The sequence below is a fragment of the Parasediminibacterium sp. HNIBRBA5674 genome, from assembly GCF_056745525.1.
The window spans coordinates 1-57,671 of sequence record NZ_JBQWIE010000016.1 but is presented as its reverse complement, the minus strand read 5'-3'; the positions used below and the strand labels follow the sequence as shown (position 1 = coordinate 57,671).

50 protein-coding genes and 1 tRNA gene (1 of these 51 running past the window's edge) are annotated in these 57,671 nt (G+C 37.0%); 28 read left to right on the top strand and 23 right to left on the bottom strand.

All coding sequences use genetic code 11. The features are described 5' to 3' along the window. The 6 genes from ACT9TX_RS09710 to ACT9TX_RS09685 all read left to right on the top strand — a co-directional run. Positions 1 to 1,457, top strand: partial view of an outer membrane beta-barrel protein gene (locus ACT9TX_RS09710; protein WP_481338088.1) — the 3' portion only. 946 nt of this gene lie to the left of the window's left edge; the window shows 1,457 of its 2,403 coding nt (coding positions 947–2,403); the start codon falls outside the window, past its left edge; its stop codon occupies positions 1,455 to 1,457. Positions 1,458 to 1,494: 37 nt separating this feature from the next. Then, entirely contained in the window at positions 1,495 to 2,970 is a 1,476-nt protein-coding gene (locus ACT9TX_RS09705) for a DUF5687 family protein (protein WP_481338087.1), read from the top strand. A 138-nt stretch (positions 2,971 to 3,108) separates the two neighbouring features. Further along, on the top strand, positions 3,109 to 3,804 hold the full coding sequence (locus tag ACT9TX_RS09700) for an ABC transporter ATP-binding protein (RefSeq protein WP_481338086.1): 696 nt from the start codon (positions 3,109 to 3,111) through the stop codon (positions 3,802 to 3,804). Positions 3,805 to 3,817: 13 nt separating this feature from the next. Further along, complete coding sequence (locus tag ACT9TX_RS09695; protein ID WP_481338085.1) at positions 3,818 to 4,321, top strand: hypothetical protein; 504 nt, start codon at positions 3,818 to 3,820, stop codon at positions 4,319 to 4,321. A 12-nt stretch (positions 4,322 to 4,333) separates the two neighbouring features. Next, positions 4,334 to 5,404, top strand: a complete 1,071-nt coding sequence (locus tag ACT9TX_RS09690; protein WP_481338084.1) for a sensor histidine kinase — start codon at positions 4,334 to 4,336, stop codon at positions 5,402 to 5,404. After that, entirely contained in the window at positions 5,401 to 6,123 is a 723-nt protein-coding gene (locus ACT9TX_RS09685; protein WP_481338083.1) for a LytR/AlgR family response regulator transcription factor, read from the top strand. The genes ACT9TX_RS09690 and ACT9TX_RS09685 overlap by 4 nt, the downstream gene beginning before the upstream one ends. Before the next feature lie 41 nt (positions 6,124 to 6,164). On the opposite strand, the gene ACT9TX_RS09680 is transcribed toward ACT9TX_RS09685, so the two are convergent. The 3 genes from ACT9TX_RS09680 to nadC form a co-directional block, all read right to left on the bottom strand. Further along, positions 6,165 to 6,392 (bottom strand): hypothetical protein, encoded by a 228-nt coding sequence (locus tag ACT9TX_RS09680; RefSeq protein WP_481338082.1) that lies wholly within the window; start codon positions 6,390 to 6,392, stop codon positions 6,165 to 6,167. Between the two features lie 228 nt (positions 6,393 to 6,620). Next, the gene (locus ACT9TX_RS09675; protein WP_481338081.1) at positions 6,621 to 6,962 is read right to left on the bottom strand and encodes a translation initiation factor; all 342 of its coding nucleotides are present in this window, start codon (positions 6,960 to 6,962) and stop codon (positions 6,621 to 6,623) included. 19 nt (positions 6,963 to 6,981) lie between these two features. Next, positions 6,982 to 7,842, bottom strand: coding sequence for a carboxylating nicotinate-nucleotide diphosphorylase (gene nadC, locus ACT9TX_RS09670; RefSeq protein ID WP_481338080.1), 861 nt, complete (start codon positions 7,840 to 7,842; stop codon positions 6,982 to 6,984). Between the two features lie 281 nt (positions 7,843 to 8,123). Here nadC and ACT9TX_RS09665 point away from each other — a divergent pair, with 281 nt between their 5' ends. Beyond that, on the top strand, positions 8,124 to 8,597 hold the full coding sequence (locus ACT9TX_RS09665) for a ribonuclease H-like YkuK family protein (RefSeq protein WP_481338079.1): 474 nt from the start codon (positions 8,124 to 8,126) through the stop codon (positions 8,595 to 8,597). A gap of 70 nt (positions 8,598 to 8,667) precedes the next feature. On the opposite strand, the gene yihA is transcribed toward ACT9TX_RS09665, so the two are convergent. Further along, positions 8,668 to 9,312, bottom strand: coding sequence for a ribosome biogenesis GTP-binding protein YihA/YsxC (gene yihA / locus ACT9TX_RS09660; RefSeq protein ID WP_481338078.1), 645 nt, complete (start codon positions 9,310 to 9,312; stop codon positions 8,668 to 8,670). An 89-nt stretch (positions 9,313 to 9,401) separates the two neighbouring features. After that, positions 9,402 to 9,740, bottom strand: coding sequence for a DoxX family protein (locus ACT9TX_RS09655; protein WP_481338077.1), 339 nt, complete (start codon positions 9,738 to 9,740; stop codon positions 9,402 to 9,404). Positions 9,741 to 9,907: 167 nt separating this feature from the next. Between ACT9TX_RS09655 and ACT9TX_RS09650 the strand changes: the two genes are divergently transcribed. After that, positions 9,908 to 10,534: a hypothetical protein gene (locus ACT9TX_RS09650; protein ID WP_481338076.1), complete on the top strand. Its 627-nt coding sequence runs from the start codon at positions 9,908 to 9,910 to the stop codon at positions 10,532 to 10,534. 245 nt (positions 10,535 to 10,779) lie between these two features. On the opposite strand, the gene ACT9TX_RS09645 is transcribed toward ACT9TX_RS09650, so the two are convergent. The 5 genes from ACT9TX_RS09645 to ybeY all read right to left on the bottom strand — a co-directional run bounded on the left by ACT9TX_RS09645 (position 10,780) and on the right by ybeY (position 18,935). Beyond that, a complete protein-coding gene (locus tag ACT9TX_RS09645; protein WP_481338075.1) occupies positions 10,780 to 12,105 on the bottom strand; it encodes an amidohydrolase family protein in 1,326 nt (441 codons plus the stop codon). Positions 12,106 to 12,126: 21 nt separating this feature from the next. After that, entirely contained in the window at positions 12,127 to 15,228 is a 3,102-nt protein-coding gene (locus ACT9TX_RS09640; RefSeq protein WP_481338074.1) for an amidohydrolase family protein, read from the bottom strand. Positions 15,229 to 15,346: 118 nt separating this feature from the next. Continuing rightward, the gene (locus ACT9TX_RS09635; protein ID WP_481338073.1) at positions 15,347 to 16,381 is read right to left on the bottom strand and encodes a proline iminopeptidase-family hydrolase; all 1,035 of its coding nucleotides are present in this window, start codon (positions 16,379 to 16,381) and stop codon (positions 15,347 to 15,349) included. Between the two features lie 127 nt (positions 16,382 to 16,508). Next, positions 16,509 to 18,377 (bottom strand): tRNA uridine-5-carboxymethylaminomethyl(34) synthesis enzyme MnmG, encoded by a 1,869-nt coding sequence (mnmG, locus tag ACT9TX_RS09630; RefSeq protein WP_481338114.1) that lies wholly within the window; start codon positions 18,375 to 18,377, stop codon positions 16,509 to 16,511. 126 nt (positions 18,378 to 18,503) lie between these two features. Then, positions 18,504 to 18,935: an rRNA maturation RNase YbeY gene (gene ybeY, locus ACT9TX_RS09625; RefSeq protein ID WP_481338072.1), complete on the bottom strand. Its 432-nt coding sequence runs from the start codon at positions 18,933 to 18,935 to the stop codon at positions 18,504 to 18,506. An 80-nt stretch (positions 18,936 to 19,015) separates the two neighbouring features. Here ybeY and ACT9TX_RS09620 point away from each other — a divergent pair, with 80 nt between their 5' ends. The 3 genes from ACT9TX_RS09620 to ACT9TX_RS09610 all read left to right on the top strand — a co-directional run bounded on the left by ACT9TX_RS09620 (position 19,016) and on the right by ACT9TX_RS09610 (position 23,375). Further along, the gene (locus tag ACT9TX_RS09620; protein WP_481338071.1) at positions 19,016 to 19,243 is read left to right on the top strand and encodes a FeoA family protein; all 228 of its coding nucleotides are present in this window, start codon (positions 19,016 to 19,018) and stop codon (positions 19,241 to 19,243) included. Positions 19,244 to 19,266: 23 nt separating this feature from the next. Then, on the top strand, positions 19,267 to 19,839 hold the full coding sequence (nadD, locus tag ACT9TX_RS09615; protein WP_481338070.1) for a nicotinate (nicotinamide) nucleotide adenylyltransferase: 573 nt from the start codon (positions 19,267 to 19,269) through the stop codon (positions 19,837 to 19,839). Positions 19,840 to 19,949: 110 nt separating this feature from the next. Further along, positions 19,950 to 23,375, top strand: a complete 3,426-nt coding sequence (locus ACT9TX_RS09610; protein ID WP_481338069.1) for a trifunctional glycoside hydrolase family 18/polysaccharide deacetylase/glycosyltransferase family 2 protein — start codon at positions 19,950 to 19,952, stop codon at positions 23,373 to 23,375. A gap of 25 nt (positions 23,376 to 23,400) precedes the next feature. Here the strand turns inward: ACT9TX_RS09610 and ACT9TX_RS09605 are convergent. Next, a tRNA-Ser gene (locus ACT9TX_RS09605) sits at positions 23,401 to 23,487 on the bottom strand. Between the two features lie 142 nt (positions 23,488 to 23,629). Between ACT9TX_RS09605 and kbl the strand changes: the two genes are divergently transcribed. Further along, positions 23,630 to 24,817, top strand: coding sequence for a glycine C-acetyltransferase (gene kbl / locus ACT9TX_RS09600; protein ID WP_481338068.1), 1,188 nt, complete (start codon positions 23,630 to 23,632; stop codon positions 24,815 to 24,817). A gap of 2 nt (positions 24,818 to 24,819) precedes the next feature. Here the strand turns inward: kbl and ACT9TX_RS09595 are convergent, their stop codons facing one another. Genes ACT9TX_RS09595 through ACT9TX_RS09585 form a run of 3 tightly spaced genes read right to left on the bottom strand, consistent with a single transcriptional unit; the run spans position 24,820 to position 28,323 of the window. Next, a complete protein-coding gene (locus ACT9TX_RS09595; protein WP_481338067.1) occupies positions 24,820 to 26,178 on the bottom strand; it encodes a cytochrome P450 in 1,359 nt (452 codons plus the stop codon). 2 nt (positions 26,179 to 26,180) lie between these two features. Further along, positions 26,181 to 26,948 carry a hypothetical protein gene (locus ACT9TX_RS09590; protein ID WP_481338066.1) on the bottom strand — a complete coding sequence of 256 codons (768 nt, stop codon included), beginning with the start codon at positions 26,946 to 26,948 and terminating at the stop codon, positions 26,181 to 26,183. A gap of 25 nt (positions 26,949 to 26,973) precedes the next feature. Beyond that, positions 26,974 to 28,323 (bottom strand): cytochrome P450, encoded by a 1,350-nt coding sequence (locus tag ACT9TX_RS09585; protein WP_481338065.1) that lies wholly within the window; start codon positions 28,321 to 28,323, stop codon positions 26,974 to 26,976. Between the two features lie 51 nt (positions 28,324 to 28,374). Between ACT9TX_RS09585 and ACT9TX_RS09580 the strand changes: the two genes are divergently transcribed. From ACT9TX_RS09580 to ispG, 4 genes are all read left to right on the top strand, one after another. Continuing rightward, positions 28,375 to 29,220, top strand: a complete 846-nt coding sequence (locus ACT9TX_RS09580) for a penicillin-binding transpeptidase domain-containing protein (RefSeq protein WP_481338064.1) — start codon at positions 28,375 to 28,377, stop codon at positions 29,218 to 29,220. A 124-nt stretch (positions 29,221 to 29,344) separates the two neighbouring features. After that, complete coding sequence (locus ACT9TX_RS09575; RefSeq protein ID WP_481338063.1) at positions 29,345 to 30,343, top strand: VWA domain-containing protein; 999 nt, start codon at positions 29,345 to 29,347, stop codon at positions 30,341 to 30,343. Further along, entirely contained in the window at positions 30,340 to 30,933 is a 594-nt protein-coding gene (locus ACT9TX_RS09570; protein ID WP_481338062.1) for a tetratricopeptide repeat protein, read from the top strand. Before ACT9TX_RS09575 ends, ACT9TX_RS09570 begins: the two co-directional genes overlap by 4 nt. Positions 30,934 to 31,031: 98 nt before the next feature. Beyond that, positions 31,032 to 33,071 carry a (E)-4-hydroxy-3-methylbut-2-enyl-diphosphate synthase gene (gene ispG, locus ACT9TX_RS09565; RefSeq protein ID WP_481338061.1) on the top strand — a complete coding sequence of 680 codons (2,040 nt, stop codon included), beginning with the start codon at positions 31,032 to 31,034 and terminating at the stop codon, positions 33,069 to 33,071. A 36-nt stretch (positions 33,072 to 33,107) separates the two neighbouring features. Here ispG and recR read toward each other — a convergent pair whose 3' ends face one another. Further along, complete coding sequence (recR, locus tag ACT9TX_RS09560) at positions 33,108 to 33,722, bottom strand: recombination mediator RecR (protein ID WP_481338060.1); 615 nt, start codon at positions 33,720 to 33,722, stop codon at positions 33,108 to 33,110. Positions 33,723 to 34,107: 385 nt separating this feature from the next. On the opposite strand from recR, the gene ACT9TX_RS09555 reads away from it, so the two are divergent. Genes ACT9TX_RS09555 through ACT9TX_RS09540 form a run of 4 tightly spaced genes read left to right on the top strand, consistent with a single transcriptional unit; the run spans position 34,108 to position 38,369 of the window. Then, entirely contained in the window at positions 34,108 to 34,812 is a 705-nt protein-coding gene (locus tag ACT9TX_RS09555; RefSeq protein ID WP_481338059.1) for a GNAT family N-acetyltransferase, read from the top strand. Between the two features lie 17 nt (positions 34,813 to 34,829). Continuing rightward, positions 34,830 to 36,044 carry an argininosuccinate synthase gene (gene argG / locus ACT9TX_RS09550; protein WP_481338058.1) on the top strand — a complete coding sequence of 405 codons (1,215 nt, stop codon included), beginning with the start codon at positions 34,830 to 34,832 and terminating at the stop codon, positions 36,042 to 36,044. A 30-nt stretch (positions 36,045 to 36,074) separates the two neighbouring features. Further along, positions 36,075 to 37,115 carry an N-acetyl-gamma-glutamyl-phosphate reductase gene (gene argC / locus ACT9TX_RS09545; protein ID WP_481338057.1) on the top strand — a complete coding sequence of 347 codons (1,041 nt, stop codon included), beginning with the start codon at positions 36,075 to 36,077 and terminating at the stop codon, positions 37,113 to 37,115. Between the two features lie 42 nt (positions 37,116 to 37,157). After that, positions 37,158 to 38,369: an aspartate aminotransferase family protein gene (locus ACT9TX_RS09540; protein ID WP_481338056.1), complete on the top strand. Its 1,212-nt coding sequence runs from the start codon at positions 37,158 to 37,160 to the stop codon at positions 38,367 to 38,369. A gap of 112 nt (positions 38,370 to 38,481) precedes the next feature. Here the strand turns inward: ACT9TX_RS09540 and ACT9TX_RS09535 are convergent, their stop codons facing one another. Next, a complete protein-coding gene (locus tag ACT9TX_RS09535; protein ID WP_481338055.1) occupies positions 38,482 to 39,057 on the bottom strand; it encodes an adenylate kinase in 576 nt (191 codons plus the stop codon). A gap of 180 nt (positions 39,058 to 39,237) precedes the next feature. Between ACT9TX_RS09535 and msrB the strand changes: the two genes are divergently transcribed. Then, positions 39,238 to 39,795 carry a peptide-methionine (R)-S-oxide reductase MsrB gene (gene msrB, locus ACT9TX_RS09530; protein WP_481338054.1) on the top strand — a complete coding sequence of 186 codons (558 nt, stop codon included), beginning with the start codon at positions 39,238 to 39,240 and terminating at the stop codon, positions 39,793 to 39,795. Positions 39,796 to 39,859: 64 nt separating this feature from the next. Here msrB and lptB read toward each other — a convergent pair whose 3' ends face one another. Continuing rightward, positions 39,860 to 40,660 (bottom strand): LPS export ABC transporter ATP-binding protein, encoded by an 801-nt coding sequence (gene lptB, locus ACT9TX_RS09525; protein WP_481338053.1) that lies wholly within the window; start codon positions 40,658 to 40,660, stop codon positions 39,860 to 39,862. A 202-nt stretch (positions 40,661 to 40,862) separates the two neighbouring features. Between lptB and ACT9TX_RS09520 the strand changes: the two genes are divergently transcribed. Beyond that, positions 40,863 to 41,816: a methylenetetrahydrofolate reductase gene (locus ACT9TX_RS09520; protein WP_481338052.1), complete on the top strand. Its 954-nt coding sequence runs from the start codon at positions 40,863 to 40,865 to the stop codon at positions 41,814 to 41,816. An 84-nt stretch (positions 41,817 to 41,900) separates the two neighbouring features. On the opposite strand, the gene nadA is transcribed toward ACT9TX_RS09520, so the two are convergent. Beyond that, positions 41,901 to 42,908: a quinolinate synthase NadA gene (nadA, locus tag ACT9TX_RS09515; RefSeq protein WP_481338051.1), complete on the bottom strand. Its 1,008-nt coding sequence runs from the start codon at positions 42,906 to 42,908 to the stop codon at positions 41,901 to 41,903. A 581-nt stretch (positions 42,909 to 43,489) separates the two neighbouring features. Here nadA and ACT9TX_RS09510 point away from each other — a divergent pair. Further along, positions 43,490 to 45,598, top strand: coding sequence for a peptidylprolyl isomerase (locus ACT9TX_RS09510; RefSeq protein ID WP_481338050.1), 2,109 nt, complete (start codon positions 43,490 to 43,492; stop codon positions 45,596 to 45,598). A gap of 124 nt (positions 45,599 to 45,722) precedes the next feature. Next, on the top strand, positions 45,723 to 46,229 hold the full coding sequence (locus tag ACT9TX_RS09505) for a DUF2480 family protein (RefSeq protein WP_481338049.1): 507 nt from the start codon (positions 45,723 to 45,725) through the stop codon (positions 46,227 to 46,229). A 119-nt stretch (positions 46,230 to 46,348) separates the two neighbouring features. Here ACT9TX_RS09505 and purU read toward each other — a convergent pair whose 3' ends face one another. Then, a complete protein-coding gene (gene purU, locus ACT9TX_RS09500) occupies positions 46,349 to 47,176 on the bottom strand; it encodes a formyltetrahydrofolate deformylase (RefSeq protein WP_481338048.1) in 828 nt (275 codons plus the stop codon). Between the two features lie 173 nt (positions 47,177 to 47,349). Between purU and frr the strand changes: the two genes are divergently transcribed. Both frr and nth read left to right on the top strand, forming a co-directional pair. Next, on the top strand, positions 47,350 to 47,913 hold the full coding sequence (gene frr / locus ACT9TX_RS09495) for a ribosome recycling factor (protein ID WP_481338047.1): 564 nt from the start codon (positions 47,350 to 47,352) through the stop codon (positions 47,911 to 47,913). Positions 47,914 to 47,969: 56 nt separating this feature from the next. Continuing rightward, entirely contained in the window at positions 47,970 to 48,629 is a 660-nt protein-coding gene (nth, locus tag ACT9TX_RS09490; RefSeq protein ID WP_481338046.1) for an endonuclease III, read from the top strand. Positions 48,630 to 48,706: 77 nt separating this feature from the next. Here the strand turns inward: nth and lptC are convergent, their stop codons facing one another. Beyond that, a complete protein-coding gene (gene lptC, locus ACT9TX_RS09485) occupies positions 48,707 to 49,276 on the bottom strand; it encodes an LPS export ABC transporter periplasmic protein LptC (RefSeq protein ID WP_481338045.1) in 570 nt (189 codons plus the stop codon). Positions 49,277 to 49,344: 68 nt separating this feature from the next. Further along, a complete protein-coding gene (locus ACT9TX_RS09480) occupies positions 49,345 to 50,067 on the bottom strand; it encodes a type III pantothenate kinase (protein WP_481338044.1) in 723 nt (240 codons plus the stop codon). A 218-nt stretch (positions 50,068 to 50,285) separates the two neighbouring features. Between ACT9TX_RS09480 and feoB the strand changes: the two genes are divergently transcribed. Then, complete coding sequence (gene feoB / locus ACT9TX_RS09475) at positions 50,286 to 52,400, top strand: ferrous iron transport protein B (protein ID WP_481338043.1); 2,115 nt, start codon at positions 50,286 to 50,288, stop codon at positions 52,398 to 52,400. Between the two features lie 2 nt (positions 52,401 to 52,402). Here the strand turns inward: feoB and ACT9TX_RS09470 are convergent, their stop codons facing one another. Next, on the bottom strand, positions 52,403 to 53,614 hold the full coding sequence (locus ACT9TX_RS09470; protein WP_481338042.1) for a cytochrome-c peroxidase: 1,212 nt from the start codon (positions 53,612 to 53,614) through the stop codon (positions 52,403 to 52,405). A gap of 131 nt (positions 53,615 to 53,745) precedes the next feature. After that, entirely contained in the window at positions 53,746 to 55,011 is a 1,266-nt protein-coding gene (locus ACT9TX_RS09465; RefSeq protein ID WP_481338041.1) for a pyridoxal phosphate-dependent aminotransferase, read from the bottom strand. A gap of 270 nt (positions 55,012 to 55,281) precedes the next feature. On the opposite strand from ACT9TX_RS09465, the gene recQ reads away from it, so the two are divergent. Continuing rightward, on the top strand, positions 55,282 to 57,597 hold the full coding sequence (gene recQ / locus ACT9TX_RS09460; protein ID WP_481338040.1) for a DNA helicase RecQ: 2,316 nt from the start codon (positions 55,282 to 55,284) through the stop codon (positions 57,595 to 57,597). The last annotated feature ends 74 nt before the right edge of the window (positions 57,598 to 57,671 follow it).

Genomic DNA, 57,671 nt, shown 5'->3' with positions numbered 1-57,671 from the left:
GTTCTATTGGTTTTTTAGCAAAAGGTATTTCTGTGGTAAGAAACAGACAAGTAGACCACAACACGCTTCTAGATGTTGCTGGCCTTGCAAAAGACAGCACCTCTAACATTACAACATCTGGTTCTGCTACTATTTTCAACCCATCTATTAATGTGTATTACAAAACATTGCTAGATAGTGCTGGCAAAACTGACATCGTTTTTAACGCAGATTATTTTCATTATAACAGACAATGGAACGATGACTTTACCACTCGCTACTACGATGATAAAGGCTTGCAATACCAACAACCATTTTACTTACGAGATAATTCACCAGCTATTGTTACACTAAAATCTATCACGGCAGATTTTACAAGTACTACAAAATTTGGTAAATGGGAAGCAGGTGTAAAAGCATCATTTGCTAAAACAGATAACGATGTACTTTGGGAACAACAAGTAGGCAACACCTGGAAAGTTGATGCGAATAAAACCAATCACTTCATTTACAAAGAGAACATTTTTGCAGGCTACCTTAACCTCAATAAAACCATTAAGAAATACAGTATTCAAGCAGGTTTGCGTACAGAATATACAAGCACCAATGGTACATCGGTAACTATTAACCAAACCAATACCAACAAGTACATCAGCTTGTTTCCTAACGTAGCGGTGTCATACACAAAGTCTGCATCGCACATGTTTAAGCTAGGCTATCGCAAAAGCATCCAACGTTTTGGCTACGAGGTTGTAAACCCATTTGTAGTGTACCAAAGTCAATTTAGCTATACACAAGGCAACCCCACCATTCTACCAACATTTGTTCACTCGTTCGAGCTGACACACGTGTACAAGTACCAATTATTTACTACCCTAAGTTACTCGCACATTACACAAACATTGGCACAAGTATATAAACCTGGTAGCGATAGTTCTGTAATAAGCACTTATGATAATTTAAACAACGCAACCGTCGTTTCATTGACTGTTACAAGTCAAAAAAGCTTCTTTAAAGGTGTTTGGGGCAGCGTAAATACACTTGGTTCTTTTTATGCCAAATACGATGCGCAGTCTTTCGGTAATGCAGTAAATTCAAGGGTTACAGGCTATATTAATACCACCAACACATTTGCATTACCTAAAAAATGGAAGGCTGAGTTACAAGCTTACTACAGCACACCTATTGCTTCTGGTATTTACAATATAGACGGTATGTTACAAGTAAATATTGGCCTAAGTAAACCAATAATGAATGGCAAAGGCTCGCTTGCTTGCAACGTGAAAGATATATTTAACACCTTTGAATACCGCATCAATACCTTGTACAATGGTGGTACCATTCACACCTACAACAAAGCTGAAAGCCGCTTTGTAAACCTTGTATTCACTTACAAGTTTGGTAACAATAAAGTTCGTGCAAGCAAAACAAGAACCACTGGTCTTGAAGAAGAAAAAGGCAGATTAGGTAACAACTAACCAAATTATACACCATCAATTTTAAAATAGCACCGTTATGATTTCACTATTATTATCACACCAATGGAAGGCTTTTTGGCGAAGCCGTAATGCTGGCAAAAGCGTTGCCATTCAAATTTTCATGGGCTTTTTAATGTTGTATTTGTTAGGTAGTGCTTTGCTACTTGGCTTTGCAGTAAAAGCCATTATTAAAGAGCTAGTACCAGGCCAAGATGTAGTGACCGTTTTCAGCGGCTTAATACTATACTATTTCGCCTTCGATATTTTAATGCGCTTTATGCTGCAAGAGTTGCCTACAATTGCTGTACAGCCTTATTTAGCGCACAATATCAAGCGCAAGCAACTGGTAAATTTTTTAAACTGGCGTTCTTTATTCACCTTTTTAAATTTACTGCCGCTTATTTTATTTATCCCATTTTCTATTACAGGTATTGGTAAAGCTTATGGCGCAGCAGTAGCTACAGGTTTTGTAGTAAGCATCATTAGCTTGTGTGTATTCAACCACTTTTTAATACTGTATGTAAAACGCAAAACAGTAATAAGCGCTTGGTGGATGGTTGGCTTTTTTGTAACTGTAGTATTGTTTATGCTAGGTGATTATTTCGGTATTTTCTCACTACAAAAAGTGTCTGCTTTTTTATTCACTGGTATTTTACACAATGCATGGCTATGCTTAGTAGCTATTGCTTTTGCAGCATTAGCATTTATTAATAACAGTAAGTTTTTGTACAAGAATTTGTACATAGAAGAAATCAGCAAATCAGCGAAAGCCAAAACCTCAAACGAGTTTTCTTGGCTACAACGTTTTGGCAATATTGGTGACTTAATAGCAGTAGACCTTAAATTGATTCTTCGCAACAAAAGACCTCGCTCTTTACTTATGCTGTCAGTAATATTCTTAGCTTATGGTTTTATTTTTTACAAGCAAGTATATTTTGAAAAAAACATGCTTGGTATGGTGCTAATGGGTGGCATATTTATTACAGGTATGTTTATGGCAAGTTTTGGGCAGTTTTTATTTGCTTGGCAAAGCGTACACTTTGATGGCATTATGGCAAGCAATACCAACATCAAAACCTTCGTTAAAAGCAAGTTCTATTTGCTTACTGCTTTTAGTACCATTGCTATGTTGGTTTCTCTACCGTATGGCTTCATTAACTGGCGCATTATTCCTATACAAATAGCAGCGTATTTTTTCAATGTAGGTATTCACTCTATCATGTGCATCTATTTTGCTACACGCAGCTACAAAGGCCTCGATTTAGGTAAAGCAGCCACTTTTAATTACCAAGGCACAGGCGCTGCACAATGGTTGTATAGCTTGGCTATTTTCTTGGTTGGCGGCTTATTATATTTCCCTCTTGGCTTTTTCGTAAATCCTTGGGCAGGCATTATTGCCGTTGGTTTACTTGGGTTAACAAGCTTCTTGCTACAAGATTGGTGGATGGAGATTTTAACCAAAGAATTTATGCTACGCAAATACAAAATACTTGAAGGCTTTAGAGAGAAATAGCGACCGCTGATTAAGATGATTTGAATGATAACCATGATTAAAAAGGAACAAGCTTCAAGAAACATCAGAACATAAAACACAGAACAAAAAACAATAGAACAACATAACCACAAACTTCAAACTATAAACTAAAATACCATGCTTACAGTAAACAATATAGGAAAAGTATACAACGGTAAAATAGCTGTTGACATTAACGAACTACACATTCAACAAGGCGAAATCATTGGCCTTGCAGGCAATAACGGTGCTGGTAAAACCACCTTCTTTCGTTTGATTCTCGACCTTATTAGGGCAGATCGTGGTGAGATTTTATCGAAAGATAAAAGCATTACCAAAAGTGAAGAATGGAAACAATACACAGCTGCTTATTTAGACGAAGGCTTTTTAATTAACTACCTTACACCAGAAGAGTATTTCTATTTTGTAGGTAAATTGAATAACTTGTCTAAAGCCGATGTTGATGAGTTTTTACAAGGCTTTACCAGCTTTTTTGATGGTGCAATTTTAAAGAGTGGTAAGTACTTACGTGACCTATCAAAAGGTAACCAATTTAAAGTGGGTATTGCTGCTTGTATGTTGCAAAATCCTGAGTTGCTAATATTAGATGAGCCTTTTGCAAACTTGGATCCATCATCACAAAGCAGACTAATACAAATGCTACGTGAACTACACGAAAAAAAGCGTATGACCATACTAATAAGCAGCCACGATTTAAACCATATTACTGATGTGTGCAAACGCATTCTGGTAATGGAAAAAGGTAGAATTATTAAAGACATGCAAACAAGCGAAGACACACTTCATGAGTTAGAATCTTATTTTAAAGTATAACAAACACAGTTGTATGACACAGATAAAACAATGGGTAAAAACTGGTGAAGGTCATTACCAATTTAAACATGGTGATGAAGACCTTGCAAGCCTTTTTATTGACTATAAAAGCAACAATAGAAAAGCATTAGTAACCATTAATGGCGAATCATTTACCATAAAACAAACTAACCTGTGGAAAAACCACATGGCCGTTACCAATGCATCTAACAATACCATTATTACCATTGTGCCAGAGAAATGGTATTCAAGTAGCTTTTTGGTACAATGGGGCTTACTCAATTATGAGCTTAAAGTACGCAATAACCCAATGGCAGAATGGGTATTGCAGCAAGATGGTAAAGATGTATTGGCGTACGGTGTTAAAAGCAATAATGGTAAGGTGGTTACACAAATTACCGAAAATAATACCGAGCCTGCTATTATTTTGCACGCAATACTTTGGTACCTATTTTTACCCATTGCCATAGAAAATAGTGGCGACAACCTTATGTTTATTTTAATGGCTACGGCTTAATTTTATAGTAACATGCATTTAAAAAAGAAACGTTATTCCCTTTTAAAAGTAGCACTTTGGTGCATAGGTGTAAATCTTGTACTTGAGTTTTTTGGGCTGTTTATTATTGCATTTATAAAAGTGCCTGAACAAACTTACAAACTAGAAGATTTTACTACTCTTAAAAGCATTGTAGAACTAGTTGTAGGCATTATTTTCAATATTGTTTTCTTCTATTACACGCTCAACTATTTTCACAGACTTATACTGCTTAAGAAAAACGCATGGTATTATATAGTCTATAGTTTTTTATTACTTGCTGCATGCGAGGCCTATTATTTTACATCTCATAAGTTAATGCCTTATCTATCGCCCAAAGTGCCAACCAAAGCACCTATTAGCATGGGCGTTATTATTTTTTCTACCGTTTTGGCTACCTTATTTTTAATTGGCATTAGCTTATTAATTGCCTATTTAAACAGCCTACGTGACGATAAAAAAATGCAGAAAATACTAGAAATACAAAGCCTTCAGGCCAATTATAATTTCTTAAAAGCTCAAATCAATCCGCACTTTTTACACAATACACTTAACTTTTTCTACGCTAAATCTTTACCGTATTCAGAAGAATTGTCTGATGGTATTTTAACGCTATCGCAAATAATGCGCTATGCATTAAGTAAAGACAATGCTATTGATGGCAAGGTACTTTTGAAAGATGAAATTGAGCATCTACGCAATGTGATTAAAATAAATCAGCTACGTTTTAGCAATAACCTCAACGTTAATTTTGAGGTACATGGTATTGTAGGCGAAGTGATGATGATACCATTTGTATTAATTACCATTGTAGAAAATGCCTTTAAGCACGGCGATTTAAAAAACCCAGATTACCCAATAGAAATAAAGCTCACAGTAGAAGATGATGTGCTAACTTTTGTATGTAAAAACAAAAAGAAAACTGGCCCTAAAGAGCTATCTACTGGCATCGGTTTAGATAATACCAAAAAGCGCCTTGATATGGTGTACCGCAATAGATACAGCATCAATATTATAGACGAAGCAGAATTTTATACCACCGAATTAATCATCAATAAGTTATGATAAAATGTTTAGTAGTAGATGATGAGCAACACGCTATAGACATCTTGGTACACTATATTAAGCAAACCCCTTTTTTAGAGTTAGTAGATACAACTTTAAACCCAATAGAAGGCTTACAAATAGTAGCTTCTAAGCCTATTGACTTAGTATTTCTCGATATTCAAATGCCAGAGATTTCTGGTATTGATTTTATAAAAGCCATTGGCAATAAAAGCAAGGTTATTCTTACCACTGCTTATACCGAATTTGCGGTAGAAGGTTTTAATTTAGAGGTGATAGATTACTTGCTAAAACCTATCAGTATGCCACGCTTTTTAGCCGCTACGCAAAAGGCTTTAAAGGTTATTCATCCTGCAAAAGAAGAGGAAGAACTGCCAGATATAGAAGACGATTACTTGTTTGTAAAAACAGAATCTAAAGGCAAAATGTTGAAGATAAACCTAGCCGATATTGATTACATAGAAGGCATGAAAAACTATGTAGCCATTTATCGTAGTGGGCAAAAAATATTGGTGTACACCAATATGAAGGACCTTGAAGAACGCTTACCACAAAAGCAGTTTATGCGGGTACATAAATCGTTCATCATTCCTATAGCTAAAATTACAGGCATTGAAGGCAATCTTATAGCGTTGAAGAATGTAACAGCAGAAATATTATTAGGTGAGAGTTATAAGCCTGCATTTATGGCTATTATAAAAAGTAAGTTGGTAGATTGACCGTTGATGTAGATGATTGAAAGATTTACTGTGATTAACTTTTAGTTTACAGGTAATTTTCCAGTGATTGCAAAGCTTACAATGGCTATGCAAACAATGGCAATAATGGCAAACATCAGTATAAACTTAGCCCTACGCACAGCAGCTTCATCTTTGCTTTGTAATGATTGATAGAGCATTTTACAACCGTACAATAATACCACTACAAATGCTGCAAATAGTAGTACGTAAAAGGTATAAGTAGCAGATGTTGCGTTAAGTAAGGTCATGTAGTGCTAGTTGTAAATAAAGTAACAAAACATTAGCACAATAGTTAAGGCAACCAATGCTTTTAGTAAACTTCTTTGTCCTATTTTTAGCTTTACTGCGTTCTGCTCTTTTTTAGCTTTTACTATTAAACGTATGGAAACAATAGTGTAGCCCAAGCAACTTAGAAATGGTAAGAGCAACACTATCAATAAGGGTAGAGAAATGAAAATATATCTAATTCCATCCATCTATACCTTCTTGGTTTGTTTGTAATCATTCTTTAGCAGCCATTGTAGCACTTTGTCTCTTTGGTCACCTTGAATAATAACTTCAGCATCTTTTGCCGAGCCACCTGTACCACAAAAGTTTTTGAGCTTTTTGCCCAAATCTTCAAGATCAGCATCGGTACCTATAAAGCCGGTAACTAGTGTTACAGCCTTACCGCCTCTGTGTTTGGTTTCGAGGCGAATTCTTAGTTTTTGCTGCACAGCAGGTAGCGTTTCCTGTGCAGGTTCATCATCTTCTAGCTTAAAGTTTGGGTCTGTGCTAAACACAAAACCATTGGTATTTGAAGTGAATTTTTTAGCCATTGCTTCTATGGTTTTTACATTACAGTATTACAGCTTTTAAACTTAAGTCTACACTTTGTGCTTGATGTATCAAGCCGCCCACACTTACATAATCCACGCCTGTAGCCGCAAAGCTTTGTATGGTATCTAAATTAATGCCGCCACTAGCTTCTGTTTCAAAAGCACCATTAATGATGGCAAGAGCTTCTGCTATTTGTGCGGGTGTAAAATTGTCTAGCATTACACGAAACACTTTGCCTTTACCTATGGCACAAACGGTTCTTACATCGTCTAGTGTTCGTGTTTCTACTTCTATTTTAAGCACTGGCTGTAGCGACTGTGCATAGTTGTAAGCCTTATTAATAGCTTGTTCTAGCCCACCTGCATAGTCTATATGATTATCCTTAAGCATTATCATATCGTACAATCCAAAGCGGTGATTAATACCGCCACCTATTTTCACTGCTTCTTTCTCTAATAGGCGAAAGTTGGGTGTGGTTTTACGTGTATCTAATAGCTTGGTGGTGTAACCTTGTAGCTTTTGTGTGTATTGGTGTGTAAGTGTTGCTATACCGCTCATGCGTTGCATACAGTTTAGCACCAAGCGCTCACAAGTAAGTATGGTATGTATATGTGCTTCTACCTCAAAAGCGATATCGCCATATTGCATGGCATCACCATCTTTTTTGTAGGCTTTAAATACTACGGTAGGTTCTACTATTCTAAATATTTTTTCTGCTACGCTTACGCCTGCTAGTATACCTGCTTGCTTTACTTTTAGCACGGCCTTGCCTAGTTTGTGTATAGGTATACAACTGATGGTGCTATGGTCGCCTGTACCCACATCTTCATGTAGCGCTTCGGCTACTAAATGTTCTAATTGCTCGTCAAAAGGGCGCATGATAGTTTTTAAATGTTTGCTACAAAGAAACAAATATTAGGTGTATGATATGCTATTATCTACGCTGCAATAAAAGCTGCATAGCGATAAGAACGTAGAAGTGTGACGCAACAAAAGCCTAATAGTAGTACAACGGCCGACTAACAAAGCCTTTTACAACGGTGTTTTAACGTGCTTTTGCCCCATTTTGTAGGCCTACGCACAGGCTGTTAATAATAAGATAATCAACAGATGACTATGCAATGATTTTTATGGTTTAAATTACGCAAAACATAGTGCATATGCGTTGGAGAAAATTTAACGGAGAAAGCATCAACTTGCCCATTAAGGCAGCAGTACGTGAAGCCATTATTAAGGAAACTGAAAAAGGTACACGTTTGAAAGTTTGTATTGGCACCGATAGCCAGGTGAAAGGCTCAGAAACTGAGTTTGCCACAGTGATTGTTTTCTTGCGTGAACATGCAGGTGGGTTTATGTACATCCACAACGAGAAAACAAAAATGCGGTATCACCTGAAAGAAAGGATGCTGGTAGAGGTGGCAAAAAGTATTGAAATAGCCTACGAGCTGTGCGACTTGTTTATAGAGCACAAGGTAGATATGGAGGTACATGCTGACATTAATACCAATCCTGCCTTTAAAAGCAACGATGCCTTAAAAGAAGCCATGGGCTATATTTTAGGTATGGGCTTTGCCTTTAAAGCCAAGCCTGAAGCCTTTGCCAGCAGTTGTTGTGCTGATAAAGTGTGTAACTAAATAGGCTTATTCACGGTGCTTTATTACAACAATTGTGATGGAGAAATCTCCATCTGCAACTCCTACGCTCTTATATTTCGGTACGCTCTTTACCAAACTCGCTATTGCAGTTTTCTATAAAGGCCAATATCTCTTCTCTACCTTTATTTTTCTCGGCACTTGTTACAAAACTCTGTGGTAAAAACTGCCAACTTTCACGCATGGCGTCTAAAAATGCTTTTACGTTTCTTTCTACTACGGCTGGTTTTTCTTTGTCAGATTTTGTAAATGCCAATGTAAAAGGCACTTGCCATCTTGCCAAGTTGGTTAAAAACTCAAGGTCATTTTTTTGTGGGCCGTGACGGCTATCTATTAGTACAAATACGTTTACTAGATTTTCTCGCTTGCGCAAATAATGTTCTATCATTTGTTCCCAACGTCTTCTATCTGTCATAGAGCGTTTAGCATAACCATAGCCTGGTAAATCTACCAAGTACCACTTGTCTTTCAAGCCTTTTTGGGCAGAAGAACTTTCTATAGCAAAATGGTTAATTAACTGTGTTTTACCAGGTGCAGCCGATGTTTTAGCCAACTTTTGGCGCTGTGTAATAGAGTTTATAAGCGAAGATTTACCCACATTACTTCTACCAATAAAAGCATATTCTGGTCTATCTGCCTTAGGGCATTGTAAATAATCGGCAGACGATATCACGTATGTAGCTGAAGTAATATTCATGCCGCAAAAGTAACTTATGTGGCGGTATTTATACGCGTTATTGGTTTTCTATCGAAATAAGCATGTTTCCAAGTGCTTTCTTTTACAAATTAAACAGCTTTTTTAGCAAAACCATAAGCCCACCAAATAAGCAACACTTGTAGCGGTAGCCTTGCTACAGTAAGCCATGCATAAGGATGCTGCATGTGCAGAAAGTTTAGCATCATTTGTATATTGGCAGGAAACACCGCCAATAACAACAAAATAATACCCCAAGCTGCCAAGCGTCTTGTACGTAATGGTAATAGCAACAAGCCCAATAATATTTCAAAAACGCCGCTAAGTATTACCAAAGCCTCGTGATAGCCTAGCCATGCAGGCATAATAGCTAGATATATGGCTTTGTGCCAAAAGTGATTAACCCCTGCTACTACATATAATACCGACATGCTGTAAAGAGATAATTGTCGCACTAGCATATTTTGTTTCAAAGCTAGTGTAATTGTGGCGCTAATATGCAATACTTGTTACGACTACCTACCTACAAAATCTCTCATAGGAAGCTTCTTACGTAAAAACTAGAATACCCTAAATTGCAATTTCAACCCCTTAAAAAATGACACTGCGCCACACTACCTATGCTTTTGTAGCTATAGCTATTGCTTGTAGCTGTAATAACAGTACCACCAACAATATAGTAAAAGATACTGCTGCCACAGCAACACCAACTTCATCAGCTACTATTATCACTACCATAGATGTAGATACGAGTTACAAGCTAAATCCTGCTACCAATACCGATTCTGTAGTATTGAATACTGATGCCTACCTTGTAGCTACCAAGCCAAACGAAGGCGACCCAGGTGAGCTAATTGGTGTATATAACAAAGCCACTAAGCAATCTTTTGCCATTGCAGGCGAAGATTATTTTGTAGACCTAAAAGGCAATTATCTACTTACAGAATCAGGTACAGCCGCTAATTATAGGTCGTTTTCTGTATACGATTTAACTACTTTAAAAATGGTATTTTCTGGTCAATATGAAACAGATTTAAGCCTTCAAAACAATATTGTTGGTTTTAAAACAGCAGTAACCATTACTGACCAAGCATTGAAACCAAAATGCAGCCCACAACAAAAAATTCCAGTAGATAATCTTGGCTATATCGAACAGCAATATTTTAATCTTGCCACAAAAACGCTGCAAAAAACAGGCAAATACGAGTGTTGGTATTTTGAATAATAGTTGTTTTAAAAACGTGTTCCTCTTTCGGTCAACGGTTAAGCTACAAATCTCAAATTCAACATTTCAAAATCCCCTTTGGGGGACTTAGGGGGCTACACTAACCTTACAGAGACCTTATAGGGATGTTAGTTCTAGGGTAAAAGGGAGTCATACACCTATCGCACTGTCTTTTTGCGATACAAAAAAGCCGCTACACGTGTCTGTGTAACGGCTTCGTAAAAGGTATTGTACGGATGATTGTACTATTTAATACCGTATTTGTACTTGTATCTTTCGTACAGTTGTTTTTGTTTATTATCTAGGCTTACTTGGCGGCCTTGTATAAATGCGTAGGCTACATTGCTGCTTTTCATGTCTAGTATATCACCATCGGTTACTATTATATTGGCATCTTTACCTGCTTCTATAGAGCCTGTAGTTGCATCTACACCTAGTATTTTAGCAGCGTTTAGCGTAATGGCAGATAAGGCTTCTTCTTTGCTTAAACCATAGGTAGCGGCTGTACCTGCATTGTAGCTTAGGTTGCGGTAACGAGCTTCGTCAAACGCATCGTTGATGGCAAATAATACACCTGCTTTTTGTAACACGGCTGGCGTTTTATAAGGCTGGTCTACATCATCATCTTCTGTAGCTGGTAGGGCGTGCTGCTGGTTTAATATTACTGGAACGTTATTGGCTTTTAGCAAATCGGCTATTAAAAAGCTTTCGCTACCACCAATGATGGCAATGTTAAAGCCAAACTCTTTTGCAAAATCGATAGCTACTAGCATTTGCTTAACTTGGTCAGCATGTACAAATAGTTTTTGCTTTTTCTCAAACAAACCTTTTACTGCTTCTAGCTTTAGGTTGGTAGCAGCGTGTGTAGGTTCAGCTAAGTAGGCTTTTGCTTCGTTAAAGAACGCTTTTATTTCGTCTACTTTATCTAAAGCGGCTTTGTTTGGGTCTACAGCTTCGCCACCGGCAGCACCAAAGCCACGGAAGCCGCCACCGCCTCTTCTACCACCACGGGCAATAAAGCTTGGCATGTTTACATGAATAGCGCCATCCATTTTGTAAGCTGCGTCTTCCCAGTTCCACGCATCTAGCTGTACCACAGTAGATGAACCACTGATAACACCGCCTTCTGGCGTAACGCTAGCTAATAAAATACCATTAGCCTTCAACACATTAATAACACGAGAATCGGTATTGTAAGCTGTTATAGAACGAATATTGGTGTTGTAGTCACCTAGTTCAGCATAGTCGTTACTACCACGTACACCATTGGCTATTTCTTTTAAGCCAAGATCGGTTGATGATAATATTAAACCAGGATACACATGCTTGCCTTTACCATCTACCACTTTAGCACCACTAGCTGGCGTTACGGTTGTAGATACTTGTACAATTTTGCCATCGTTTACTTCTACAGTGGCACCTTCTACCACCTGACCATTGCCGATGTGAACAGTGGCATTGGTAATGTATAATTTGCCCTTAAAGGCTGGTGCAGGATACACCACTTCTTGCGCTGTTGCAATACCCGCTAGCAATAAGATAGCCGATAGAGAACACAATATTTTCTTCATAATTAGTTCTTTAGTAGATGATTAATTTTTACCGTCGCCTTCTTGTTCGTCTATTGTAATTAGGCCATTGTGATGACCGTGGTCGCCACAGCTAAGGATTACTTGCCAGCTAGGTTCAGCCGGTCTCATTGGTATACCTGCTCTTTTCTCGCCACCCAATTTTGAGATTAAGCGGTTACGTTCTGCTGCTATTTTCTTTCTAGCGGCTTCGTCGTTTTCTCTAGAGAAATAAACAGTACCATCTACAATAGTGTACAAGCTTTTAGCATAAATGCTTAATGGATTATCGCTCCACAATACTAAGTCAGCATCTTTACCTACTTTAATGCTACCTACTTTATCATCTACATGTAGTGCTTTAGCTGGGTTTAAGGTTACCATTTTTAAAGCATCTTCTTCTGGTACACCACCGTAGCGCACTGTTTTACCAGCTTCTTGGTTTAAGCGACGTGCCATTTCAGCATCATCTGAATTGATACAAACGTTTAAGCCTGCTTTGTACATAATAGCAGCATTGTAAGCTATAGCATCTGTAACTTCTACTTTGTAGTACCACCAATCAGAGAAAGTAGAGGCACTAGAACCGTGTGCTTTCATTTTGTCAGCTACTTTATAACCTTCTAGTATGTGTGTAAATGTGTTGAACTTAAAGCCATATTTATCGCCCACACGCATAGCTGCGGTGATTTCGCTTTGTACATAAGAGTGGCAAGTGATGAAGCGTTTTTTGTTCATGATTTCTACCAAGGCATCTAACTCTAAATCTCTACGTGTTTTAGGGTCAATTTTCATGGCTTTTTGGTAGTCAACTGCACGAGCAAAAGCATCGTTTAATACTTCTTCTACACCCATTCTCGTATCAGGAAAACGGTTGTTGTTTTGAGAAGTTGTACGCTTAACATTTTCGCCTAATGCGAACTTGATAAAACCATCCCAACCTTTAAATTTCAAATCATCGTCATTAGCACCCCAACGTAGTTTGATTAACTGTGTTTGGCCACCAATGGTATTAGCAGAACCATGTAAAATGTGAGAAGAGGTAACACCACCACTTAGTTGGCGATATATATTAATATCTTCTGGGTTTAAGTTGTCGCCTATTCTTACTTCAGAAGTTACAGATTGTGTGCCTTCGTTAATAGAAGCAGCAGCAATGTGTGAGTGCTCGTCAATAATACCAGCCGTTAAGTGCTTGCCTGTACCATCAATTACTTTGGCGCCGTCAGCAGATAGGTTTTTGCCCACTTTGGCAATTTTACCATCTTTTACTAGTACGTCTGTATTTTCTAGTTTACCATCTTTTTCGTTGGTCCAAACTGTTGCATTTTTAATCAACATGGTTTCTTGCTTAGGTAATTCTTCGTTACCATAACCATCGAAAGGAAAGGTTACTTTGCCTAAACGCAAAGGCGGTGTAGGACGTTTTCTTGTACTATCAACAGTTACGTTTGCTTTTACGAAAGAAGCCGTCCAAGTAACACGGTTACCAGCAGTGTCTTCACCTGTACCGCTCCAAACATCGCCATTGGCAATACCGCTTAAGCGAAACTGTGTAGCGGCTGCGCCAAAGTTACCTCTACCGCCACCGAAACCGCCTGTAGGTGCGCCGCCTGCATTAGCACCACCGCCTCTTCTTGGTGCAACTGGTGAGAAGCTTAGTTTCACAATTTTACCATCGAAGCTGAATTTTGGAGTCAATGTGTCTTTACCAATTACAGATGCTGCGGCAGCGCCTTTAACATCTAATGTATAATTGATAGCCCCACTTGGTGCATTGATTACTAAGTTGTACGTTGCTTTTACATCGTTCCAGCCATCTGCTTTTACAACGTATTTTTTACCTTGAACGTAGTTATCTAAAATAGATGCTTTTTCAGAGAAAATGCTATCGGTAGTGATTAAGAAGTTAGCCAATTTGCCAGCTTCTAAACTGCCCACTTTATCGTAAACACCTAATAATGTAGCAGGTGTTTTTGTTACTGCATCCATTGCTTTTGCAGGCGTTAAACCATATTCGATGGCTTTACGCAAGTTGGTTAAAAACAATTTTAGGTCACGTAGATCTGCAGCGGTTAAGCAGAAATTCACATTTGCTTTTTCAAACGCAGCAGGGTTTGTAGGTGCTAGTTCCCAATGTTTCATATCGGCTAATGATACAAATCTTGCATCGTTAGGATCTTCAACATCCATTGCTTGTGGAAAGTTAAGCGATAAGATATAGGTCGCTTTTGTAGCAGCAATTTCTTTAATGCGTTGATATTCGTTGCCACCACCTTTAATAATGTATTGTGTACCGAATTCTTTCGCTACTCTATCTGCACGTAAGTCAACCCATTTATCTTCTGCCTCAAATATTTGTGGTAAAGATTGTAAATCGTTGAATGCTTGTAATGATAAGTTGATGCCCTCTGTAGCAGGTTTGGTTTTGTACCATTGTGCGTCTAAATAAGTTTGGCGCAACAAAGCGATGCTGCCCATTACGCTACTCGGGTAGCTTTGTGTAGAAGTACCTTTGCTGAAAGAATAGTGCGCTGATGCTTTTTCTTTTAGCAATGCAAAATTATCTTCTGTATTAGCCAAAGTAACTACTGCGCCGCTACCACGAATGATACCATCTTTAACGTGTGTTAATACCGTACCAAAACCACTTTCACGGTAGGTTTTTGCTTTTGTATCATCTACTGTAAATAGTTTAGCTGCATCAACTTCTGGTTTTACTGCTTGGTTCCAAGCGTAAGCACCTTTGGTGTTAGATGTAATTTGTGCTGGAGCATTAAAGTTAAATCCACCTGCACCTAGCTGACCTAGCTGACGCTGTGGTGTAGCTACACCATAATCGGTATAAATGTCTACAAATGAAGGATAGATAAACTTGTTGTTACAGTCTACCACTATCGCATCTTTAGGAATGCTTACAGTAGTGCCTACACTTACAATTTTGCCATCGCGAATAACGAGTGTAGCTTTTTGTAACGTAGATGTTGATGACTGAACGATGGTGGCATTGGTAAAGGCATAACAGCCATCCCTTTTGTCTGCAACACCATTAACTGGAAATGTTTCCTGAGCCTGTAATAAACACGTAAACAAGAGCCCCGAAAGCAATAGCTTCAATTTTCTCATAAATTACTCAGTTTGCTTTGTGATGAAGGCTAAAGCTAATGATTGTGTAGACAAAAAACAGCCACTCATCAATAAAAATGATGAATGGCTGTGTAGAAGTGATGGATTTGAAATTTTGCTATTTGAATTGACCGTTATTCACGTCATTAATGAAGCTGATAACGCCGGGGAAAAAGTGTGCTTGGTCATCCCACATTGATAGGTGGCTACCTTCTGGGCAGTACAGGTAACGCCCTTTTTGTACTTGGGTGCTTATCCATTTCATGTGTTCTGGATCCATGGTATCGTGCTTAGCCCCTACTGTAAGTGTAGGCACTTTAATTTCTGGCAAGCGGGCTTTGATATCCCAATTAGCCAAACGACCTGCTACACCGAATTCACTTGGTCCTTGCATCATGGTATAAATTTCATTATTGGCATGTTTAAATGCTCTATTTACAGCATCGGGCAATTCTGGCAAGCGGCATAAGTGTTGGTTGTAGAAATTAGGCATTAATAATTCCATGTACTTAGGGTTTTTAAAATCGCCTTTCGCTTCTATTGCTCTAATGGTATCTAATACTTTTGGTGGCATTTGCTTGGCTAAAACATCATTCGCATATTTACCATAATCAGGACAGCTTGCCATCATGTTACAGATGATTAAACCTTTGAGATTCTGCTGGTATTTAAGTGCATACTGCATAGCCAACATGCCGCCCCAAGAGTTGCCCAATAAATAGAAGTTGTCTTTATCGAGGTGTAATGCTTTACGTACCTGTTCTACTTCTTCTACAAATCGGTCAATGGTCCAAAGGCTACTGTCTTTAGGTTGGTCGCTATAGTATGAGCCCAACTGGTCGTATTCTATCATTTCGAAACCTTCTTGCGGAAAGAAACTCTCAAAACTTTCAAGGTATTCATGTGTCATGGCTGGGCCACCATGTAATAGCAATACTTTGATTTTTGGGTTATTACCAATGGTTTTGGTCCATACTTTAAAAGCGCCAATTGGGGTTTCTACAGGAATCATTTTTACACCTGCAGATTGCACACCAGAGTCGTGTTGTGCGAAATATGCTTTTACTGTTACTGATTTGTTCTCAGTTTTTTGGGTGCAAGCCCACAGCAGTAAGCCGAAAAAAGGCAATACTAGTAGTAGTTTTAGTTTCATGGCATTTGATGGTTTATGTATTGAAGATACCTTAAAACACCATAAACGACAAAGAGTTTCAAACTAGCTTACCCTTTGGCCAACCTGCTTGAAACTCTTTGTTTTATTGAGTAGCCTACTTTAAAAGTTATCTACCCATGTATACCATTAGTATTTGTACATCGCTTGGATTCACACCGCTAATGCGGCTTGCTTGGCCAAGTGTGTGTGGGCGAATTTTTTTGAACTTTTGCAATGCTTCATTAGACAGTGCATTCACCTTATCGTAGTCAAAAGAATCTGGGATAATTGCATTTTCTAACTGCCCCATTTTATTTACTAGTTCTTGTTCTTTCTCTATGTAGCGTTCATATTTAACTTGAATTTCGGCCTGTTCTAACTCTTTTTCATCAAAGCCATTCAAGTGTGCTGCTAGTGCAGGTATTGCCGTCATCATCTCTTTTAAGCCCACATTTGGTCGTAAAATGATTTTATTAGCCCTTTGTTTTTCAGTTATTGGTGACGACTGAATGGTTTCAAAGTATGGATTTATATCGTCGGCTTCTACATTAAAGTCTTTTAAAACAGACGTGATTTGCTTTACGCTATCTAGCTTTTTATGCACTTTGTCTAATCGCTCTTTTGATGCTAAGCCAAGATTGTAGCTCATTTCGGTTAAGCGTAAATCTGCATTGTCTTGACGTAATAAAGTTCTGTACTCAGCACGGCTTGTAAACATTCTGTATGGCTCGTCTGTGCCTTTACTGATTAGGTCATCTATCAATACACCGATGTAAGCCTCGCTCCTTTTAAGTACAACCGGTTCTAGTTCTTTTGCTTTTTGGTGCGCATTAATACCTGCCATCAACCCTTGGCAAGCCGCTTCTTCATAGCCAGTAGTGCCATTGATTTGACCTGCAAAAAACAGGTTATCCATCAGCTTGGTTTCTAGTGAATACTTTAATTGCGTAGGTGGAAAGTAATCGTATTCGATAGCATAACCGGGCCTAAACACTCTACAGTTTTCAAAACCAGGCACTGTGCGTAGGGCTTTTATTTGTACATCTTCTGGTAAAGAAGTAGAAAATCCATTGACGTATATCTCACAGGTATTCCATCCTTCTGGTTCAACAAACAGTTGGTGTCTGTCTCTTTCAGCAAAACGGTTAATCTTATCCTCAATGCTAGGGCAATATCTTGGGCCACGGCCTTCAATTCTACCTTGGTACATAGGACTTCTATCAAAACCTGTTTTAAGAATATCGTGTACTATTTGATTCGTGTAAGTAACATGACAGCTTCTTTGCTGTTCGGGTTTTATTTTTTCAATGTCTAAATAAGAGAAGCCAGTAATGATATCATCGCCTCTTTGTTCTTCCATTTTAGAATAGTCTAAGCTTCTACCATCAATACGAGGTGGTGTACCCGTTTTTAAACGATCACTTTCGAAGCCATACTCAACCAATTGTTCGGTAATACCAGTTGCCGCTTTCTCTCCTACACGACCGCCACCAAACTGTTTTTCGCCAATATGGATAACGCCATTTAAAAAAGTACCACTAGTTACTACTACCGATTTGGCTTTTATTTCGTTGCCCATACCTGTAACTACACCACAGGCTTTGTTGTTTTTAATGATTAATGCGCTTACCATGTCTTGGTAAAAGTCAACATTGGGTGTTTGCTCAAGCATTTCACGCCAAGTTGCAGCAAACTGCATTCTATCGCTTTGTACTCGAGGGCTCCACATGGCGGGGCCTTTACTTACGTTTAGCATGCGAAACTGTATCATGCTCTTGTCTGACACAATACCACTGTAGCCACCCATTGCGTCTATCTCTCTTACTATTTGCCCTTTGGCTATGCCACCCATTGCGGGGTTACAACTCATTTGGGCAATGGTTTGCATATTCATAGTAATCAACAATACCTTGCTACCAAGGTTAGCGGCAGCAGCGGCGGCCTCGCAACCTGCATGACCCGCACCAACCACTATAACATCATATTCTGGAAACATCATTATTTCAATTGAAAGGCAAAGATAAAACAAGCCCTTGACGACATGTGAAACTTCTCGAAAAACATAATGTTCCACGTGAAACACAACATAAGGGGTGTGTTTGAGAGCGAAAAACGGGGTCAATTATTGTTCCACGTGAAACAAATTGATGTAAAAATCTTCTTTGGCTCGCATGGTTTTAACCTCTTTTGTAGACTTGTCGCCATAGCCACAAAGATGTAGGGCGCCATGAAACAACACCCTTAATGTTTCATCTTGTACAGACGAGTTGTGTTGAGATGCATTATCCTTAACTCTATCAAGACTAACATACACCTCACCTACTATGGGCTGATGGTTATCAGAAAGAGGAAAAGTTATGATATCGGTATAATAATCGTGCTGCAAGAAGTCGTTGTTCATTTGCAACAAGTACTCGTCAGAACAAAAAACATAGTCGAGCTTCTCAAGCGGCTTGCATTCGTGATCGAAAATACTAGCAATAAATAGCTTGAGGCGTGTCTTGTTTTTAAGTGTTAGTTGTTTGTCTGCAGAGTGAAACGATACTAGTTGCATAATTAGAACATGGTTTGTTATATCAAATTTCGTAACAAAAAGCTACAGTACAAGTTTACATTTGCAACATAATAGACAAGATGAAAAGATTAAGTGATTTGGCGGTTGGTCAAAAAGCAGTCATCCATTCTTTTGAGAAAGATGAGATATTCATTAAACTTATGGAAATGGGTTGTGTACCTGGAGAAATGGTAAAAGTGATTCAGGTGGCGCCACTTGGAGATCCGATTTCAATTGCTGTTTCGGGCTATAACTTAAGCCTACGACTAAGCGAAGCCAACAGTATTTTTATAGAAGATGTTGCATAGCGCATTCAAAAAAGCATAGAATAATGAAGGTTGGTTTATACTTTGGTTCTTTTAATCCCATTCACATTGGCCACTTAATAATAGCCAACCACGTGGTTGAGCACACAGATGTAGACCAAGTTTGGCTAGTGGTGAGTCCTCAAAATCCATTAAAGCCTGCAGCAAGCTTATTAAACGAGTATCAAAGACTACATCTTGTACAATTAGCAATAGAGGACAATGCACACCTAAAAGCTTCTGACGTAGAATTTAAATTACCGAAGCCATCTTATACTATAGACACCCTCGTTTATCTAGAAGAGAAATATCCCAATCATCAATTTAGCATTATACTAGGTGGTGACAGTTTTAGCAATATTGGCAAATGGAAAAACGCAGATATTCTACAGAAAAACTACAACCTCATCATTTACCAAAGACCCGAATTTGCAATTGCAAAAGACCCTGCCAATAAAAATATAACAGTTTTGAACGCCCCCCTACTAGACATCTCGGCAACAACTATTAGACAATACATCAAACAAAAGAAAAGCATTCAATACTTAGTAACAGATAAGGTGCGAGAAGAGATTGAAAAAAATGGGTATTACAGATAGGCTACTCGTAATACCTTTGCACAAAGCAAAACAATGCTAGTAATGGTTATAATTTTAAACGACCGATTACGTTTATAATAGGCATTAAACAACTTTGGTAGCAAACCCATATGGCTCAACATAATCCTCAAATTTTTCAGACCAATAATCCAACAAGATGGCAGCGCTTTAAATGGGCTGGCAGAATAATTTTAGTGCTAGCATTGGTGGCATTTGCAGCAGTGGTTATTGCCTTGGTAAACGCATCATTACCAGATATACCACTTGAAGGCAGGGCCATAAAGAAAGTATTATCTGAAAAGGTACCCGACTATCGAGAAAGTAAAATGGGTAGAGAGTATCGTGGTATGCGCAAATACATACAGGAACGATGGGCCAAGGGACAAGGTATGGGGCAAAAAAATCCCAATTTAAATCTCTCTACCTCTACCATGTTTAACGATAGCCTAGGCATACGTGCGGCTTTTTATGTAAACTGGGATCCTCAATCTTTTCTATCACTAAGAAGAAATATCAGCAAGGTAAACCTAGTGTTACCAGAATGGTTTTTTATTGACCCGAAAGCAGATACACTAATTGCCAATATAGACAAAAAGGGCTTTGATGTAATTAAGGCTGCAAAGGTGAAAGCAATGCCTATACTTTCAAACAACTACAATAGTTTATTTAGTGGTGATGCCTTACACAGAATATTGAATAATAAGGCAAAAAAAGAGAGACTGATTGCTGATGTGTTGCGCCTAATTACCAAGTACAAGTTTGCAGGTATTAATGTGGACTTTGAAGAGTTGAAAGAAAGCAATAATGAAGTACTAAGTACATTTCAGCGAGAGCTATACACAGCCTTACACGAAAAAGGCTTTATGGTTACACAAAACGTATCGCCATTTAATGAGGATTATGACTACAAGGAACTATCGAACTATAATGACTATATTTTTTTGATGGCTTATGACGAACACTCAGAAAGTACAAAGCCTGGACCAATTAGCGGTCAAAGATGGGTAGAAGCGGCCGTAGATCATTTAACCAAATTTGTTCCGGCTAAAAAAATTGTTTTAAACATGGCCGCCTACGGTTATGATTGGAAAAAGGGTAAAGTAGATGGCCCGCCACTCACCTATCAACAAGCATTGGTTACAGCAAGAGAAAGTGACGGTATTGTAGACTTTGATAACGATAGTTACAACTTGCATTATGAATACTATGACGGTCAAGATATACTGCACGAAGTTCATTTTACAGATGCTGCTACTAACTTTAATACACTGAGATTCGCTACTGAATATGGCTTAGCTGGCACAGCCATTTGGCGACTTGGTGCAGAAGATAATCGCCTGTGGGATTTCTACGATTTGCCAATGACAAAACAAGCTTTGCAAAAATTTAACTTCGATGAGTTTAACAAGGTTCCTGGTTTATCTGAGGTTGACTTTATGGGTCAGGGTGAAATTTTAGACGTGCTATCTACACCAAAGGATGGACAAATAAAATGTGAGATAGATAGTGCCGATATGATAATAGCAGAGGAAAAGTATGAAACATTACCATCTAGTTATGTAGTGAAAAAATGGGGCTATACCAATAAACCCAAAATTGTATTAACCTACGATGATGGCCCTGATACAAAATATACCAAACAGATTTTAGACACCTTAGCCTACTACCATGTGAAAGCAAGTTTCTTTTTAGTAGGCCTAGAAGTAGAGAAAAATATACCACTTGTAAAACGCATTTATCGTGAAGGCCACGAAATAGGCAATCACACATTTACGCACCCAGACATGAGTGCTGTAAGCAACCAACGTGCCCTACTAGAAATGGATGCAACACGTTTGTTAATAGAATGCATTACCGGCCATAGTACCATTTTATTTCGTGCACCATTTAATGCAGATTATGAACCAGAGAAGCATGAGGAGATTGCACCTGTTGCATTGAGCAGAACCAGAAATTATATTACCGTTGGTGAAGGCTTAGACCCAGAGGATTGGCAAAGAGGCTTGTACAAAAACTTTACTGCTGATACCATTTTCAACAGGGTTAAAAGATCATATGAAAATCATCTAGTAAATGGCGATAGCATTAATATTGTATTGCTACACGATGCTGGCGGCGACAGAAGTCAAACGGTATTAGCTACAGGTATGTTGATTCGTTATTTTAGAGCAAAGGGTTACGAGTTTACAACGGTAGCAGATTTACTTGGCAAAAAACCAGACGATGTAATGCCACCTGTACCACATGGCAATGGTTATTATTTATTGCAAATAAATTATGGTTTAGCAGAACTTGGCTACTTGAGTGGCTACATTTTTTATGCGTTGTTTTTAGTATTCATGCTATTGAGCGCTATTAGATTAATCACTTTGGGCGTGCTTGCAATTTTGCAAAAAAAGAAAGAGAAATCGTTCACGCCTGTAATACCATCAAGCTATCCGTTAGTTTCTATAATAGTACCCGCTTATAATGAAGAAGTAAATGTAATAGACTCATTACACAATTTGCTAAAGTGCGATTATCCTAATTTTAATATTGTTTTTGTAGATGATGGCAGTAAAGATGCTACTTGGCAAAAAGTGACCGAGACATTTAGTAATCATCCAACCATTAAATTATTTACAAAACAGAATGGTGGTAAGGCGTCTGCATTAAACTTAGGTATAGAAAAAACAGAAGCAGACTATGTTGTGTGTATAGATGCTGATACAAAGCTTGCGCCTGATGCTGTAAGTAAATTAATGGAGAACTTTTTTACAGAAAAAAAGGATACAGAGAAGGAAGTAGGTGCAGTTGCTGGTATTGTAAAAGTAGGCAACGAAGTAAATGTGCTTACCAAATGGCAAAGTATAGAATACATCACGAGTCAAAACTTTGATAGAAAAGGTTTTGCTTACGCAAATGCTATTACAGTAGTGCCTGGCGCCATTGGTGCATTTAAAAAACAAGCTATTGTAGATGCAGGTGGATTTACAACAGATACACTTGCAGAAGATTGTGACCTAACTATAAGAATATTAAGAGCAGGCTATATTGTTGCCAATGAACCGAGAGCGATAGCCTACACAGAAGCACCTGAAAGTGTAAAGCAATTTATGAAACAGCGTTATCGCTGGAGTTTTGGTGTAATGCAAACATTTTATAAGCACAGGGATTTAATGTTAAATGTTAACCATCGTTCGCTAGGCTTTATAGCCATGCCAGACATGTTATTATTTAAATATATTGTGCCATTTTTTACACCGCTTGCCGATATATTAATGCTATTTGGCTTATTTACGGATAATGCGGGAGAAATAGGGTTTTACTATATTGTATTCACATTTGTAGATGCAGCCATTGCGGCATTATCATTTTTATTTGACAAGGAAAACCCGAGTAAACTAATATGGCTAATACCACAACGTATTATTTACCGTTGGTTGATGATGATAGTATTGTTTAGATCATTTAAACGAGCGATAAAAGGCGAACTACAACATTGGGGCGTTTTAAAAAGAACTGGTAATGTGAAAATGGCTAATGAAGCAAAATAAAGAGCGCCCTACGATGGACGCTTTGCGGTGAGTAAGAGATTCGAACTCTTGATACAGTTTCCCGTATACACACTTTCCAGGCGTGCTCCTTCAACCACTCGGACAACTCACCTGTTGTAATTGTGGGGCGGCAAAAATAATGTATCGTGTACTAAAAGCGATACAAACTTTAACATACGCAAGTATATATTGTGTCAAACGGTGTGAAGCAATAGAAGAAGTAAAATAATTTTGCTGAAGAAAAAAAAGAAGCCATGAATGAAAAATTTGTAGCAAGAATTGCTGAAGAATTGCAAACAATAGATGCAGCTGGATTATTTAAGAAAGAGCGCATTATTACAAGCGAACAAGGTGCTGAAATAGTAGTAAATGGCAAAACGGTTTTAAACTTTTGCGCCAATAACTATTTGGGTTTATCATCTCACCCCAAAGTAATTGAGGCAGCACACAAAGCTATAGATACACACGGCTATGGTATGAGTAGTGTGCGTTTCATTTGCGGTACGCAAGACATACATAAAGAACTAGAACAAAAAATTGCTACTTTTTTAGGTACAGAAGATACCATTCTATATGCTGCTGCATTTGATGCAAATGGTGGTGTGTTTGAACCCCTATTCAACGAAGAAGATGCTATTATTAGCGATGCTTTAAACCATGCAAGCATTATAGATGGTGTAAGATTGTGTAAAGCACAACGCTATCGCTATGAACACAATAACATGGATGACTTAGAAAAAAAGCTACAAGCATCGGCACATTTGCGAAGCAGAATTATTGTAACAGATGGCAGCTTTAGTATGGATGGAACTATTGCACAACTTGATAAAATTTGTGACCTTGCTGATAAATACGATGCCATTGTGATGATAGATGAATGTCACTCATCGGGCTTTTTAGGTAAAACTGGTAGAGGTACACATGAGTACAGAAACGTGATGGGTAGAATAGATATTATTACAGGCACATTGGGTAAAGCATTGGGCGGTGCAAGTGGTGGCTTTACATCTGGCAGAAAAGAAATTATAGAAATTTTACGTCAACGTTCAAGACCATATTTATTCTCAAACACAGTAGCACCATGCATTGTAGGCGCATCAATAGCTGTACTTGATATGCTTACTGAAACAACAGAGCTTAGAGATAAACTAGAATACAACACGAAATATTTTAGAACCAAAATGACAGAAGCGGGTTTTGATATAAAACCTGGTGACCACCCAATTGTACCAATTATGTTGTATGAAGCAACAGTGGCTCAGCAATTTGCAGCAGCTTTGTTAGAAGAAGGTATTTATGTGATTGGTTTCTTCTATCCTGTTGTAGCAAAAGGGTTAGCACGAATTCGTGTACAATTGAGCGCAGCACATAATCAAGAACACTTAGATAAAGCTATTGCAGCTTTTGTAAAAGTGGGTAAACAACTGGGCGTATTGAAATAACCTTAAGCACTTGCTTTACTAATTTTTAACTGTAAAGAAGGGCTTGCCTTAATAATAATGTTGGCTTTAATTTCTGGTGCTTTGTTAGAGGTGGTTTCAAAATTGAAAGCCTTTAACAAAGCACTTGTTATTGTTTGTATTTGATAATCGGCTAAAGCCATACCAAGACAAATGCGCTTGCCTTGACTATAGGGTATATAGGCAAATGTTTTACCCTTAAAATTATCTTTCTCGAAGTTAGTAATGTCAAATTTATCACCAGACGGCCAAAACGATTTATGCCTATGTAATGCGTAAGAGTTAACAACCACAATACTTTTAGCTTTTATAAACTTACCCCCAATAATATCATCGTTTACAGCTACACGAGCTGTAGACCAAACGGGTGCATATAACCGTAGCGACTCTTTAATAGCTAATTGCAATAAAGAAGGTTGCTTCAACACATCATCAATTGTCGAGGCTATAACCTTTAATTCGTCTTTCAAAAGCACTTGCAAGTTTGGTTGTGCAGCAATATTGTACAATAGCCAAGATATAGCGGTAGCAGTCGTTTCGAAGCCAGCCAACAAGAAGTTGAAAAGTTGGTCACGAATATCTTTTTGTGTAACTCGACCTTCTTTAAACTCGCTAAGCATCAAAGCGAATAACCCAATGGGCTCAAAGTCACCATTTAACAACTCCTGTACAAGCTTACCTGAAAAAGCATTCAGTTTATCAATGTGCTGCTGGTGCTTGTTGTACTCATACTTAATACCAAGTGGCTTTAGGAAGAAAGACTTGGCTTCAGAAACCGCACCAACGTTCCAACTTGAAGCTTCAATACGTGCATTATACGTGTCAAAAACCTCTTTATAATTAAATGGATAATTTTTACAAACATGGCTGCGCAGCATGATTTGCAACATCAGTAAATGAATATCGTGCTCAATATTCACTACAGGATTATTCGCTATTGCATCAGACCATTTTATGATAAATTGATTGATTTCTTCTTGCAACACAGGTAAGGTACTATCTATTGCTGTAGGCGAAAACAAACTCTTTAATAGTTTATGTTGAAATTCCCAATCGCTTCCTTCACTTATAAAAATACCATTGCCAAGCATTTCTTCTAAGCCTGTGGTAGACATTTTCAAAGCTCTTCCTCTAGAATAGTTGTCTACATTGTCTTTCAGCACATGCTTTACATAATCAGGATGATTTAAGAAGATGATGCTGCGCATATCGCCAATCTTAAAAGCAAAAATATCGCCGTAGCTTTCTACCATTTGATAGATAGCTTTCAACGGATTTTTAAGCATGCTTACAGAATGGTAGGGAATTTTATACCAAGGAATATTTTTCGGTGCATCTGCCATTACTACAATTTAAAATTTTCGACTTGAAAAACAAACTCACGAATTAATCTTGCTAGCATTGGACCATCACTTATTAAATGGTCAAGCGATAATGTAGCGCCAACAATATTTGCGTTGGGCTTTTGTGGCTCTATACTTTTAACATCCATAAAAGTACCAATGAACATACCTACTGAATGAAAGTGCGTAGGCAACCCGTAAGATATAACACGTGTATTGCCACTATGAATAGTAGAACTGAAATAAACATTGCCCACATAACTCTTTCTAATTAAAGGATTGCGCATGGTTCTTCTATAAAACAAATGCCTTAGAAAACCAGGAAAACGCATAAAGAAACGCTCGTCTTTTGTGAAGGTTTTCTTCATTTGTAGCATTTTCTTTAAATCTTCTTCTAGTTCTAAAATTGATTTTTTATTAACCCGCCTAATAATTTTATACCAAATAATTTTCTCACCATCTTGCTGTAACTCAAAGGGAAAAAAAACATCTGCTTCTTCAAACTGATAGTATTTATTGCCTTTACCTACCATAGCAAAAGCATCTTTATATTTATCTAGTGCTTGTGCAAAACAGTAGAGTAAACAAGCTAAAATTGACACATTTAGATTCTGTTCTTTCTTAGCTACTTTTATTTGCTGCCTGATGTGAGCGATGTCTATTTGAAAAAGACCATGCATCAAATTGACATACTTATTAAACGCAGCAATGTCTGCTACAATTTTTTTGTCAATAGGAAAATCCTTAACCGTAAACTTTTTGTCAGACATTGTTAAGCAATTAGAAAGATGAAATTTAAGATGCCAAACTTACTCGCAATTTAATTGATTTCGTGGCTTTGATGATAATGTTAGGATTAATAATTGGCTTTTTATCATCTACGGTTGTAAAATGAAAGGCGCTAAGCAAGTGTGGTACTATCGTCATCATTTGATAATCGGCCAAAGCCCTGCCAATGCACATACGCTTACCTTGCCCAAAAGGTATATACACAAAATTTTTGCCCTTAAAATTATCTTTTTCAAAATTATCAATGTTAAATTCATTTGCATTTTGCCAGAAATCTTTATGTCGATGCAAAGCATAAGAACTAATCAACACAAGGGTTTTAGCAGGTATGTGATAACCATCTATTACATCATCAGCAATTGCTTCACGTGCATACGACCATACAGGTGGATATAAGCGCAGTGTTTCTTTAATTGCCTTTTCAAGCACAGGAAACTGTTTTGTAGTTCTGTCTACAATTTCTTCTTTTACTAATTTTTGAATAGGCTGATATGCGGCTAGATTGTACAACGTAAATGTGATACCTGTAGATGTTGTATCAAATCCAGCAAATAAAAAATTGAGTAATTGGTCTTTAATATCTTGTTTGGTGACTGTACCATTATTGTAATCAACCAACATTGTTGCAAACAAACCACTTGGTGTAAAAGCGCCCTGTAACAAGTCCTCTATCAATTCATCAACAAAAGCCATTAACCATTCTAGTGATTGCTGTGGTTTGTTGTAATGATATTTAATACCGAAAGGCTTTAGCGCAAATGCTTTTAATTGTGCCAAGAATATTTTCTTAGAATTAGAGGCATTCATGAATTGTTTTAATGTAGCCAAAATATCGGTCGCAGGAAAAACAATATTGCTGCAAACATGTGTACGCAACATGATGCGCAACATCAGCAAATGCATTTCTTGTTCAACATCAATAATTGATGCCTTTATAATTTGCTCTTGCCAACGTTTGGTAAGCAACGCTAATTCTTCTTCAATAATGGGTAAAGTGCTTGCAATAGACGTGGGTGAAAATAGATTACGCAACATTTTATGTTGTTGTTCCCAGTCGTCACCATCACTCATAAAAATACCATTACCAAGCAAATCTTGCAAGGCACTAAAAGAGGGTTGCTTAACGGCTTTACGGCGAGAATAATTATCCTGATTGTCTTTTAAAACATGCTTTACATAATCTGGATGATTTAAAAAAACAATAGAACCAATTTTGGAAATCTTCAATGAGGCAATATCACCATAAGTATCTTCAATATCTGAAATCGCTTTTAAAGGATTGTTCACCAAACCAAAACCATACTTAAAAAGCTTTGTTGATGTTATTGTTGGTATTTGCTTTTCTGCTGTTGACATGTGTTATAATCTTTCTTGTAACAGTTACATTTGCACCACTAAAAAATTTCAATGAGATACACGTCATTCACCCTGTTAAAAGTAATTACAAGTATAGCACTTATCAGCGTATTTGCTGCTTGTAGCCCTAATAATGTTACTATTGATAACAACTTAAAGCCCATTTTCGATAGTAATAAGGTAATAGGCAGCTTTGCTATGTTTGATAATGGTACAGGGCAATTTACCATTTACAATTTGAATCGTTACAAAGACACAGGTTTTTTACCAGCATCTACTTTTAAAATTGTGAACAGCTTGATCGGTATAGAAACCGGCAAGGTTGTAAACGAGAAAATGGTGATAAAATGGGATGGAAAAATTAGAACTTTTGCCAACGGTGATACTGCTAAAAACTGGAACAAAGACCTTACCATGGCCGAAGCATTTGAATACTCGGCCGTTCCTTACTACCAAGAAGTTGCCAGAAGAATAGGCAAAGACACTATGCAAGAATACCTAGATAGTATGCATTATGGTACAGCAAAAATTAAAACAGCTATCGATTCTTTTTGGTTAGATAATTCATTAAAAATTACTGCTGATGAACAACTAGGTATAGTAAAGAAATTATACTTCTACCAATTAGCCTTTCAACGTAGAAGCCAAGAGATTGTAAGAAAAATGATGATTCGTGAAAATAACACTAACTATACTTTAGCCTATAAAACAGGCCTAGGTTCTACAGAAAAAGGTACACAGCTTGGTTGGGTTGTTGGTTGGGTAGAAGAAAATCACCACCCATACTTTTTTGTGCTAAATGTAGAAGGTGCAAAAGATGTAGCAATGACCAACTTACGTGTTGATATGCTAAAACGCATTTTGAAAGGCTATGGCTTTTTTGAAGGGAAAAAATAAAAAAGCCCCAACCCTAAAGGGAGTTTTAACAAGCCGCAAAGAATTTTGCGGCTTGTTAATTTTTACTAAGAATGCAACGTCCATAAAGCTAGAAACATTCTAACCTGTAACTTGCAACCAATACATGCTTCAATTTCAATACATAGAATTTTTGTTTGGCTTGGTTATTCTATTACCATTAGTAGGACTGTTTCTATTTGTGCTACGCTGGAAAAAAAAGAAACAGAAACAACTTGGCGATAGTAGATTAGTTGCTCAATTAACAAGGAACTATTCGCATCAAAAATATCGACTAAAAATTGTTGCAATAATTGTATGTATTGGCTTGCTGTTTATCAGCGCAGCTAATTTGCGTAAGCCATTATCACCAAGGGGTTCTGCAACAAAAGGTATTGATGTAATGATACTACTTGACGTAAGTAAAAGCATGCTAAGCGAAGATGAAAAACCAACAAGGTTAGATAAAGCCAAGCAATTAATTTACCAACTAACAGACCAATTGCAAGGTAATAAAGTTGGCTTGATTTTATTTGCTGGCCAAGCTTATTTACAAATGCCATTAACAGCAGATGCTGCGGCTACAAAAATGTTTGTCAGTAATGCCAATACCGATGTAGTAAATCTTCAAGGTACAGTTATTAGCGAAGCGCTTACACTTTGCAATAATAGCTTAGAAACACAAGAGAAAAAATATAAAACCGCTATATTAATAACTGATGGTGAAGACCACGATGAAAAAGCAGTAGAAACAGCCAAAATACTAGCTGATGCAGGTGTGGTATTACACACAGTAGGTGTAGGTAGTGTAGAAGGCACACCCTTAATAGAAGCAGGTACCAATGATTATAAAAGAGATATTAGTGGCCAAACTGTGATTACGAAATTAAACGCTGAATTACTGCAACAGCTTGCTAAAACAACAGGTGGTACTTATCACACATTAAGTAACACGAGTGAAGTAACTACACAATTGATAAACACCTTAAACGAGATGGAAACAAAACCTATTGGCAACAGTGGCTTTGTAGATTATCAATCGTACTATACCCTATTTTTAGCCATCGCAGTCATATTATTACTAGTAGAAACATTTGTAAGCGAAAAAAAATTACAATTCAGTTGAGAATAACTTATACCATATTAGGTCTCTTGCTTAGTAGCGTAACATTTGCCCAAAAGGCAAATAATACCATTATTAAAGCCAATGAATTGTACAAAAAAGGTGATGTAAAAAACGCTGAAACCTTTTATAACGAAGCCTTAAAAATTGATGGTAAAAATACAGCGGCTTTATTTAACAAAGGCAATACGTTGTTTAAGCAAAACAAATACAATGATGCCGTAAAGCAATATCAAACAACAGCTGAAACAACTACCGATGCTGAATTACAAGCCAAAGCCTATTACAATAAAGCCGTAGCAGAGATTAAACAACAACAATATCAGCAGGCCATACAATCACTGAAGCAATCGCTAAAATTGAATAATAGCGATGAACAAGCAAGAGAGAATTTGCAAAAGCTGTTAACTGAAATAAACAAACAAAAGCAACAACAGCAGCAACAAAAACAAGAACAACCACCAAAGGAGAAACCTTTAACCAAAGAAGAAGCTGCGAAACAACTAGAAATGTTGCGCAACGAAGAGAAGCGTTTACAAAAAGAAATACAACAACAAAAGAATAAACCAAGTAAAAACGAGAAAGATTGGTAGGGCTTAATCTGCTTGTATCAAAACATTTTGTAACCAAGATTGTAAATTTGTACAATCCTTAGCAAATTATAGTAACATCACATTATCTTAATAAATTCATGCAACTATACACCAACTCATTAACTGAATACAGCCGATTACTAACCAAAGAAGTAAAAATTGGCGATTTATTGTTAGGTAACAACCATCCTATTCGCTTGCAAACCATGACCACTACAGACACCATGGATACAATTGCAACAGTAGAACAAACTATACGTTGTATAGAAGCAGGTGCAGAACTAGTTCGCATTACAGCGCCATCAAAAAAAGAAGCAGAAAATTTACTGAACATAAAAAATGAATTACGTAAACGTGGTTACAACACACCATTAATTGCTGATATTCATTTTACACCAAACGCGGCAGAAATTGCAGCTAGAATAATAGAGAAGGTTCGTGTAAACCCAGGTAACTACGTAGATAAAAAGAAGTTTGAACAAATAGATTATACCGACCTTGAATACGCTGAAGAGATAGATAGAATAAGAGACCGCTTTACACCATTGGTAAAAATTTGTAAAGAATACGGTACAGCCATGCGCATTGGTACTAATCATGGTAGTTTGAGTGATAGAATTATGAGCCGCTATGGTGATACACCAAACGGTATGGTAGAAAGTGCGATGGAATTTTTACGTATTGCTCGTGGCGAAAGCTATCACAATATTGTATTGAGCATGAAAGCAAGCAACCCACAAGTAATGGTGCAAGCTTATCGCTTATTAATACAACAAATGGATGCTGAATTTGGTGAGTGCTATCCTTTGCACTTAGGTGTTACAGAAGCTGGTGATGGTGAAGATGGTCGTGTAAAAAGTGCTGCTGGTATAGGCACTTTACTAGAAGATGGTATAGGCGATACGATTAGAGTATCGTTAACTGAAGATCCTGAATTTGAAATACCTGTATGTAAAGATTTGGTGAAGAGATATGCGGTCAACAGTCAACAGACCACAGACCATAGTAATGTACCAAGTATAGAAAAAGTACCTTATTCACCGTTTACTTATAGCCGTAGAAAAACATTTGCGGTAAACAATATTGGTGGCAATCAAGTGCCTGTGGTAATTGCAGACTTAAGTAAGTTAGAAACGATTACGCCTGCATCGCTAGAAAGCGTTGGTTACAAATACGATGAACCAACCGATAAATGGAATATTAGCGATGCTGCTGCAGATTATATTTTTACAGGTAAGGCCGAATTAGATTTTGCATTACCAGGAACACTAAAAGTTATAAGCCTCCCCAACCCCTCCAAAGGTGGGGCTTTAAACCATGAAATAATTTTTCCAATTTTCAGTGTTGATGATTTTGTTAATTCTAATGACATTCATCCTAGTTTAAATTTTGTAATGTTAGATTGTTTTAATGATAATAACGACTTCATTGAACTTGACAAGCTCACACAAAGCCCCACCTTTAGAGGGGTTGGGGCGGCAGTCGTTCTTTGTCTATCATCTACCAACAAAAATGCGATGCAATCTATACGCAGAATGTGTGTAGAATTGATTCAAAGAAAAATAGAAAACCCTGTTATTATTATCACAGATAGCAATTGGCAAACCACTGATGAACATTTAATTCATTATGCTACAGAAGCTGGTGCATTATTGTTAGATGGCTTTGGTGATGGTGTGTGTTTTGGTATGACATCTGAAAGCTACAAGCAGTCGATGGTCAATAGTCAACAGTCGACAGGTAGAAATTATAGTATCAATACTTCTGTAGAGCAATTTATCAATTCTACTGCCTTTTCTATTTTACAAGCAACACGTACTAGAATTTCTAAAACAGAATACATTTCTTGCCCAAGCTGTGGCAGAACCTTATTTGATTTACAAGAAACTACTGCAAAAATTAGAACCGTAACTAACCACTTGAAAGGTGTAAAAATTGCCATTATGGGCTGCATTGTAAATGGCCCGGGTGAAATGGCTGATGCAGACTTTGGCTATGTGGGTAGTGGTTTGGGCAAGATAACCTTGTACCGTGGTAAAGAAGTAGTAAAGAAAAATATTGATAGCGAAATAGCTGTTACTGAACTTATCAACTTATTAAAAGAAAGTGGTGCTTGGGTAGAACCTTCCCTTAGCTAAATCAAAAGCATCATTCAAAGCATTTTAATCGGTGGTTTATTTTACATATTGACCAATTGGCAAGCGGTTAGCAATACTTCTTGCCAATGTCATTTCATCAGCATATTCAAGTTCGCCACCAAAAGCAATACCACGAGCTATGGTAGTAACTTTACAAGGCAGGTGGCTTATTTTTCTTTGTATGTAATAAATGGTCGTATCGCCTTGAATATTTGGGTTTAGTGCAAATAGAATTTCTTCAGTTTCTTCGGTTTCTACCCTGTTTACCAATGTTTCAATATTTAATTGATCAGGACCAATACCATCAATCGGCGAAATAATACCACCTAATACATGATAAGTGCCACTAAACTGTTGCGTACTTTCTATAGCTATTACATCACGAATATTCTCAACTACACAAATCAGGTTTTGCTTTCTTGCTGTATTACTACAAATGCTACACAATGAGCCATCGCTTACATTAAAACATCGCTGGCAAAACTGAATATCTCTACGCATTTTGGCAATTGTTTCGCCAAAATACTGCACATCGTTTACATCTTGCTTTAATAAATGCAATACCAAACGCAAAGCTGTTTTTTTACCAATACCAGGTAGTTTGGCAAACTGCGCCACTGCATTTTCCAGTAAAGTAGAAGGTAATTGCATTTAAAAAATTTGCTACAAAGAAACAAAGGATAAGAAGTACAAAAGCAAAAAATATCGCTAAGAAACATCAGCTATGAAATTCGTTAAACTAATCCTTAACCAAAATTTCTTAATTATTTGTGCGATAATCTGTTTAATATTTATACTTTTACGCCCTCAATTAACAACAACAAACTAAAAGCAGTTGAAAAACACAACTTCATATCAAACAGCAATACAGTTTTTACCTGTAATGCCTGCTTTTAATCCGCGACCACGACGCGGTTGCTGATAGGACGAGCAGTTGGCAGTTGCCCCTATCAGTGAACCTTTCCCGACTTACAAGCACTTAATAGAGAAGTGTAGACGTTTTAACAAGCATCGCTCATTTTTTTAATTTTTCAAGTTGGAACAGCAGGATATTATTGTTCGTGTAGCTAATCATCTCGATACGCATTATGCGCTTCGCATTACTGACGAAATGGAATCATCGGCAAAAGCCCGTGGTACTGGTATAGCTAAACGTAGCCCAGAATATATAGCCAAAAAAATGCTAGAAGGCAAAGCCGTTATAGCGTTGATGCCTAGTGGCCAATGGGTAGGCTTTTGTTATATAGAAGAGTGGAGTCATGGAAAATTTGTGGCTAACAGTGGTTTAATTGTTTCGCCAGAATTTAGAAAAAGTGGTGTAGCCAAATTGATTAAGAAAAAAGTATTTGAACTATCTAGAGAAAAATATCCAAGCGCTAAAATATTTGGTCTTACTACTGGTCTAGCTGTTATGAAAATAAACAGTGACTTGGGCTATGAACCTGTTACCTACAGCGAACTAACAGACGATGAGGAATTTTGGGCTGGCTGTAAAAGCTGTGTCAATTATGACATATTGATGAGTAAGGGTCGCAAAAACTGTATGTGCACAGCTATGCTTTTTGACCCAGCAGATAAAGCAGAACCAAAAGAAACCGCAGCAGATTTTGAAGAAAACTCAAGTCTGTACGAACGTTTTAACAGGCTAAAGCAATCGAAACTATTACAGTGGTTTAATAAGAAAAACGAGCAGCCAAAAGACGGCAAGCCAAAATCTATTTTTAAAATTTTTTCTACTTAAATAATTTACCAAAAAACATGGCACAAGCAAGCAAAAACGTTGTTTTAGGATTTAGTGGTGGTTTAGATACTACGTTCTGCGTAAAATATCTTACAGAAGACAGAGGTTTTGATGTACACAGTGTAATTGTAAACACGGGTGGTTTTAATGACGAAGAATTGGTACAAATAGAAGCACACGCTTACAAACTAGGTGTAAAAACACACACCACTGTAAATGCTGTTGAGGGCTACTACGATAGCATTATTAAATACTTAATTTATGGTAATGTATTAAAGAACAACACTTATCCATTAAGCGTAAGTGCAGAGCGTTTAAGCCAAGCATTACACATTGCAGAACATGCAAAAAAATTAGACGCTGTAGCTGTAGCACATGGTAGTACTGGTGCTGGTAACGATCAGGTTCGTTTTGATATGATTTTCCATATCATGATTCCTGGTGTAGAAATTATCACTCCTATTCGTGACTTAAAATTAAGCCGTGAAGAAGAGATTGAGTATTTAAAGAAAAAAGGTGTTGACATGAACTTTGAAAAAAGCATGTACAGCATTAATAAAGGTTTGTGGGGCACAAGTGTAGGTGGTAAAGAAACCTTACAAAGTAAAGGTATGTTACCAGAAAGTGCATGGCCTACGCAAGTAACAAAAACTGACAGCGAAGAAGTAAAATTGACTTTTGTAAAAGGCGAACTAACGGCTGTAAATGGTCAATCATTCAATCATCCTGCAAAAGCCATACAATACTTACAAACTATAGCTGGTGCTTATGGTGTTGGTAGAGATATTCACGTTGGTGATACAATCATTGGTATTAAAGGTCGTGTAGGTTTTGAAGCTGCTGCACCGATGGTTATTTTAAAAGCGCACCACGCTTTAGAAAAACATGTACTTACAAAATGGCAGCTAAACTGGAAAGATCAACTAGCACAATTTTATGGTAACTGGTTACATGAAGGTCAAATTTTAGACCCAGTAATGCGTGATATTGAAGCTTACTTAACTAACAGTCAGCAAAATGTAACTGGTGATGTGTTTGTACAATTAATGCCTTATCGTTTTCAAGTAATAGGCATAGAAAGTGCCTACGATTTAATGAGTGCTAAGTTTGGTAAATACGGTGAAATGAACACTGGCTTTACTGGTGAAGATGTAAGAGGATTTAGTAAAATTTTCGGCAACCAAACTTCTATTTTTCACAAGGTTGTAGAAAGCATTACCCCTAACCCCTAAAGGGGAATTTTTAAGCTTTAAAAAAATAAAGTGACAGACAATATAAATACTAACAATCATAATTACACCCCTTCAGGGGCTGGGGGCATTCGTGCAGGTATAATAGGCGGTGCTGGCTATACAGGTGGCGAATTAATTCGTTTATTACTTAATCATCCTCAAGTAGAAATAGTATTTGTACAAAGCGGTAGTAATGCTGGCAATGTATTAAGCAAAGTACACACTGATTTAATTGGCGATACAGATATTCTATTTTCTGAAACGCACAATTACGATGTAGATGTCATTTTCTTTTGTGCTGGCCATGGTGAGGCAAAGAAATTTGTACAAGAAAATGATATACCTAGTCAGATTAAACTAATAGATATTGGTAATGATTTTCGTTTAACAGCAGATGCTTCTATTAAGGGCAGAAACTTCGTTTATGGCTTACCAGAGATAAATAGAGAAGCTATAAAAAAAGCCGATAGTGTTGCTAATCCAGGTTGTTTTGCAACGGCTATACAATTAGGTTTATTACCTTTTACAAAAGCTAGTTTACTTAACAATGTAGATGTGTACACAACAGGTATTACCGGTAGCACTGGTGCAGGACAAAGTTTAAGTGCAACCTCACATTTTAGTTGGAGAGCTAATAATATTTCGCCTTATAAAACCTTAACGCATCAGCATTTAGGCGAAATCATGCAATCCTTACACCAAGAGGCAGGTAGCAACGCATCTTTACCAGCTATCAACTTTGTGCCTTGGCGTGGCGATTTTACAAGAGGTATTTTTATCAGCTCAACCTTTAAATTTAAAGGTGATAAACAAATGGTTGTTGATGCATTTCAAGCAGCCTATAACAACGAACCATTTACCAAAAAATCTACTTCAGCCATTCATTTAAAACAAGTAGTTAACACTAATAAATGTGTTGTCAATATTGAAATTGTAGAAGACACTATTGTTGTTCATTCTGTGATTGATAATTTATTAAAAGGTGCTTCGGGTCAAGCGGTACAAAATATGAACTTGATGTTTAGCTTTGATGAAACATTAGGTTTGAAGCTAAAAGCTGCTAGCTTTTAAAGCCCCCTAAATCCCCCAAAGGGGGAATAAAAAACTAATAAAATGGAAAATAAAAATTTAACTCAAGAAACCTCTTCACAAAACCCCACTATGGGGGGTAGGGGGGCTATATTGTTTGACGTTTATCCTCTTAATAATATCACCATTACAAAGGCATTAGGTAGTAATGTTTGGGACGAAAATGGTACACAATACTTAGATATGTATGGTGGCCATGCTGTTATTAGTATTGGTCACACACATCCTCATTGGGTAAAAACTATTGAAGAGCAATTGGAAAAAATTGCATTCTACTCTAACTCTGTTATTATTCCTTTGCAAAAGCAATTAGCCGATAAATTAGGTAAGGTTAGTGGCAAAGAAGATTACCAATTATTCTTGTGTAATAGTGGTGCTGAAGCCAATGAAAATGCTTTAAAACTAGCTAGCTTTCATAATGGTAAAAAGAAAGTGATTGCTTTCAGTAAATCGTTTCATGGTCGTACTTCTTTGGCAGTAGCTGTAACAGACAATCCATCAATAGTAGCGCCAATCAACGAAACAGAGAATGTTATCTTCTTACCTTTTAATGATGAAGCTGCTTTAAAAGTTTGCTTTGAACAACAAGGAAATGAGATTTCTTCTGTCATTATTGAAGGTATACAAGGTGTTGGTGGAATTATAGAAGCTGATGCTAGTTTCTTGCAATTAATTCGCTCTTTATGCGACCAATACAATGCTGTATTTATTGCAGATAGCGTACAATGCGGTTATGGTAGAAGCGGTTTATTTTTTGCCCACGACCATGCCGGTATAAATGCAGACATTTACTCAATGGCAAAAGGTATGGGTAATGGTTTTCCTATTGGTGGTATTTTAATAGCACCACACATTAAACCTAAATATGGTTTGCTAGGTACTACTTTTGGCGGTAACCAACTGGCTTGTGCAGCTGCACTAGCGGTACTAGAAGTTATTGAACAAGATAATTTAGTAGCCAATGCTGCAAGTGTAGGTAACTATTTACAAGAAGAATTGAAGAAAATTACCGCTTTACAAAATGTACGTGGTAAGGGCTTAATGATTGGTTTTGATGTACCTAAAGCATTAAAAGATTTGAAGAAAACTTTATTAACCAAGTTTAAAGTTTTCACAGGTGAAGCTAAACCAAATGTTATACGCTTACTACCTTCTTTAGCTTTAACCAAAGCGCAAGCTGATGAGTTTTTAACTGCACTTAAAGCAGCTATTGAATATTTAACGCCCCAACCCTAAAGGGCGTTAAGAAATCACCAAAATCCATTTCATCATTTAAAATCAAGGTTCAGACAAATAAAAAATCCCGCAGGTTTTGCGGGATCAGCAGTTGGTTTTGGTTGCCAAATCTCTATAAGCGACTATCAATTTCGTTACTTAATAAAGTAAAAATTTCATCTACAGAGCCTTCGCCTTGAATGTTTTTTACTTTATCAAATTGTTGGTAATAATCTGCTACCGCAGAAGTTTTCTTGCGATATTCAGCAATTCTAGCTGTTATGACAACTTCATTTGTATCATCGCTGCGTCCACTTGTTAATCCTCTATTTAAAAGGCGTTTTACAAGTTCTTCTTCAGACACTTCAAGTGCTAATACAATACCAATTTCTGTCCCTTTAAGTTGTAACAATTTATCTAAAGCAGATGCTTGAGCTGTTGTGCGAGGAAAACCATCAAACAAAAAACCTTTGGCTTCAGGGTTAGCTTCTAAGGCCGAACTTATCATACCAATTACTACCTCATCTGGTACTAATTCACCTTTATCCATAATACTTTTAGCCTCTAAACCAAGTGGTGTACCTGCTGCAATTTCTCTGCGTAAAATATCACCTGTAGACAAGTGAATTAAGCCATATTTTGCAATTAGCATTTCACTTTGGGTACCTTTTCCACTACCTGGAGGACCAAACAAAATAATGTTGAACATTGTAAGTAAAGGAGTTGCTTGAGGGGCAAATATACATCTTGCAACTAAAACTGTTTCCAATTTGTTAAAACGAGTGTATTTTGTAAGCAATTACAACTGCTGCGTCTTAAATAGAAAGTGAAAACAACATTCATTCACAACTATTTTAACCAAAAAAGCGTATATCATTAAAACAACAATATGAAACTATATCAAATAGCCTTATTAGTAACTTTAACTTTTCAAAGTTGCTATTCGCAAAACAGTAATACCAAAAAAGAGATTATGGAAAATGATAAAAAAAATCCTGTTTACTCAAAAACAGATAGCAGTAAAGTAACACTTAAAGATGAAGAATGGAAGAAAATATTAAGCCCAGAAGTGTATCAAGTAGCTAGGCAAAAAGGAACAGAAAGACCATATACTAGTAAATTCGAAAGTTCAAAAGAAGTAGGTACATTTTATTGTGCAGTATGTGGTAATCCTTTATTTAAAAGCGATGCAAAGTTTGAAAGTGGCTGCGGCTGGCCAAGCTTTTATGAGCCGATTAGTAAATCATCAATGATTTATTTACCAGATAATAGTTACGGCATGAAACGTACAGAAGTTGAATGTAGCAGATGTAAATCGCATTTGGGCCATGTGTTTGAAGATGGTCCACCACCAACAGGCTTACGTTATTGTATTAATGGTGTAGTATTAGATTTTGAAAAAGCTAAAGCTGCTGAGAAAAAATACAACGAGGGCGAAAAGCACTAAGTAAATTACTAAATACCCAGAGAAGAAAATAGGCTAGTTCTTAATTGAACTAGCCTATTTACATTTATAAACTATCTTCTTTTACTAACTCTTCTTGCTCGGCATTTTCTCTAACCATATCAATAATCCAATCTTTACGCTTTAATTCAAAATTAGTACCTAAATATAGCCTGCGTACTTGTTCATCGTCAGCTAGTTGTTCTGCTGTACCGTGCTTAAATATTTTTCCTTCAATTAGTAAATACGCTCTATCACAAATAGACAAAGTTTCGTTTACATTGTGGTCTGTAATTAAAATTCCAATGTTTTTATACTTCAATTTTGCCACTACAGATTGAATATCTTCAACCGCAATAGGATCTACACCAGCAAAAGGTTCGTCTAATAAAATAAATTTTGGGTCTACAGCTAAGGCACGTGCAATTTCAGTTCTACGTCTTTCACCACCACTTAAGCTGTCACCATTATTTTTACGCACATGGTGCAAATTAAACTCGCTTAATAAAGTCTCTAATTTTTCATGGCGCTCTTGCTTATTCAATTTCGTCATTTCTAGCACAGCCATAATATTATCTTCAACACTCAGTTTTCTAAACACACTAGCTTCTTGTGGTAAGTAACCAATACCCATTTGTGCACGTTTGTACATAGGTAGTTTGGTAATGTCAACTTCATTTAAAAATACTTTACCATCATCAGGTTTTATTAAGCCCACCACCATGTAAAAAGTTGTGGTTTTACCAGCACCATTTGGCCCCAATAAGCCCACAATTTCACCTTGTTTTACTTCTACCGAAACCTTATTAACAACGGTCCGTCCTTTATAGCTTTTTTGTAAATTGGTAGTATGTATGGTTAAACTCACAGTAAATCTATTTGAACAAAAATAAACGTTCTACACTACTGTGTGAAATGATTATAGTTACTTTAAAGATTGTTTACCAATTGTATAAAAGCAGTAAAATGCCTAATTGTGTAGCATTTATAGGCTTTATAGCAGCATATTTGGTTCAAATAGCCACAATCTTTTAATCATTGGTTTATATTGCAGCCCTATAATTGAGAAGATGAAAGTAACAGACCACATTGCACAGGCAAAAGATACCTTGGTATCATTCGAGGTATTACCACCATTAAAAGGTAAAACCATTACTACTATTTACGACCATTTAGATCCTTTAATGGATTTTAAACCAAGTTGGATAAATGTGACTTATCACCGTAGCGAAACCATGTTTAAAAAGAAGCTTGATGGTACGTTTGAAAAAGTAGAAGTAAGAAAAAGACCAGGTACGGTGGGCATTTGCGCAGCTGTAATGAACCATTACCAGATAGATGCTGTGCCACATATTATTTGCGGTGGCTTTACCAAACGTGAAACTGAAGATGCATTAATAGACTTAGATTTTTTAGGTATTGATAATGTTTTGGTACTACGTGGTGATGCTGCTAAAAACGAAGCTAGCTTTGAACCAGAACCAGATGGCCATAAATATGGTATTGATTTATTGAAACAAGTAACCAATATGAATCATGGTATTTATATTGATGAAGACATTAAGAATGGTGGTAAAACCAAATTTTGTTCTGGTGTAGCTGGTTACCCTGAAAAACATTTTGAAGCACCAAACTTAGAGATTGATTTGCAGCGCATGAAAGAAAAAGTAGATGCTGGTGCAGATTACATTATGACACAAATGTTTTTTGACAATCAAAAGTTTTTTGATTTTGTAAAAGCATGTAGAGATATGGGTATTACAGTACCAATTATTCCAGGTTTAAAACCATTGACCAATAAAAAGCAATTGTCTGTTTTACCAAGAATATTTCATGTTGATATTCCTACAGATTTGAGTAATGCAATAATGAAATGCAAAACCGATGCTGAGTGTGAACAAGTCGGTACAGAATGGTTAATAGCACAGAGTAAAGAACTTAAAGCATTTGGTGTACCTGTATTGCATTATTACACATTGGGCAAACCAAAAGTGATTTATAATGCAGTGAAAGAGGTGTTTTAACCGCTGATTACTTATGATTTAAATGATGTTCCATGATAATTTTAATCATGGAACATCAATATATCAGTTTTTATCTGCGGTTGCCTATCCTATCAAACCAGCAGCTCTACTTATTTCAAGCATTCTATCCATTGGTTTTTTAGCCGCAAGACGTAAATTTTCTTCCATCAATATTTCTGGCAGTTCGTACTTCATACACAAATACAATTTCTCTAGTGTATTTAGTTTCATGTAAGGGCAATCATTACAAGCACAATTGTTATTTGGTGGTGCAGGAATGAAAGTTTTTTCAGGCGCATCTTTCTGCATTTGATGCAAAATGCCAGTTTCTGTTGCAACTATAAATTCTTGTACATCGCTAGCCACAGCATATTTTAATAATTGTGTGGTACTACCAATGTAATCTGCAATTTGCAATACCGCTTCTTCACATTCAGGGTGTGCAATCAACTGTGCTTTTGGATGACGAATTTTTAATTTGGTAATTTTTTCCAAGCTAAATATCTCATGCACCATACACGCACCTTTCCAAAGTAGCATGTTTCTACCCGTTTTTTTATTTAAATAACCACCTAGGTTTTTATCTGGCGCAAAAATGATTGGTTGGTCTTTTGGAAGGCTTTCAATTATCTTCTCAGCGTTACTACTTGTACAGATAATATCGCTCAAGGCTTTTATCTCTGCTGTGCAGTTAATGTAAGATATCACTAAATGATCCTTGTGCTTCTCTTTAAAGGCTTTAAACAAGTCAGCAGGGGCAGAGTCAGCCAGCGAACATCCAGCCCTTAAATCGGGCAGCAAAACCTTTTTCGTTGGATTGAGGATTTTGGCTGTTTCGGCCATAAAATGCACACCTGCAAAAACAATCATATCAGCATCTGTGCTTTGTGCTTTTTGCGCAAGCCCTAAACTATCACCAATATAATCTGCCACATCTTGAATATCTGGCTCTTGATAAAAGTGCGCCAACACAATAGCATTCTTTTCTTTTTTCAATTTTTCAATCTCTGCAAACAAATCCAACCTTGCATCTAACGCTATATCCAAAAACCCTTTTTCAGAAATCTGTTCTTTTGCTATTTCAATGTTCATAACTACCGTAATATTCTTTTAATAATACTTTATTTATAAAACCCACTACTACTATTACGAGTGTGGATTTCGGGATAACTTACTTATCCCCACGCTGCGAAGTTAATTAGCTCAGGCTTATGCACTTAAACCCACAAATAATTAACATTGGCAAATGCTTACTGTTGTTATTTATCACTGCGTTTTTAACATCTGTGGATGATGGTTATTCAGTTTACACACATTCAGTAATCCACAGCTTATCAATACGAGAATAACAGGGATAACTAAGGATAAAAATATGCCTCTTAAACTTTTTCTCTGTTTTACCAAACGCAGTTAATCTATTTCTACCCACAAAAATTTTCTTAAAAAATGGACTTATTCCCTATGTTACCAAATTATTAACAACCATATTGTGGGTAAATTTTTTCACCATTTTTTTGGTTTGTATGCCTTGCAAATTTTCTAAAACAAGCTAAAGGTTTGTGCACATATGTAATGCGCTATACGATTTGTTTTGACTATTTTTTCCACAATTTGTGTAAACGCATTATTCCCCTATTTTTGCCATCCTTAAAAATTTCACTAATACAAATATTATGTCTGTTATTCAAACGATTCGTGACAAAGGTGGGTGGATTATGATTACCCTGATTGCCTTAGCCTTAATTGCATTTGTACTACAAGATAGAGGTCTTGCTGGTAGAGGTGGTGGTATTTTTGGTAATACCTCTACTTTAGGTAAAGTAAATGGTGTAACCATTGACAAAACTGACTTTGACAATGAACTTACTTTCACTGAAAAAATGTATGGTCAACAAGCAGGTACACGTGAGCAGTTAATTAGTGGTGTATGGTCTCAAGATGTTGATAAAATAATCAACCAACAAGAGTATGAAAAATTAGGTCTTGCAGTTGGTGATAAAGAACTGTCTGATGTTTTGTTTGATCCAAACATGTCTCCATTAAAAAGAGAATTTACAGATCCTAAAACTGGTGAGTTTAAAGTAGCTGATGCGAAAGCTGCTTTTGCAAATATTAAAAAAAGCAAAAACGCTGAGCAAGTTGATATGATTAACAAAGCTTACTTAGAGCCAACTGTACAACAAACATTGCGTCAAAAATATGCATCTTTATTACAAGGTGCTGCTTACGTACCAAAATGGTTAGTAGAAAAAACACAAGCAGATAATGGTGCGGTTGCTTCTATTACTTATGTAAGTATACCATATAATTCTATTGTAGATAGTACAATTAAACTTACTGAAGAAGATATTATAGCGTATGCTAGAAAACATCATAAACAATTTGATAGAGATGAAGAAAGCAGAACTATTAGTTATGTAGGTTTTGCAACTACACCAAGTGGTGCAGACAGTGCAGCTACATTAAAACAAATTACTGATTTAAAAGCTGAATTTGCAGCAACACAAGATGCAAAAGCTTACTTATCAAAAGTTGGTAGCGATATTCAATTTTACGATAGCTATTTAAGCAAAACCAAAATGCAACAAGCTAATAAAGATAGCATTACTAAATTAAGCGTTGGTCAAACTTATGGCCCTTATTTAGATGCTAGCAATTACACCATTGCAAAAATGATTGGTGTAAAACAATGGCCAGATAGCGTAAAAGTGCGTCACATTTTAATTGCAACTGCTGACCCAAGAAGTGGCCAACAATTAAAACCAGATACTGTAGGTAAAAAATTAATAGACAGTATAGAACTAGCTATTAAAAGCGGTGCAAGTTTCGATACATTATGTGCTAGATATTCTGAGGACCCAGGTAGTAAAGACAAAGGTGGTGTGTACGACTATTTCCCTCAAGGCCAAATGGTTGGTGCATTTAACGACTTTGCTTTTGATAAACCAGTAGGTACTAAAGGCGTGGTAAAAACTGAATATGGTTACCACTACATTGAGGTATTAGGTCAAAAAAATCCTCAAGCAGCTTACAAAGTAGCTTACTTATCTAAAGCTATTATTGCAAGCAACGAAACAGTTGCAGCCGCACAAACAGCCGCTTCTCAGTTTGCAGCTACTAGCAAAAACAAAAAAGCGTTTGATGAAAATGCATTGAAACTAAACAAGCAACCAATGCCATCTGGCGATATTAAACCAATGGATTTTTCAGTTCCTGGCATAGGTGCTGGCAACGATGCTCGTAAATTAGTAAGATGGGTTTATGATGGTGGTGCTGGTGATATTTCAGAGCCACTAGAACTTGCTGATAAATACATTGTAGCAGTAATTACAAGTGTTAACAAACAAGGTTTACCATCAGTAGCTACTTTACGCCCATTGGTAGAAGCACAAGTACGTAATGAGAAAAAAGCAAAACAAATTATCGATACCAAGTTTAAAGGTGCAACTTTAGAAGCCATCGCTACAAGTGCAGCAACAGCAGTACAAAGAGTAGATAGCGTATTGTTCAGCAATCCATTTATTCCAGGTATTGGTATGGAGTTAAAAGTGGTAGGTGCAGCATTTAACCCAAGCTTAAAAGGTAAAGTAAGCGAAGCAATTGCAGGCAACAGTGGTGTGTATGCAGTACGTGTAGAAAACATTACCGAAAAAGCAGCAAATAGCGATGCTAATGCAGTAAAACAATCTATTTTGCAAGCGCAAAAAATGGCTGCTTACAGCAGTGCAGGTGCTTTAAAGAAAGCAGCAACTATTAAAGACAATAGAGCGAAATTTTATTAGTAGATATTATTTTTAAGGTATTAAAAAAGCCCACAGTTACGCAACTGTGGGCTTTTGTTTCTTATACCGAAACTTGCAACGCATCAATATGTTGTAGTTTTGTAGCCATTATTTAAATGTGATTATGTCTGATATTATTGTAAATAAAGTAGCCGAAAGCGGATTAATTACATTCGACTTAGAAGAGTTTTATCCCAAAGGTGAGATAGCGGTTTTCGACCTAAAAGACTACCTATTCATGGGTTTAATTTTAAAAGAGAAAGATTACCGTGCCGCCCTGCTAGCTACCGATTGGACGCAATACCAAGATAAATACGTAGCCATTACTTGCACTGCCGATGCCATTATACCCATGTGGGCCAATATGCTTGCAGCTAGCTATTTGCAACCAGTAGCAAAAGATGTTGTTTTTGGCAACGAGCAGCAACTAATAACCAATATCATAACCAAAAATTTAGCTACCGTAAACGGTGAAGAATATACCGATAAACGTGTGGTGGTAAAGGGTTGCGGCGATATTGCCATACCAGAAACCGCCTATGTAGACATCACCAATAAACTGCGCCCATTTGCCAAAAGCATTATGTATGGCGAGCCATGCAGCACCGTGCCTATTTACAAAAAACGCTAAGTTTTTTATTTGAAGACTATTGTAACCAACAGTAGAATAACTGTGTAGCTTTTGTTGCGTCGCACACTTGTACGTTCTGTTCGCCGTGCGGCTTTTATCAAAGCGTAGAAAAATTATTGTTATTCAAACACCACCGTCTTATTTTCATAAGTAAACACTCTGTCTTCAAATACATATTGCAGCGCCTTAGCTAGTACAGCCTTCTCAATTTCTTTACCAGAACGTACCATATCACTAGCCGTAAACGAGTGATCTACAGGTATGGTTTGTTGAGTAATAATTGGTCCTTCATCTAAATCATTGGTTACAAAATGTGCGGTTGCGCCTATTAATTTTACCCCCCTATCAAATGCTTTTTTGTAAGGATTAGCACCAATAAATGCAGGTAAAAAAGAGTGGTGAATATTGATAATTTTACAAGGATATTTTTCTACAAAATCTGCCGACAAAATGCGCATAAACTTAGCCAACACTAAATAATCTGGCTGATAATTGTTGACTATTTCATGTAGCTCATTTTCAAAATCAGCCTTTGTTTTAGCCTCGTGCGATACAAAATGAAAAGGAACATCAAAGCGCTTGCAAATATCTTCTAGCACTGCATGGTTACCTACTACACACTCTACAGTTGCACCTAAAGTTTTAAAATAATTACGTACTAGAATATCGCTGAGGCAGTGGTATTCTTTGGTTACAAATACTACCACTTTTTTGTCAGGTAAAGGATTAATATGAATTTCAGCATCGCTAGGCAATACATTTTTAAGCCCTGCTTTTAAAGCTGTTGTATCGGTCGCTTCTTGAATTGCTATACGGGCAAAAAATCTGCTAGCAGCAATATCTACATGCTCACGCATAGCAATAATGTTGCTATTACTTTCAGAAATTACCTGCGCAATTGCTGCCACTAAACCAATACTGTCTTTACACTGAATAAGAATTACCATTGTTTAAAAGCACCTTTATATATCTATAAAAAAAGTAGGAAATAGCGCAAATGTAACTGTAACCAAGTTATTTATACTAAGCCATACTAGCCCTAAAAAAGCACGTAAATTTAAACGGTAGCAATTTTTCATTTCATTCCTTAATTTCGCGGCACGCAAAAAACAACATTATTATGCAGGAAGAGGTAGATTTAATACTAGATGATGCAGCAGAAACCATGCAAAAAGCCATTAACCACCTAGAAGCAGAATTGGTAAAAGTGCGTGCTGGTAAGGCTTCGCCTACTATGCTAGATGGCATTACTGTTGAATATTACGGTGCGCCTACACTTATCAATCAGGTGGCCAATGTAACTGTACAAGATGCTAGAACATTAACCATTCAGCCTTGGGAAAAAGCCATGTTGCCTAAAATAGATAGAGCAATTATGGGAGCAAATATTGGCGTAACACCGCAAAACGATGGTGTGCAAATTCGTTTGTTTATGCCACCATTGACAGAAGAAAGAAGACGTGAATTGTTTAAAAAAGCAACGGCAGAAGGCGAACAAGCCAAAGTTGCTATTAGAAATATTCGTAGAGATGCGATTGAGCAATTTAAGAAATTACAAAAAGAAGGCTTAAGCGAAGACGCTGCAAAAGATGCAGAAAAAGCGACGCAAGACCTTACAGATAAGCATATTGCTTTAGTAGAAAAGCATTTGGCTGCAAAAGAAAAAGAAATGATGACGATTTAATCGGTCAACCGTCGACGGTCAACCGTTGACTGCAATCACACATTCAACGGTTAACCATGACGAAGAAGCAACGTTACGAACAGGTTTTACAATATTTTGAAACCGCAATTGCCAATCCTGAAACAGAACTTTTGTACGATAACCCCTACCAATTACTAGTGGCGGTTATTTTATCTGCACAATGTACCGATGTGCGTGTAAACCTTACTACACCAGCAATTTTTAAGCAATATCCTACACCTGTTGAATTATCTAAAGCCACATTTGATGAGCTTTTTCCATTGATAAGAAGTATTTCGTACCCCAATAATAAAACCAAGCATTTAATTGGCATGGCAAATATGCTGCTAGATAAGTTTAATGGTGAAGTACCAATGACAGTGGATGAACTAGTGCAGCTACCTGGCGTAGGAAGAAAAACAGCCAATGTGGTAACGAGTGTGATAGATGCACAACCCAATATGGCCGTAGACACACACGTGTTTAGGGTAAGTGCAAGGCTTGGCTTAACTACAAAAGCAACCACACCATTAGCCGCAGAAAAACAACTGATTAAATACATACCAACAGAACTAGTGCATAAAGCACATCATTGGTTGATATTACATGGTAGATACACTTGTATAGCTCGCAACCCAAAATGCGAAAAGTGTGGTTTAACAGTTATTTGCCCTTATTATAAAAAAATGCAGAAGAAGCTAGGCGTAACATTTTAGAATATCGAAACACAGGGCAAGGAAGCAAAGAAGAATTATAGAATCCCCCTGTTGCTTCTTTGCTCTGTGGTAAAAACCTAGTAACTACTATCAGGAACATTTATAAAATTATCTGTTCCTGTATTTACCCTACCAACTTTATTAAGCGTAAACCATTTAAAGTTTTGATCGGCTACAAGCCCCATTTGACCTTTAATTTTTTGCTGACCGTACTTGTAAATGGTAGCTGGTTTATCGGTGTAGAAAGTGCCAGTAAGTTGGTCCCACCAAAGTTCATCGCACCAAAGTGTATCTCTGTGGCGGTTAAAAACCATCACGCTGTCTTTTAAAAACACCTTGTTATCGTTCTCTAAATATTTGCCGTATTTGGCATTTAATTGGCTTTCAACGGTGGCCAATGTGTCGTAAAAATCTACATGTAAGCTTTTAGGAAACTCTATTTTACCGCTATCATTGGTGTATCTAAATAAAACAGGCGCAACAAGCTTGGCTTTCACTTTACCATCGTTGCTTAAAAAGCTTTCTATGTTTTTACCTTCTTCAATACCAGGGTTGCGTTTGCCCAAATCTTTCACCTCTTGCACATCATTTTCACAAGACAGCAACAAACCACAACACGATAAAAAAGCAAGTAAATATTTCTTCATTTTTATTACACGAATTTTAAAGCCAATTGCACGAATTGTACACTAGCGATTTACGTTTCACTTTTTCACTAATTCGCTTCGCAAATAGCGTACAAGCCAGTGTACATTAAATCAGCATCAGCAAATATCTTGCTTTTAAGATGCGGAATAAAAAACTCCATATCGCCACCGGTTAATTGTACGTTAAGATGGTCGTATTTTTCTTGATAAGCCTCAATAATACCATCAATTTCCTTGGCCATGCCTAAAATAACCCCACTTTGAAGATTGGTTTTGGTATCGTAACCAACCAAAGGAAAATTATGGTCAGCTTTTACCAAAGGCAATAAAGCTGTTTGCTCGTGCATGGCTCTAAAACGCATATGCATACCTGGTGAAATACTGCCACCTAAAAACTGATGTTGGTTATTGGTAAAATTGTAAGTAATGCAACTACCTAAACCAATGGTAAGGTTATGACTATTAGGAAATAAGTGAACCGCCGCAGCACAAAGCGCCAATCTATCTGCACCAATGGTTTCAGGCTTGCCCACAGGTGTGGTTATTGGTAATTTGCTTGTATGATTAAGCTTGTGAAATTTGGTCTTGCTGGCTAGTAATTCCTCTATTGATGTATTATGATTAACCACAGACGACAAAATACTTTTACTTGGCTGATATTTTTCTATTAGTTGCGAAATGCTTCCAGTAGCATCATCTTGCAGTACCAATAGTTCTTGCATTTGCCCATTTACAAATACCGCACATTTTAAACGTGTATTACCAAAGTCGAAGCAAAGTGTAGTAGCCATAGCCATTAATTGGTTGTAAAAATAAAGGTTAACCGCTGATTGAAATGATATTAGCGACGTACAGTGGTTTTTGAATCAATATTGTTTGAATATTCATAATCAACATAAATCATAGCCATCAAACAAATCAGCGGTTTATTTTTCCCAATGCGGCATTTTCTCTTTCACATTTCGTAAGCCCCTACTTTTGCAGCCCAGTAATTTCGCACACTTATATTTTGGCGCCACAGCAACTACATATCGCATTAGTAGGTAACCCCAATAGCGGCAAAACGTCGTTGTTCAATGCATTAACAGGCCTTAACCAAAAAGTAGGCAATTTTCCTGGTGTTACGGTTGATAAAAAAACAGGCTTTACCACACTTGATGATGGTACACAAGCAGAGCTGATAGATTTACCCGGTACGTACAGTTTATACCCACGTAGAGCCGATGAATGGGTAAGCTACAAAGTATTAATGGATGCTGATGAAGTAAAACCAAACGTGGTATTGCTAGTAGCAGATGCGAGTAACCTTAAGCGAAATTTATTGTTTTGTAGTCAAATGATTGACTTGAAGCTACCCATAGTAGTGGCTTTAACAATGAACGATTTGGCTGAAAAAAAGAACATCCAAATAAATGTTTCAGGCTTAGAAACAGAATTGGGTGTGCCGATAGTTTTGGTAAATCCAAGAAAAAACAAAGGGCTAAACGAGCTGAAAAAAGCGTTGAGTTTGGTAGGAAAATCTATCAATAAAATTCAGCCGAGAGATTTTATAAACAATAAGCAACTTGCAGCTTCTTCAATAGATGCGTTGCAAAGAATACAGCCACAGTTAAGTGATTATGCGGCTATTCATTATCTTATTAATCACGAAAGTTTTCCACTAACCGAGCAATTACAGCACGACATAGAACAGATTGAAATAGACCATAAATTCAATCCTACAAAAACGCAGGCAGAAGAAATAATGCAGCGTTACCAGCGCATAAAAGTAATTATGCAGCAAAATGTAATAGAGCCAGACCCATTAGAGAAAAAGCTATTTACAGAAAAGCTAGACAATGTATTGCTGCATCGCACATGGGGCTATGTAATTTTATTAGCCGTACTGTTTTTATTGTTTCAAAGTATTTTTTGGCTGGCGCAATTTCCAATGGATGGCATTGAGTGGACGTTTCAACAAATAACCACTTGGTTAAATGCCAGCTTACCACAAGCCTGGTGGAGCGATTTATTGGTAAATGGATTTGTTGCAGGCCTCGGTGGCATCGTCATTTTTGTACCACAAATCATGATTTTGTTTGGGCTAATAACCTTGCTAGAAGATACAGGTTATATGGCTCGCATTAGCTTTTTAAGCGATAGAATTATGCGAAAAGTAGGCTTAAACGGTAAAAGCGTAATGCCTATGATTAGTGGCTTTGCTTGTGCTGTGCCAGCCATTATGAGCGCTAGAAATATTGAAAATAAAAAAGAGCGTTTACTTACCATTTTGGTTACACCATTAATGAGTTGTAGTGCAAGGCTTCCCGTGTACACCATTTTAATTGCATTGGTAATTGATGACAAATACTATTTTGGCTTTTTAAGTTTGCAAGGCTTGGTAATGATGGGCTTGTACTTTTTAGGTACGTTCATGGCTTTAATAGTTAGCTATGTAGCCAAATGGTTTATTAATATTCAAGAGAAAAGCTTTTTTATTTTAGAGTTGCCAGTATACCGTAGCCCTCGTTGGAAAAACGCAGGTATTACTATGGTAGAAAAAGCTAGAATATTTGTTACAGATGCTGGTAAAGTAATTATGCTTATTAGCTTGTTACTGTGGTTTTTAAGCAGTTTTGGCCCCGGCGATAATATGCAAAAAGTAAAAGATAAGTACGCTATTCTAGCACAACAACAGCCGCAACAAAAAGATGCTTTAGACAAACAATTATCTTCAGAAAAACTGCAAGTTTCCTATGCAGGTATTTTAGGCAAAGCTATAGAACCAGTAATAGAACCTCTTGGCTACGATTGGAAAATTGGCATTGCATTGATTACCTCTTTTGCTGCAAGAGAAGTATTTGTAGGTACAATGGCCACATTGTATAGCGTAGAAGAAGATGATAGCAACGCATCCTTAAGAGATAAAATGCAGGCTGCCACACATCCTGATGGTAGCAAAGTCTACACGTTACCAGCGGCTTTATCGCTAATGGTTTTTTATGTACTAGCTATGCAATGTATGAGTACTTTAGCTGTAGTAAAAAGAGAAACCAAAAGTTGGAAATGGCCAACTATACAGTTTGTATACATGACCGCTTTAGCCTACGGCATGAGCTGGCTAGTATACCAATTGTTTAGCTAAGTTTATTTAAAAGGATTACTCCATTTGCTATCAGTATAAATATTGGTGCCACTTAAAGTTTTCAAAAACGCTACAACACTATTCACATCTTGTGCTGTGAGATTCAGCTTTTGCCCTTGCCCATTAATTACAAATCTTGGGTCTAAGTTTGTATTGCCTGGAGCAAGATTAATCGTACCATAATGACCAATTACGTTTTGTAATGTTGCCAAATTACCTGTATGCATCATTGGTCCATTTTCTGCACCAGTATTGTTTATGAGGTCTCTTAAGGTAGGTGATTTAGTTACTGTAATATCAATACCAGTATTTGCAATTGTTCCAATAATGCCATTGTTTCTGCTATTAGGATCAATATCAAATTCTGGTGCGTTGTGACATCTATTACAGCCCAAACCACCACCAATTCTATTGCCATTGGCATCAAAATTTGGGTTGGTAATAAATAACAACTTACCAGTATTTTCTTGTGCCGTAAGGTTCGGAAAATTATCAGCATCGTTATTTACTTGCGCCCTACCTGCATCGTATTTACTGTCAAAAGACTGAATACTTCTTACAAATTGAGATAGGCATTCTTGCAAACGAGCTTCTGATATGGTGGTATCGTTGTAGGCAAATTTGAATAACTCGTTGTAATATTTTATGCCCTGTAATTTGGTAAGTAAAGTAGTAATGGTTGGTCTACCACTAAGGCCACTAAAACCCATTTCAGCATGGTCTTGTATAGGTTTGGTGGTTTGTTGTTCTAATGTTGCAGCTCTTTCGTCCCAGAAAAATTTACGCTCTACAGAGTATCGTGCATTTACCAAACGCATAGAATGCCTAGCCGTAAAGCCACCTGCAACACCTTTACTTGTAATAGCAGTATCGCCAAAAGCAAAAGCTTGTTTATGACAACTTGCACATGCAATGGTATTATCAATGCTTAAGTTTTTGTCGTAGAATAATACCCTACCAATGGTAGCTTTTGCATCGCTTATAGCATTAGTACCTGTATTGTCTTTAACTATATAATTTGGCTTACCTTGGTTAGCGTAATTAGCCAGGCTATTAAGGTTGATATTGGTGCCAAAAGCTTGTTCTATTGCTGTAAATGTGGTAACAATAGTTGTATCGCTCTTAGAGCAACTAATGATTGCAAAACCAGCTGTGCATATAGCTGCAATGGTTAAAGGGATTTTTTTCGTAAAGGCAAATGGTTTAGGACGCATTAAAAAATTGACTTCAGCGCTACGTATAAGTTTAACGTGAATGTTGCCATAACAACTAATACCTGTTAGACGGCAACATCTAGCAAAACCTTTGTCGTTGAAAAAATTCTTTAATCAGCCTAATAATTAACCTAAACCAGTCGCTTTAAAGCGCTTTCTAGCTGAGCAAGCATTACAGGTATATCGCTTGTTTTACAAGTACCCACACTTAATCTATACCAGCTACTATTTGCACTGGCACCAAAAGCAGTAAAAGGTACAACAGCAAGTTTTGCTTCGCTTAAAATGTATTCTGTAACATCGGTTTGTTGGCTTAATAATTTGCCTTCAGCCGTTTTCTTACCAGTTAAATCCATTTGTATGGTTAAATAAATAGCAGCTTTTGGCGCTACAGCATCTACAGCAAAACCCTTGGCTTTTAATGCCATAAAACCATTGTAAATAGCCACTAATCGTTCTTCCATAGCGGCTTTAAAATGGGTGAGGTATTGTTTAATATTCTTTGTTTGTGGTAAATAGTTTGCCAATGCCTTCTGCTCGGCCATTGGTGCCCAAGCACCAATATGGCTTAAAATGGCTTTTACTTTTGCCATTATTTCTGCTGGTCCAAAAGCCCAGCCAACCCTTACACCTGTAGCTGCTAGTACTTTAGAAATACCATCAACAAATACGGTGTAAGCTTTCATTTCTGGCCTAAGCGTTATAGGATTATAATGTTCGGTAGTGCCGTATGTAAGCGTCCAATACATTTGATCGAACATTAAATAACATTTCTTTTCACCTTCGCCACGGCTATTATTTTCTGCAATAATTAGGTCGCATATTTCAGCTAACACATCTTTCTGTAATGTAGTACCAGTAGGGTTTTGAGGTGTACATAAGCAAATTAATGTAGCGCCTTTTATATGGTTAGCTATATCATTTGCCGTAGGCATAAAATTATTTTCTACGGTAGCTTCTATTACACAATGTTCAGCATCATTCATGTTGGTGTAGTGGTTATTATTCCACGATGGTGCAGCATAAATTACTTTATCACCAGCATCAACCAATACTTTAAAAATGGTATAAATTAATGGTCTGCCACCAGCAGCAATTTGTATTTCGTTGGGTGCATAGTCTAGTCCTTCCCATTCTTTTAAAAATGCGCTTACACTTTTGCGAAGCTCTACAATACCGTCTGCTGCAGGGTAATTGGTATAATGCTGTTTATAAGCATCAATAATGGCATCTTCAAAAGCTTGAGGTATAGGAAAAATAGATGGGTCAAAATCGCCAATGGTATAGTTAAAAATCGTTTCGCCGTTTCTAATGCGTTCGCTAATAGCGTTACCAAGTTTTACTATTTCCGATCCTTGTTGCGATGCTGCCAATTTGCTTAAAACCAAATTACTCATATGTTGTTCTTTTAAAGTGAAAAGCGGCGGCAAATGTAGTAACTAACGCTTGTTAGTAATGATTAAACATTTTAAACGGCTAAGTAAATTTTAATAATTAGCCATTGTATTTGCCGTGGCAAACTGTTAACTTCGCTATCCTTCCAAAAAAAGGAAGCCTAGATAGAAAATATTTTAGGTTTTAAATAATTTGTGATAAAAATTCTAAATAAAAGCCGTAACTTTTGTTTTTATAAAAACCACTAATGATTGTGGAAATAGAGATTTACTATGGCAATAACTAACAGAAAACCAACTACACCCACTGTAAAGAAGGCTAGAAAAGCACCACAGCAAATTGCTACAGAAGATATAGTTATTAAAAAGCTTACCAATAGCGATGGTACAGAACCAGATATTTACGCTGGATTACAAAAATATTTTGGATTTAAAGAGTTTAAAGGCACGCAAGAAAAAAGCATTAAAAGCTTATTGGATGGTCACGATACATTTGTAATAATGCCTACAGGTGGTGGCAAAAGTTTGTGCTACCAATTACCAGCTTTATTATTACCTGGTTGCGCCATTATTGTGTCGCCACTAATTGCTTTAATGAAAAACCAAGTAGACTTAGTACGTGGTTACAGCGAACAAGATAATATTGCACACTTCTTAAACTCGTCGCTTAATAAAGGGCAAATAACTGCTGTAAAAGAAGACTTGCTAGCAGGCAAAACCAAGCTATTATATGTAGCGCCAGAAACACTTACCAAGCAAGAAAACCTAGATTTTTTTAGCGATTTAGAAATATCATTTTTCGCAGTAGATGAAGCACACTGTATCAGCGAATGGGGTCATGATTTTAGACCAGAATACAGGCGCTTACGTGAAATGATGGATATTATAAACAAGCAAATACCAGTGATGGCATTAACAGCAACCGCTACACCAAAAGTGCAAAGCGATATTGTTAAAAACCTTGGCTTGCGCAATCCTAATATCTTCATTTCATCGTTTAATAGGGCTAACTTATTTTACGAAATTCAACCCAAAATAACCAAAGAGCAAACAGTAAAAAGTATTGTAAAATTTATATCGCAGCACAAAGGTAAAAGCGGTATCATTTACACACTTAATAGAAAAACTACTGAAGAATTGGCTGAATTGTTAATGGCCAATAATATTAAAGCAGTAGCTTACCATGCAGGTTTAGACCAAAAATTAAGAGCCACTAGACAGGATCAATTTTTAAACGAAGAAGTGCATGTAATAGTTGCTACCATTGCGTTTGGTATGGGCATAGATAAACCAGATATTCGCTTTGTTATCCACTACAACATACCAAAATCAATAGAAAATTACTATCAAGAAACTGGTCGTGGTGGTCGTGATGGCTTAGAAGGTATTTGTGTATTATACTATTCTCACAAAGATGTATCGAAGCTTGAACATTTAATGCGAGACAAGCCATTAAGTGAGCGAGAAGTAGGTGCACAATTGATAGACGAAACCGTTGCTTACGCAGAAAGTAGCGTGTGCCGCAGAAAAATATTACTACATTATTTTGGCGAAAATTGGGAAACAGAAAATTGCGGTAATTGCGACAACTGTACACACCCTAAAGAGAAGTTTGAAGCGAAAGAAGAAGTGGTAAAAGTGATTAAGACAGTAAAAGCCTTAGATGAGCGCTTTACAACCGATTATACGGTAAATGTAATTATGGGTAAAGCCACACCACAAGTTACCATGTATCGACACGAAAAGCTGCCTGTATTTGGTATTGGTAAAGACAAAGAAAGCCACTTGTGGAACAGCTTGATAAGACAGATGTTGCTTGAAAATCTAATTAAGAAGGACATTGAAGAATATGGCTTGTTGAAACTAACAGAAGGCGGTGAAAAATTCTTGAAAAAACCGACATCATTTAAAATTGTACTTAACCACATATTTGAAGAGGGCGAAGGCGATGATGATGATCACGAATCTGCACCACCAGCAACGGCAACGGCTACAGTAGACGAAAGACTGTTTGACATGCTGAAAGAGTTAAGACAAAAAGAAGGTAAAAAGAAAAGCTTGCCACCATTTGTTATCTTCTTAGAAAACTCTTTGCAGGATATGTGTACGGTATATCCTACAACACTTGAAGAGCTAGAAAAATGCCAAGGTGTAAGCAAGGGTAAAGCTATAAAATACGGTAAGCCATTTGTAGAGTTAATAGCTAAATATGTAGAGGAAAACGAGATAGAAAAGCCAGATGATTTTGTAATGAAAAGCGTAGCTAATAAGGCAAGCAACAAAATCTTTATTATTCAAAATGTAGATAAAAAAATACCACTAGAAACCATTGCCAAAAACAAAGATTTAAAGCTAAATGAGTTACTTGAAGAAATGGAAACTATAGTAGCTAGTGGTACCAAATTAAATCTTGATTATGCTATTGATGATTGGTTAGATGAATACGATCAAGAAGACATTATAGAGTACTTTAAAGGTTGCCAAACATCATCGCTAGATGTAGCACAAAAAGAACTAAGCGACAATAATTACACTTGGGAACAATTGAAAATTATGCGCATTAAGTTTTTAACCGTATTTGGTAACTAACGCAAGTTGCTAGTTATAAAATAAGTGAGCATCGAAAAGAGTTTAAAAGTTACCACACTCATCAAACTCAATTA

Bases quoted from the DNA above. Each gene is read 5' to 3' on its own strand.
- ACT9TX_RS09705 (WP_481338087.1), top strand. From the start codon at position 1,495: ATGATTTCACTATTATTATCACACCAATGGAAGGCTTTTTGGCGAAGC.
- ACT9TX_RS09700 (WP_481338086.1), top strand. From the start codon at position 3,109: ATGCTTACAGTAAACAATATAGGAAAAGTATACAACGGTAAAATAGCT.
- ACT9TX_RS09695 (WP_481338085.1), top strand. From the start codon at position 3,818: ATGACACAGATAAAACAATGGGTAAAAACTGGTGAAGGTCATTACCAA.
- ACT9TX_RS09690 (WP_481338084.1), top strand. From the start codon at position 4,334: ATGCATTTAAAAAAGAAACGTTATTCCCTTTTAAAAGTAGCACTTTGG.
- ACT9TX_RS09685 (WP_481338083.1), top strand. From the start codon at position 5,401: ATGATAAAATGTTTAGTAGTAGATGATGAGCAACACGCTATAGACATC.
- ACT9TX_RS09680 (WP_481338082.1), bottom strand. From the start codon at position 6,392: ATGACCTTACTTAACGCAACATCTGCTACTTATACCTTTTACGTACTA.
- ACT9TX_RS09675 (WP_481338081.1), bottom strand. From the start codon at position 6,962: ATGGCTAAAAAATTCACTTCAAATACCAATGGTTTTGTGTTTAGCACA.
- nadC (WP_481338080.1), bottom strand. From the start codon at position 7,842: ATGCGCCCTTTTGACGAGCAATTAGAACATTTAGTAGCCGAAGCGCTA.
- ACT9TX_RS09665 (WP_481338079.1), top strand. From the start codon at position 8,124: ATGCGTTGGAGAAAATTTAACGGAGAAAGCATCAACTTGCCCATTAAG.
- yihA (WP_481338078.1), bottom strand. From the start codon at position 9,312: ATGAATATTACTTCAGCTACATACGTGATATCGTCTGCCGATTATTTA.
- ACT9TX_RS09655 (WP_481338077.1), bottom strand. From the start codon at position 9,740: ATGTCGGTATTATATGTAGTAGCAGGGGTTAATCACTTTTGGCACAAA.
- ACT9TX_RS09650 (WP_481338076.1), top strand. From the start codon at position 9,908: ATGACACTGCGCCACACTACCTATGCTTTTGTAGCTATAGCTATTGCT.
- ACT9TX_RS09645 (WP_481338075.1), bottom strand. From the start codon at position 12,105: ATGAAGAAAATATTGTGTTCTCTATCGGCTATCTTATTGCTAGCGGGT.
- ACT9TX_RS09640 (WP_481338074.1), bottom strand. From the start codon at position 15,228: ATGAGAAAATTGAAGCTATTGCTTTCGGGGCTCTTGTTTACGTGTTTA.
- ACT9TX_RS09635 (WP_481338073.1), bottom strand. From the start codon at position 16,381: ATGAAACTAAAACTACTACTAGTATTGCCTTTTTTCGGCTTACTGCTG.
- mnmG (WP_481338114.1), bottom strand. From the start codon at position 18,377: ATGTTTCCAGAATATGATGTTATAGTGGTTGGTGCGGGTCATGCAGGT.
- ybeY (WP_481338072.1), bottom strand. From the start codon at position 18,935: ATGCAACTAGTATCGTTTCACTCTGCAGACAAACAACTAACACTTAAA.
- ACT9TX_RS09620 (WP_481338071.1), top strand. From the start codon at position 19,016: ATGAAAAGATTAAGTGATTTGGCGGTTGGTCAAAAAGCAGTCATCCAT.
- nadD (WP_481338070.1), top strand. From the start codon at position 19,267: ATGAAGGTTGGTTTATACTTTGGTTCTTTTAATCCCATTCACATTGGC.
- ACT9TX_RS09610 (WP_481338069.1), top strand. From the start codon at position 19,950: ATGGCTCAACATAATCCTCAAATTTTTCAGACCAATAATCCAACAAGA.
- kbl (WP_481338068.1), top strand. From the start codon at position 23,630: ATGAATGAAAAATTTGTAGCAAGAATTGCTGAAGAATTGCAAACAATA.
- ACT9TX_RS09595 (WP_481338067.1), bottom strand. From the start codon at position 26,178: ATGGCAGATGCACCGAAAAATATTCCTTGGTATAAAATTCCCTACCAT.
- ACT9TX_RS09590 (WP_481338066.1), bottom strand. From the start codon at position 26,948: ATGTCTGACAAAAAGTTTACGGTTAAGGATTTTCCTATTGACAAAAAA.
- ACT9TX_RS09585 (WP_481338065.1), bottom strand. From the start codon at position 28,323: ATGTCAACAGCAGAAAAGCAAATACCAACAATAACATCAACAAAGCTT.
- ACT9TX_RS09580 (WP_481338064.1), top strand. From the start codon at position 28,375: ATGAGATACACGTCATTCACCCTGTTAAAAGTAATTACAAGTATAGCA.
- ACT9TX_RS09575 (WP_481338063.1), top strand. From the start codon at position 29,345: ATGCTTCAATTTCAATACATAGAATTTTTGTTTGGCTTGGTTATTCTA.
- ispG (WP_481338061.1), top strand. From the start codon at position 31,032: ATGCAACTATACACCAACTCATTAACTGAATACAGCCGATTACTAACC.
- recR (WP_481338060.1), bottom strand. From the start codon at position 33,722: ATGCAATTACCTTCTACTTTACTGGAAAATGCAGTGGCGCAGTTTGCC.
- argG (WP_481338058.1), top strand. From the start codon at position 34,830: ATGGCACAAGCAAGCAAAAACGTTGTTTTAGGATTTAGTGGTGGTTTA.
- ACT9TX_RS09540 (WP_481338056.1), top strand. From the start codon at position 37,158: ATGGAAAATAAAAATTTAACTCAAGAAACCTCTTCACAAAACCCCACT.
- ACT9TX_RS09535 (WP_481338055.1), bottom strand. From the start codon at position 39,057: ATGTTCAACATTATTTTGTTTGGTCCTCCAGGTAGTGGAAAAGGTACC.
- msrB (WP_481338054.1), top strand. From the start codon at position 39,238: ATGAAACTATATCAAATAGCCTTATTAGTAACTTTAACTTTTCAAAGT.
- ACT9TX_RS09520 (WP_481338052.1), top strand. From the start codon at position 40,863: ATGAAAGTAACAGACCACATTGCACAGGCAAAAGATACCTTGGTATCA.
- nadA (WP_481338051.1), bottom strand. From the start codon at position 42,908: ATGAACATTGAAATAGCAAAAGAACAGATTTCTGAAAAAGGGTTTTTG.
- ACT9TX_RS09510 (WP_481338050.1), top strand. From the start codon at position 43,490: ATGTCTGTTATTCAAACGATTCGTGACAAAGGTGGGTGGATTATGATT.
- ACT9TX_RS09505 (WP_481338049.1), top strand. From the start codon at position 45,723: ATGTCTGATATTATTGTAAATAAAGTAGCCGAAAGCGGATTAATTACA.
- purU (WP_481338048.1), bottom strand. From the start codon at position 47,176: ATGGTAATTCTTATTCAGTGTAAAGACAGTATTGGTTTAGTGGCAGCA.
- frr (WP_481338047.1), top strand. From the start codon at position 47,350: ATGCAGGAAGAGGTAGATTTAATACTAGATGATGCAGCAGAAACCATG.
- nth (WP_481338046.1), top strand. From the start codon at position 47,970: ATGACGAAGAAGCAACGTTACGAACAGGTTTTACAATATTTTGAAACC.
- lptC (WP_481338045.1), bottom strand. From the start codon at position 49,276: ATGAAGAAATATTTACTTGCTTTTTTATCGTGTTGTGGTTTGTTGCTG.
- ACT9TX_RS09480 (WP_481338044.1), bottom strand. From the start codon at position 50,067: ATGGCTACTACACTTTGCTTCGACTTTGGTAATACACGTTTAAAATGT.
- ACT9TX_RS09470 (WP_481338042.1), bottom strand. From the start codon at position 53,614: ATGCGTCCTAAACCATTTGCCTTTACGAAAAAAATCCCTTTAACCATT.
- ACT9TX_RS09465 (WP_481338041.1), bottom strand. From the start codon at position 55,011: ATGAGTAATTTGGTTTTAAGCAAATTGGCAGCATCGCAACAAGGATCG.
- recQ (WP_481338040.1), top strand. From the start codon at position 55,282: ATGGCAATAACTAACAGAAAACCAACTACACCCACTGTAAAGAAGGCT.